Annotated in this window: 51 protein-coding genes (1 of these 51 running past the window's edge); 33 read left to right on the top strand and 18 right to left on the bottom strand. The window is 37.9% G+C overall.

The genetic code is table 11. The annotated features are described in order from the left end of the window. Positions 1 to 173 precede the first annotated feature (173 nt). Entirely contained in the window at positions 174 to 2,453 is a 2,280-nt protein-coding gene (gene katG, locus FFS26_RS16310) for a catalase/peroxidase HPI (RefSeq protein ID WP_137905579.1), read from the bottom strand. A gap of 432 nt (positions 2,454 to 2,885) precedes the next feature. Between katG and FFS26_RS16315 the strand changes: the two genes are divergently transcribed. Continuing rightward, positions 2,886 to 3,353: a heme-binding domain-containing protein gene (locus FFS26_RS16315; protein ID WP_110008018.1), complete on the top strand. Its 468-nt coding sequence runs from the start codon at positions 2,886 to 2,888 to the stop codon at positions 3,351 to 3,353. Between the two features lie 4 nt (positions 3,354 to 3,357). Then, entirely contained in the window at positions 3,358 to 3,768 is a 411-nt protein-coding gene (locus FFS26_RS16320) for a thiol-disulfide oxidoreductase DCC family protein (protein ID WP_110008019.1), read from the top strand. 206 nt (positions 3,769 to 3,974) lie between these two features. Here FFS26_RS16320 and FFS26_RS16325 read toward each other — a convergent pair whose 3' ends face one another. Next, positions 3,975 to 5,414, bottom strand: coding sequence for an alpha-amylase (locus tag FFS26_RS16325; RefSeq protein ID WP_110008020.1), 1,440 nt, complete (start codon positions 5,412 to 5,414; stop codon positions 3,975 to 3,977). Positions 5,415 to 5,602: 188 nt separating this feature from the next. Here FFS26_RS16325 and FFS26_RS16330 point away from each other — a divergent pair, with 188 nt between their 5' ends. After that, positions 5,603 to 6,268 (top strand): DUF4290 domain-containing protein, encoded by a 666-nt coding sequence (locus FFS26_RS16330; protein ID WP_110008021.1) that lies wholly within the window; start codon positions 5,603 to 5,605, stop codon positions 6,266 to 6,268. After that, a complete protein-coding gene (gene murA / locus FFS26_RS16335) occupies positions 6,268 to 7,575 on the top strand; it encodes a UDP-N-acetylglucosamine 1-carboxyvinyltransferase (RefSeq protein ID WP_110008022.1) in 1,308 nt (435 codons plus the stop codon). Before FFS26_RS16330 ends, murA begins: the two co-directional genes overlap by 1 nt. A 446-nt stretch (positions 7,576 to 8,021) precedes the next feature. Here the strand turns inward: murA and FFS26_RS16340 are convergent, their stop codons facing one another. Further along, positions 8,022 to 8,333: an NIL domain-containing protein gene (locus tag FFS26_RS16340; RefSeq protein ID WP_062676181.1), complete on the bottom strand. Its 312-nt coding sequence runs from the start codon at positions 8,331 to 8,333 to the stop codon at positions 8,022 to 8,024. Positions 8,334 to 8,492: 159 nt separating this feature from the next. Continuing rightward, on the bottom strand, positions 8,493 to 9,122 hold the full coding sequence (locus FFS26_RS16345) for a YiiX/YebB-like N1pC/P60 family cysteine hydrolase (RefSeq protein ID WP_228449446.1): 630 nt from the start codon (positions 9,120 to 9,122) through the stop codon (positions 8,493 to 8,495). 130 nt (positions 9,123 to 9,252) lie between these two features. Here FFS26_RS16345 and FFS26_RS16350 point away from each other — a divergent pair, with 130 nt between their 5' ends. Beyond that, the gene (locus FFS26_RS16350; RefSeq protein ID WP_110008023.1) at positions 9,253 to 9,957 is read left to right on the top strand and encodes a response regulator transcription factor; all 705 of its coding nucleotides are present in this window, start codon (positions 9,253 to 9,255) and stop codon (positions 9,955 to 9,957) included. 27 nt (positions 9,958 to 9,984) lie between these two features. Then, positions 9,985 to 11,346 (top strand): ATP-binding protein, encoded by a 1,362-nt coding sequence (locus tag FFS26_RS16355; RefSeq protein ID WP_110008024.1) that lies wholly within the window; start codon positions 9,985 to 9,987, stop codon positions 11,344 to 11,346. A gap of 85 nt (positions 11,347 to 11,431) precedes the next feature. Here the strand turns inward: FFS26_RS16355 and FFS26_RS16360 are convergent, their stop codons facing one another. Then, a complete protein-coding gene (locus FFS26_RS16360) occupies positions 11,432 to 12,283 on the bottom strand; it encodes an EamA family transporter (protein ID WP_110008308.1) in 852 nt (283 codons plus the stop codon). Between the two features lie 404 nt (positions 12,284 to 12,687). On the opposite strand from FFS26_RS16360, the gene FFS26_RS16365 reads away from it, so the two are divergent. Genes FFS26_RS16365 through FFS26_RS16380 form a run of 4 tightly spaced genes read left to right on the top strand, consistent with a single transcriptional unit; the run spans position 12,688 to position 18,641 of the window. After that, positions 12,688 to 13,170: an MgtC/SapB family protein gene (locus tag FFS26_RS16365; protein ID WP_110008025.1), complete on the top strand. Its 483-nt coding sequence runs from the start codon at positions 12,688 to 12,690 to the stop codon at positions 13,168 to 13,170. A gap of 4 nt (positions 13,171 to 13,174) precedes the next feature. After that, the gene (locus FFS26_RS16370) at positions 13,175 to 14,275 is read left to right on the top strand and encodes an efflux RND transporter periplasmic adaptor subunit (protein ID WP_110008026.1); all 1,101 of its coding nucleotides are present in this window, start codon (positions 13,175 to 13,177) and stop codon (positions 14,273 to 14,275) included. Positions 14,276 to 14,290: 15 nt separating this feature from the next. After that, entirely contained in the window at positions 14,291 to 17,386 is a 3,096-nt protein-coding gene (locus FFS26_RS16375) for an efflux RND transporter permease subunit (protein WP_137905580.1), read from the top strand. Next, positions 17,376 to 18,641 (top strand): TolC family protein, encoded by a 1,266-nt coding sequence (locus FFS26_RS16380; RefSeq protein ID WP_137905581.1) that lies wholly within the window; start codon positions 17,376 to 17,378, stop codon positions 18,639 to 18,641. The genes FFS26_RS16375 and FFS26_RS16380 overlap by 11 nt, the downstream gene beginning before the upstream one ends. A 202-nt stretch (positions 18,642 to 18,843) precedes the next feature. Here FFS26_RS16380 and FFS26_RS16385 read toward each other — a convergent pair whose 3' ends face one another. The 4 genes from FFS26_RS16385 to FFS26_RS16400 form a co-directional block, all read right to left on the bottom strand. Next, entirely contained in the window at positions 18,844 to 19,299 is a 456-nt protein-coding gene (locus FFS26_RS16385) for a DUF1801 domain-containing protein (RefSeq protein WP_137905582.1), read from the bottom strand. Between the two features lie 24 nt (positions 19,300 to 19,323). Continuing rightward, complete coding sequence (locus FFS26_RS16390) at positions 19,324 to 20,745, bottom strand: hypothetical protein (RefSeq protein ID WP_137905583.1); 1,422 nt, start codon at positions 20,743 to 20,745, stop codon at positions 19,324 to 19,326. A 10-nt stretch (positions 20,746 to 20,755) separates the two neighbouring features. After that, the gene (locus FFS26_RS16395; protein WP_137905584.1) at positions 20,756 to 21,940 is read right to left on the bottom strand and encodes a hypothetical protein; all 1,185 of its coding nucleotides are present in this window, start codon (positions 21,938 to 21,940) and stop codon (positions 20,756 to 20,758) included. Between the two features lie 144 nt (positions 21,941 to 22,084). Next, positions 22,085 to 24,577: a GEVED domain-containing protein gene (locus tag FFS26_RS16400; protein WP_137905585.1), complete on the bottom strand. Its 2,493-nt coding sequence runs from the start codon at positions 24,575 to 24,577 to the stop codon at positions 22,085 to 22,087. A 225-nt stretch (positions 24,578 to 24,802) separates the two neighbouring features. Between FFS26_RS16400 and FFS26_RS16405 the strand changes: the two genes are divergently transcribed. From FFS26_RS16405 to proC, 4 genes are all read left to right on the top strand, one after another. Next, positions 24,803 to 26,008: a pyridoxal phosphate-dependent aminotransferase gene (locus tag FFS26_RS16405; RefSeq protein ID WP_110008033.1), complete on the top strand. Its 1,206-nt coding sequence runs from the start codon at positions 24,803 to 24,805 to the stop codon at positions 26,006 to 26,008. Between the two features lie 10 nt (positions 26,009 to 26,018). Then, positions 26,019 to 26,504 carry a hypothetical protein gene (locus FFS26_RS16410; protein WP_110008034.1) on the top strand — a complete coding sequence of 162 codons (486 nt, stop codon included), beginning with the start codon at positions 26,019 to 26,021 and terminating at the stop codon, positions 26,502 to 26,504. Between the two features lie 4 nt (positions 26,505 to 26,508). Further along, positions 26,509 to 27,522: a UDP-N-acetylmuramate dehydrogenase gene (murB, locus tag FFS26_RS16415; protein ID WP_110008035.1), complete on the top strand. Its 1,014-nt coding sequence runs from the start codon at positions 26,509 to 26,511 to the stop codon at positions 27,520 to 27,522. A 377-nt stretch (positions 27,523 to 27,899) separates the two neighbouring features. After that, positions 27,900 to 28,703: a pyrroline-5-carboxylate reductase gene (gene proC, locus FFS26_RS16420; RefSeq protein WP_110008036.1), complete on the top strand. Its 804-nt coding sequence runs from the start codon at positions 27,900 to 27,902 to the stop codon at positions 28,701 to 28,703. On the opposite strand, the gene FFS26_RS16425 is transcribed toward proC, so the two are convergent. Continuing rightward, positions 28,693 to 29,106, bottom strand: a complete 414-nt coding sequence (locus tag FFS26_RS16425; RefSeq protein ID WP_110008037.1) for a VanZ family protein — start codon at positions 29,104 to 29,106, stop codon at positions 28,693 to 28,695. The two genes, proC and FFS26_RS16425, sit on opposite strands and share 11 nt — an antisense overlap. A 56-nt stretch (positions 29,107 to 29,162) precedes the next feature. On the opposite strand from FFS26_RS16425, the gene lnt reads away from it, so the two are divergent. Continuing rightward, positions 29,163 to 30,797 carry an apolipoprotein N-acyltransferase gene (lnt, locus tag FFS26_RS16430; RefSeq protein WP_137905586.1) on the top strand — a complete coding sequence of 545 codons (1,635 nt, stop codon included), beginning with the start codon at positions 29,163 to 29,165 and terminating at the stop codon, positions 30,795 to 30,797. A gap of 137 nt (positions 30,798 to 30,934) precedes the next feature. Here lnt and FFS26_RS16435 read toward each other — a convergent pair whose 3' ends face one another. Further along, the gene (locus FFS26_RS16435; protein ID WP_228449447.1) at positions 30,935 to 32,644 is read right to left on the bottom strand and encodes a T9SS type A sorting domain-containing protein; all 1,710 of its coding nucleotides are present in this window, start codon (positions 32,642 to 32,644) and stop codon (positions 30,935 to 30,937) included. 243 nt (positions 32,645 to 32,887) lie between these two features. Here FFS26_RS16435 and rpmB point away from each other — a divergent pair, with 243 nt between their 5' ends. From rpmB to FFS26_RS16470, 7 genes are all read left to right on the top strand, one after another. Next, positions 32,888 to 33,130, top strand: coding sequence for a 50S ribosomal protein L28 (gene rpmB, locus FFS26_RS16440; protein ID WP_002976757.1), 243 nt, complete (start codon positions 32,888 to 32,890; stop codon positions 33,128 to 33,130). 6 nt (positions 33,131 to 33,136) lie between these two features. Then, entirely contained in the window at positions 33,137 to 33,319 is a 183-nt protein-coding gene (gene rpmG, locus FFS26_RS16445; RefSeq protein WP_002976756.1) for a 50S ribosomal protein L33, read from the top strand. 20 nt (positions 33,320 to 33,339) lie between these two features. Continuing rightward, entirely contained in the window at positions 33,340 to 33,492 is a 153-nt protein-coding gene (locus FFS26_RS16450; protein WP_002976755.1) for a DUF4295 domain-containing protein, read from the top strand. A gap of 81 nt (positions 33,493 to 33,573) precedes the next feature. Beyond that, positions 33,574 to 34,530, top strand: a complete 957-nt coding sequence (locus FFS26_RS16455; protein ID WP_110008040.1) for an MBL fold metallo-hydrolase — start codon at positions 33,574 to 33,576, stop codon at positions 34,528 to 34,530. A gap of 157 nt (positions 34,531 to 34,687) precedes the next feature. Beyond that, a complete protein-coding gene (locus FFS26_RS16460; RefSeq protein WP_137905587.1) occupies positions 34,688 to 35,155 on the top strand; it encodes a RidA family protein in 468 nt (155 codons plus the stop codon). Between the two features lie 15 nt (positions 35,156 to 35,170). After that, entirely contained in the window at positions 35,171 to 36,124 is a 954-nt protein-coding gene (gene ftsY, locus FFS26_RS16465) for a signal recognition particle-docking protein FtsY (RefSeq protein WP_076595870.1), read from the top strand. A gap of 72 nt (positions 36,125 to 36,196) precedes the next feature. After that, a complete protein-coding gene (locus FFS26_RS16470) occupies positions 36,197 to 36,457 on the top strand; it encodes a GlsB/YeaQ/YmgE family stress response membrane protein (protein ID WP_034694983.1) in 261 nt (86 codons plus the stop codon). A 77-nt stretch (positions 36,458 to 36,534) separates the two neighbouring features. Here FFS26_RS16470 and sppA read toward each other — a convergent pair whose 3' ends face one another. Continuing rightward, positions 36,535 to 38,292: a signal peptide peptidase SppA gene (sppA, locus tag FFS26_RS16475; protein WP_110008042.1), complete on the bottom strand. Its 1,758-nt coding sequence runs from the start codon at positions 38,290 to 38,292 to the stop codon at positions 36,535 to 36,537. Positions 38,293 to 38,312: 20 nt separating this feature from the next. Between sppA and folK the strand changes: the two genes are divergently transcribed. The 6 genes from folK (at position 38,313) to fmt (ending at position 46,172) form a co-directional block, all read left to right on the top strand. Further along, a complete protein-coding gene (folK, locus tag FFS26_RS16480; RefSeq protein WP_137905588.1) occupies positions 38,313 to 38,729 on the top strand; it encodes a 2-amino-4-hydroxy-6-hydroxymethyldihydropteridine diphosphokinase in 417 nt (138 codons plus the stop codon). Positions 38,730 to 38,746: 17 nt separating this feature from the next. Further along, positions 38,747 to 39,862 carry a flagellar motor protein MotB gene (locus FFS26_RS16485; RefSeq protein ID WP_110008044.1) on the top strand — a complete coding sequence of 372 codons (1,116 nt, stop codon included), beginning with the start codon at positions 38,747 to 38,749 and terminating at the stop codon, positions 39,860 to 39,862. A 53-nt stretch (positions 39,863 to 39,915) separates the two neighbouring features. Beyond that, positions 39,916 to 41,442, top strand: a complete 1,527-nt coding sequence (locus tag FFS26_RS16490) for an OmpA family protein (protein ID WP_110008045.1) — start codon at positions 39,916 to 39,918, stop codon at positions 41,440 to 41,442. Positions 41,443 to 41,651: 209 nt separating this feature from the next. Then, entirely contained in the window at positions 41,652 to 43,091 is a 1,440-nt protein-coding gene (locus FFS26_RS16495; RefSeq protein WP_110008046.1) for an OmpA family protein, read from the top strand. A gap of 78 nt (positions 43,092 to 43,169) precedes the next feature. After that, on the top strand, positions 43,170 to 45,077 hold the full coding sequence (locus FFS26_RS16500; RefSeq protein WP_137905589.1) for an ATP-dependent DNA helicase RecQ: 1,908 nt from the start codon (positions 43,170 to 43,172) through the stop codon (positions 45,075 to 45,077). 147 nt (positions 45,078 to 45,224) lie between these two features. After that, the gene (gene fmt, locus FFS26_RS16505; protein ID WP_137905590.1) at positions 45,225 to 46,172 is read left to right on the top strand and encodes a methionyl-tRNA formyltransferase; all 948 of its coding nucleotides are present in this window, start codon (positions 45,225 to 45,227) and stop codon (positions 46,170 to 46,172) included. Positions 46,173 to 46,248: 76 nt separating this feature from the next. Here the strand turns inward: fmt and FFS26_RS16510 are convergent, their stop codons facing one another. The 3 genes from FFS26_RS16510 to FFS26_RS16520 all read right to left on the bottom strand — a co-directional run bounded on the left by FFS26_RS16510 (position 46,249) and on the right by FFS26_RS16520 (position 49,125). Beyond that, positions 46,249 to 46,830 (bottom strand): Crp/Fnr family transcriptional regulator, encoded by a 582-nt coding sequence (locus FFS26_RS16510; RefSeq protein ID WP_137905591.1) that lies wholly within the window; start codon positions 46,828 to 46,830, stop codon positions 46,249 to 46,251. 101 nt (positions 46,831 to 46,931) lie between these two features. Beyond that, positions 46,932 to 48,053, bottom strand: coding sequence for a 3,4-dihydroxy-2-butanone-4-phosphate synthase (ribB, locus tag FFS26_RS16515; RefSeq protein ID WP_137905592.1), 1,122 nt, complete (start codon positions 48,051 to 48,053; stop codon positions 46,932 to 46,934). Positions 48,054 to 48,120: 67 nt separating this feature from the next. Beyond that, positions 48,121 to 49,125: an LLM class flavin-dependent oxidoreductase gene (locus FFS26_RS16520; RefSeq protein WP_137905593.1), complete on the bottom strand. Its 1,005-nt coding sequence runs from the start codon at positions 49,123 to 49,125 to the stop codon at positions 48,121 to 48,123. Positions 49,126 to 49,447: 322 nt separating this feature from the next. Here FFS26_RS16520 and FFS26_RS16525 point away from each other — a divergent pair, with 322 nt between their 5' ends. Continuing rightward, positions 49,448 to 50,236, top strand: a complete 789-nt coding sequence (locus tag FFS26_RS16525; RefSeq protein ID WP_171006335.1) for a M12 family metallopeptidase — start codon at positions 49,448 to 49,450, stop codon at positions 50,234 to 50,236. Between the two features lie 37 nt (positions 50,237 to 50,273). Here the strand turns inward: FFS26_RS16525 and FFS26_RS16530 are convergent, their stop codons facing one another. Further along, on the bottom strand, positions 50,274 to 52,400 hold the full coding sequence (locus FFS26_RS16530; RefSeq protein ID WP_110008052.1) for a helix-turn-helix domain-containing protein: 2,127 nt from the start codon (positions 52,398 to 52,400) through the stop codon (positions 50,274 to 50,276). Between the two features lie 82 nt (positions 52,401 to 52,482). Between FFS26_RS16530 and FFS26_RS16535 the strand changes: the two genes are divergently transcribed. Then, positions 52,483 to 52,935 carry a hypothetical protein gene (locus tag FFS26_RS16535; protein ID WP_137905595.1) on the top strand — a complete coding sequence of 151 codons (453 nt, stop codon included), beginning with the start codon at positions 52,483 to 52,485 and terminating at the stop codon, positions 52,933 to 52,935. A 176-nt stretch (positions 52,936 to 53,111) separates the two neighbouring features. Here the strand turns inward: FFS26_RS16535 and FFS26_RS16540 are convergent, their stop codons facing one another. Continuing rightward, positions 53,112 to 53,648 carry a gamma carbonic anhydrase family protein gene (locus tag FFS26_RS16540; RefSeq protein ID WP_034694954.1) on the bottom strand — a complete coding sequence of 179 codons (537 nt, stop codon included), beginning with the start codon at positions 53,646 to 53,648 and terminating at the stop codon, positions 53,112 to 53,114. Between the two features lie 162 nt (positions 53,649 to 53,810). On the opposite strand from FFS26_RS16540, the gene FFS26_RS16545 reads away from it, so the two are divergent. The 3 genes from FFS26_RS16545 to hemH are packed head-to-tail and all read left to right on the top strand — an operon-like array spanning position 53,811 to position 56,271. Beyond that, on the top strand, positions 53,811 to 54,689 hold the full coding sequence (locus FFS26_RS16545; RefSeq protein ID WP_062676215.1) for a NifU family protein: 879 nt from the start codon (positions 53,811 to 53,813) through the stop codon (positions 54,687 to 54,689). Between the two features lie 10 nt (positions 54,690 to 54,699). Then, on the top strand, positions 54,700 to 55,227 hold the full coding sequence (locus tag FFS26_RS16550) for an NADPH-dependent FMN reductase (RefSeq protein ID WP_137905596.1): 528 nt from the start codon (positions 54,700 to 54,702) through the stop codon (positions 55,225 to 55,227). A 15-nt stretch (positions 55,228 to 55,242) separates the two neighbouring features. Further along, a complete protein-coding gene (gene hemH / locus FFS26_RS16555; protein WP_047434959.1) occupies positions 55,243 to 56,271 on the top strand; it encodes a ferrochelatase in 1,029 nt (342 codons plus the stop codon). Between the two features lie 80 nt (positions 56,272 to 56,351). On the opposite strand, the gene FFS26_RS16560 is transcribed toward hemH, so the two are convergent. After that, positions 56,352 to 57,671, bottom strand: partial view of a M4 family metallopeptidase gene (locus tag FFS26_RS16560; RefSeq protein ID WP_171006336.1) — the 3' portion only. The gene runs 633 nt beyond the window's last position; 1,320 of the gene's 1,953 nt are visible here — the last part of the coding sequence; its start codon lies beyond the right edge, outside the window; the stop codon is at positions 56,352 to 56,354.

A 57,671-nucleotide genomic window follows, 5' to 3' on the forward strand; every position in this document is an offset into this window, starting at 1 on the left:
AATAATGGGCTTTTAGATATGCAAAAAAGGAAACCGCATTAGTCTCCCTTTTCAATTTTCTGTATCATATAAAAGCTTACTTCATTTTGTAGCGAATGTATTGTTATAGCACATATATAAAAACGGGCTGTCTTTGCAAAGGCAGCCCGTTTTTTATTTTCATTTTTTACTTATTAAACCATATCAAACCTATCCAGATTCATCACCTTCGTCCATGCTGCCACAAAGTCTTTCACAAACTTACCTTGTGCATCAGCACTTCCGTATACTTCAGCCACAGCTCTCAATTCAGAATTAGATCCGAAAACAAGATCGGCACGGGTTGCTGTCCATTTTGGCTGACCGGTTTTTCGATCCGTTCCTATATACAATTCTCTATCGTCCGACATTGCCTTCCACTGAGTTCCCATATCCAGAAGGTTTACAAAGAAATCATTGGTAAGAACGCCCGGACGGCTGGTGAAAACCCCATGTTTTGAACCGTTAAAGTTCGTATCCAAAGCACGCATTCCTCCGACCAATACGGTCAGTTCCGGAGCAGTAAGGGTTAATAGCTGTGCTTTATCAATCAGTAAAGATTCTGTAGAGACCGTATATTTTCTTTTCAGATAATTTCGGAATCCATCCGCTGCAGGCTCAAGGTAGCCCATAGATTCTACATCGGTCTGTTCCTGAGAAGCATCCATTCTTCCCGGAGCAAAAGGAACTTTTACGTCCTGACCAGCATTTCTGGCAGCCACTTCTACTGCCGCATTACCTGCCAAAACAATCAGATCGGCTAATGATATTTTTTTACCTCCGTTTTGAGAATCGTTGAATTCTTTCTGAATTCCTTCCAGAACATTTAATACTTTATTCAGCTGAGAAGGATTGTTGACTTCCCAGTTTCTTTGAGGCTCCAGTCTGATTCTCGCTCCGTTGGCACCACCACGTTTATCACTTCCTCTGAAAGTAGAAGCGGAAGCCCAGGCTGTAGATATCAGTTCTGTATTGCTTAGTCCTGAATTTAAAACTTTTGATTTCAATGCCTCCACATCATTTTCATCAACCAGTTCGTGGTTGACTTCCGGAATAGGATCCTGCCAGATCAGTTCTTCCTGTGGTACATCCGGTCCCAGATAACGGGCACGTGGTCCCATATCTCTGTGTGTTAATTTAAACCATGCTCTGGCAAACGCATCGGCAAACGCATCAGGATTTTCGTAGAAGTGTCTTGAAATTTTTTCGTATACAGGATCCATTCTTAACGAAAGGTCTGTGGTAAGCATGGTTGGTTTATGTTTTTTGTCAGCATCAAATGCATCAGGAATGATTTCAGCACCGTCTTTGGCTACCCATTGGTGAGCTCCAGCAGGGCTTTTTGTTAATTCCCACTCATTTTCAAAAAGATTTTTGAAGAAATAATTACTCCATTGAGTAGGAGTTTCTGTCCAGGTTACTTCCAGTCCGCTGGAAATCGCGTCTCTTCCGCTACCAGACTTATACGTACTTGCCCATCCTAATCCCTGCTGTTCAATTCCGGCTCCTTCAGGTTCTTTTCCTACATGATCTGCCGGACCTGCTCCATGGGTTTTACCGAAAGTATGTCCTCCGGCAATCAAAGCAACGGTTTCTTCATCGTTCATCGCCATACGTCCGAAAGTATCACGGATGTCTTTAGCAGCAGCAATAGGGTCAGGATTTCCGTCCGGACCTTCAGGGTTTACATAAATAAGTCCCATTTGTACAGCAGCCAACGGATTTTCAAGGTTTCTTGAATGAATATCTCCGTCTGCATCATCATCGGTAGGAAGAACCGCCGAATGTCCTTCTGCTACTCCCTCCGAACCGTGAGCATACCGTAAATCACCTCCAAGCCATGTCTTCTCAGATCCCCAATAGACATCGGAATCCGGTTCCCAGACATCTGCACGTCCTCCCGCAAACCCAAATGTTTTAAAGCCCATGGATTCAAGAGCGATATTCCCCGTAAGGATCAGAAGGTCTGCCCATGAGATGTTTCTTCCATATTTCTGTTTGATGGGCCACAATAATCTTCGTGCTTTATCAAGACTTACGTTATCAGGCCAGCTGTTTAACGGTGCGAAACGCTGTTGCCCAGCTCCTGCTCCACCTCTTCCGTCACCTACACGATACGTGCCGGCGCTGTGCCATGCCATACGGATAAACAGAGGGCCATAATGACCAAAGTCGGCCGGCCACCAATCCTGAGAATCTGTCATCAATGCATGAAGGTCTTTTTTTACAGCCTCCAGATCAAGGCTTTCGAATGCTTTGGCATAATCAAAATCCTTATCCATAGGGTCTGAAAGTGAAGAATGCTGGCGCAGAAGATCTACTCTAAGCTGATCAGGCCACCAATCAGAATTCTGAGTTCCTCCTCCTGCTACATTCTTCTTCATTGTTCCGTTGTGAAACGGGCATTTACTGATGTCATTCAAATCTTTTTCCATTGTCGTTTATTTATTTTTTATGTTGATTAATACAGTTTCCAATTGTACTCTAAGAACATCACAAACCTACAACGTTTGTTTAATAAATACAATCTATTAATTTTTATTTCAATGATAGTTAAAAACTATAAACAAATATTTTCAACGGCACAATATCTGGTCAGAATTGTGGTATTAAGTTAGTAATTTTTAAGATTAACTTACAATAAAAACAACAGTATACCTTCCAATTTAGAATTACTCAACGTAAGAATGTAAAGGGAGAAGGAAGTTGAAAGGAGGATGTTTGGCGTCACCATGAAAATAACATATTAATTGCTAAAAAATACACTATTACAACATTTTTGGAAGCTGTTCCTTCTTCCAGCTTCTACTTTCTTTCACTAAAAATAAATTAACTATCTTTATATTTATAAAACATGAACATCCGCTATGAAAAAAATAATTGTTGTCCTTCTCGTTGTATTTATCATCATACAATTTTTTCCTATCGATAAAAGAAATCCGCCGCCAACTCCCGGTATGGATTTTCTGAAAATTAAAAATACTCCTGAAAAGATAGCGCATACAATCAGAACATCATGTTATGACTGTCATTCCAATGAAACAAAGTATCCATGGTACAGCAATATCTCCCCGATGTCATGGTGGGTAAAAAATCATATTGACGAGGGCAGGAATCATCTTAATTTTTCTACCTTTGCAGTGTATGAACCTAAAAGACAGCTTCATAAACTTGAGGAATGTATAGAAATGGTTGAAAAAAAAGAGATGCCGCTTGAATCCTATTATTTAGGACATCAGAATGCTAAATTATCGGATGAACAGCGTGCAGATCTTATCCATTATTTCAAAAAAGTAAAAGAAGACACGGAAAGGAGAATTCTATTTAATAAATAACGTCATGGAAAATTGGGAAAATAAGCATATTGTATTTTTTGACGGAGATTGCGGAGTCTGCAATTTCTGGGTACAATGGATTTTGGAGCGGGACAATAAAGACCAGTTCATGTTCGCTTCTCTTCAATCTGATTTCGGACAGCAGTTTTTATCCGAAAGAGGACTGGAAACCAATGTATTCAATACTATGTATCTGTGGAAACCCGGACGGTTTTATCTGATCAAGTCAAAGGCAGTACTGGAAATTGCTAACTTGTTGGGAGGCATATATAAACTTTCGTTTATCGGAAAAATCATTCCGGCATTTTTAAGGGACAAGGCTTATGATCTTATTTCCAGAAACAGGATGAAACTGGCCAATCAGAAATGTTATTTACCGGACCTTCATCAGAAGAAAAAATTTATTCAGGTGTAATTAATGATTCTTACACCGTTTCATTTAACTTATAAAAAGATCATTCCGTAAGAATTTCCTACAATATTAATGCTTTGTATAGATATTCCTACGGAATGATAAATAAGACGTATAGTTTTGCTTGTTTAATGTTTAATAAAAATTAAACTGAAGAGCAGTCTCTTACCAGCTTAATCAATTATCAATAATTACTCATTGCTCATTACTCATAAATTCAGCGACCACACAGAATAAGAATTCGGCGGACACTGGATTTTCACCCATTTATCTCCCTGAGTTGTTGGGTACCAGCTTGAGTTCCCTGTAAAATCTTTGATCTGCTGGCTGCTCCAGTTGGTTTCTATCCATCTTTCCTGCCAGTTTGAAGACGTATTGATGTAAACTACAAGTCCCGGATTACCATTATAACCGTTACGTCTTGCAATATATTCATCATTATCGGTGTAGAGAATAGAAGTTGTTCCGGTGGCTTTGTTATTGTGAATCCAGATCAGATTGTTCAGTCGTTCCTTATTTAACCATTCTTCATAATCTCTGTAAAAAATGGTAGGATAACCTTCATGGGTTAAGATATAGGCATATGCCGGCATTTTATTGTAGATGATATCGGTATCATGATTGGCAACAAAGGTGACTGCTTTGTATGGATTTCTTTTCCACATCATATCATCATTCAAAGCATTTAAATTACCATTATCAAAGGCTTCATCCATTTTATAATAGGCCGCAAAATCAAATACGGAACTGTTGGCATTATTGGCCCACCATTCCAATGTGTTGACATTTGAATCCCATAATTCCCCGACAGAAAATCCACCTACGTTAGAATTCCAGGTGTTAACAACCCATGGCCCGAACCCTTTAACGTAATCAAACCTCCAGCCATCAAATTTCATCACATTTTTATAATATTTAGCGACAGAATCATCTCTTCCCCAAAGCCAGTCCTGCACATGAGGATTCGCGTGGCATAAATCCGGAAAACCGCCAAAAGCTCCTTCATCATTATTTCCATAAGCATTTTTGTAAAAATCATTATAGTTTCTCTGGAATTTCCCTGATGCCACTCCAGAAAAATTGGTCCAGGTATTGGTTCCTGTAAAAGGATTGGCTTCAGATTGTCCTCCACTGTTATGATTGATTACAATATCTGCGTATACCTGCATATTTTCGGCATGAGCCTTCGTAATCAATGCTTCCAGTTCGGCTCTGGATCCGAAACGGGTTTCTGTGCTTCCATTCTGATTAAAATCTCCAAAATCATAATAATCTGTAGGATCGTACCCCATAGAATATGCACCGTTTTGTGCTTTTGATGCCGGCGGCAGCCATACTGCCCCAATTCCGGCATTGGACCACGCTGTTATTTTGTCTTTAACGGTATTCCACCAGTTACCACCTTCTGGAACATCCCAGTAGAAGCCCTGCATAAGAACTCCGCCACCCGGTCCGGCTACGAATTTACTTTGTGTGGAACCTGAACCGCTTCCTGTACTGAAAGGCCGGCCATCATGATTGGTCACATTCACTGTTTTGTTATGAACCTCTTCCTGCTTGGTAGGTTCTGTCATTAATTCATCACTTGTACGGCATGAGCTTATTAATGCTAAAGCCAGTAGTGAAAGGAAAAAGTTTGTTTTTTTCATCGCTGTAATTAATTATCAATCTATTAAACAAGATACAATTTTATTAAAAACAAAATCAAATAAACGGGAAATATTTTCATTTTACCTAATAAATCAAGATGAAAGGCATTCAACTTTTTTCATTAAAAAATCATAAATTTTTGAGATTCCCGAGACAATTTTTCTTTTAATGCATATATTTGCATACTATGGAATACAACACCCAAAAAACTCAGCTTCATATGCCGGAATATGGCAGAATTATACAACAGTTGGTTGAGCGCTGCAAAGAACTTCCTTCCAAAGAAGAAAGGAATGAAATGGCTATGGCAATCATCGATTTTATGGGTCAGAGAAACCCACAACTTCGCGACGAGGAAAATTATAAACATAAACTTTGGGACCATCTTTTTATTCTTGCCAACTATGATCTGGATGTAGATTCTCCTTATCCGTTCCCAACGATGGAACAGCTGGCGGAAAAGCCTAAAAGAATGGAATACCCAAAACTTCAAGGTGACTTTAAGTTCTACGGAAAAAGTATTCTTCAATTGATAGAAAAAGCAATCGAACTGGAAACGGGTGATGAAAAAGAAGCCCTTATCGAGGTAATTGCCAACAATATGAAGAAGTCTTATAATGTCTATAATAAAGAACATGTGACGGATGATGTTATTTTCCGCCACCTGAAAGAACTGTCTGAAAACAGGCTGGATCTTACCGGAATAGATTCTCTTGAAAAGAGTAAAATTTATTACACCAGCAATAACAACAACAGGAACAACAATAACAACAACAGGAACAACAGCAATAATAAAAATAATAACCAGCCCAACAAAAGAAGGCATAATAACAATCATAAAAACAGAAAATAATGAGTGGAACATTTCAAATAAGAGGAGGAAAAAGACTGCAGGGTGAAATAACTCCACAAGGAGCCAAAAATGAGGCTCTACAAATTTTATGTGCGGTTCTTCTGACGGACGAAGAGGTAAGAATTAAAAATATTCCTGATATCCATGATGTGAACAGACTGATTGAAATTCTTGGAGATTTTGGAGTAAAAATTACCAAAAACGGACAGGGAGATTATACTTTCAAAGCGGATCAGGTCAATTTTGATTATATAAAATCTAACGAGTTTAAAAAAGACGGAGCCAAACTACGCGGATCCATTATGCTGATGGGACCAATGCTTGCCCGTTATGGAGAGGCTTATATGCCTACTCCCGGAGGTGACAAAATCGGGAGAAGAAGATTGGATACTCACTTTCAGGGACTTGTTGAATTAGGTGCTGAATTCAATTATGATGAGGAGGAATATTTCTATTCTTTAAAAGCTAAGGAACTGAGAGGAAAATTCATCTTATTGGAAGAAGCTTCTGTAACCGGAACTGCCAATATTGTAATGGCAGCCGCTTTGGCTAAAGGAAAAACAAGAATCTACAATGCTGCCTGTGAACCTTATCTTCAGCAATTATGTAAAATGCTGAACAGAATGGGAGCCAATATCTCAGGAATCGGATCCAACCTTCTTACTATTGAAGGGGTTGAATATCTGAGAGGTACTGAGCATACCATGCTTCCGGATATGGTAGAGATCGGTTCATGGATTGGTCTTGCAGCCATGACAAAATCTGAAATCACCATCAAAAATGTAAACTGGAACCAGCTTGGGGTAATTCCGAATACCTTCAGAAAACTGGGAATTCAGCTTGAACAAAGCGGTGATGATATCTATATTCCTGCCCAGGAGCATTATAAAATCCAGAAATTTATTGACGGTTCTATCCTTACGATTTCGGATGCGCCATGGCCTGGATTTACACCTGATTTATTATCTATTATTTTAGTAGTGGCTACACAGGCCAAAGGAAGTATTCTGGTTCATCAGAAAATGTTTGAATCCAGATTGTTCTTTGTGGATAAATTAATTGATATGGGTGCTCAGATCATTTTATGTGATCCGCACAGAGCTACGGTAATCGGATTGAACCAGGAAGCTCCGTTAAGAGGGACAACAATGGTTTCCCCGGATATCAGAGCCGGAAACGCCCTTCTTATTGCTGCACTTTCTGCGGAAGGAAAATCTATTATCCACAATATCGAGCAGATCGACAGAGGATATGAAAATATTGATGGAAGGCTAAGAGCTATTGGTGCTGACATTGAAAGAATCTAAAATTATTTTATCGAGCTAATCCTTTAAATAATGGCTTCGTCAGGCGCAGCCTGACAATGTTTAAAAATTTCGGTTGGTTTTAGGGCTGTCACCTGAGCTTGTCGAAGGGTTATCAATAAGAAAACCTTGTTAATTATTAATCTCAGGTATTAACTAAAGGGATAAACCAAAAATTTTATTCAAAAGCGTTCAGGATATCTGAGCGCTTTTTTGTTTTACTTCTGTCACTGACTACGTCGAATCTTTGATTTCTGACGAAGGAAGAATCTTATTGCCAATCAAATATATAAGATTCTTCACTACATTTCATTTCGCTCAGAATGACACCCTTGAGGCACCTCTGTTCTGCAGCAATTTGATTCGTCATTTAAATCTGTTATAGTGGCAAATAAAAAGCGCCCGGTAAAACCGGACGCTTTGAGTAATTAAAACTATATGAATCTCACTTAAAAATATGTTCTGCAGGTATATTCTACCGTCGTATTGATAAGTTTATTTTTATTCAGATAGACTTCAAGCTGCTGAAAATCTTCTGAATTGACATTAATATATAACTGTACTGAACCGAAACTGTACCCGTTCACATACTCTACGTTAGCAGATAACACTCTATGACAAATGCCAAATTGATTGTAGATCGTATTCATCAAATGTTCAAATTTCATTTTACCATTCAACTCTATTTCCAATAACAATTCTTTTTTAGGCAGGTTAATTTTATTTTGTAAAACCTGCAAGCCGGGATTAGGTGTAATCATTGCTAAACATTTTTGGGTTAAACTCTGTCAGATCATATGACACTTTTGTTTTTAAATCTGTGACAAAAATATAAAAAAATATTAGTCCACAAAATTAGTAGACTAATATTTTTAAAAATTTAACATAAAAAAAGAAGCCTGTTGAGCTTCTCTTATGTTTTAATAGTTTCCTATTCTTTCTAATTTATAAGAACCGGCCAGTCCGTTTGGGTTGCAACCAGGCTCACCTTCAGGGACTTTGAGATTTTTCTTAGTATAAAATTCTTCCCAGAATGTGTTTGTTTTTCCTGTTTTCGGATCAATAAATGTCATGGGCTCCAGTTTGAAAATATGTTCGTTCCGAAAAGCTCTTTCCACAAAATCTGAACAGTAATAGGAATTTTCATCAAGGATATAATTGAAATTGTAAGGTTTTCCCAGCATGGAATTCGCTTTTTTAACCGCTTCAAGAATTGCTTTCTGATATTCCGGTTTTAACCGGTAAATAATCACTTCCTGACCTTCTTCTTTCTGATCTTTCATAAAGTCTTTTAAATCCTGTCTCTGAGAACCACCTGTTGGTGCAGCATGCAAAACAAACATTTTGCGGCCCTCTTTTTCCAGAATTCCTATATGATCAAATGAAGCTGTTTTTTGTTTTTGAGTTACATTATTAATCGCTCCGGAAAGCCCTGTTTCTTTTGCAGTTACAAAAAGCAGGTCTCCGTTTTTGAGATCTATAGTACTTACCGAAACATTATTATTACACTGTACCAATAATAACATCAGAGCGTATAAAAATCCAGCCACAGACCTCTTTTTTAATCTAAGTTCAAACATTCGATTCTATTTTCGGAACCAAAATTACAAAATAGAAATCATTACATTTGTGGGAATATTGATCTATTCTTCACACCAACCCAAACACTCCAGGAATCTTATGCCCCATATTTTATTAATTGAAGACGACGACAGACTTTCAAAATTGATTGCAAAGGGATTTCAGGAAGCAGAGTTTGAGGTCACTGCAGCTTACGATGGAAATACCGGTCTGAAGCTGGCTTTACAGACCCATTTTGATCTGGTGGTGACAGATATTGTATTACCAAAAAAAGACGGTCTTGAATTCTGTAATGAAATCAAAAGTTTAAAACCCAATCTTCCTGTCATTATGCTTACTGCATTGGGAACTACGGATGATAAGCTGGAAGGATTTGATGCCGGAGCTGATGATTATCTCACCAAACCTTTTGAAATGCGTGAACTGGTGGCAAGGATCAAAGTACTTCTGAAAAGATTTTCACAACAGCCCCACCAAAAGATTTCTGTTCTTACATATGAAGGTATTGAAATGAATCTGGAACAAAAAACCGTGAGCCGTGATCATACGCCTATAAAATTGACCCCGAAAGAATTTAATCTCTTAAAATTCATGATGGAAAATTCAGAAAGAGTGCTTTCCAGAAGTGAAATTGCAGAAAAAGTGTGGGAAACTCATTTTGATACGGGGACCAACTTTATTGATGTCTATATCAATTATCTACGAAAAAAAATAGATAAAGATTTTGAAACCAAACTGATCCATACCAAAGCCGGTATGGGATTTATTCTTAAAAAAGACTACGAAACAGGTATTGTACAGTAAGCATTGAGATAAATTAAAAACATCCGGATGAAAATAAGAACCAGACTTACCCTGCTTTTTACCTTAATCACTGCAATGCTTTTAAGTATTTACAGTATTTCGATCTATTATTCATCCAAAGAAGCCAGAGAACAATCTTTTTACAGCGAACTTCAAAATGAAGCGATTGCCAAGGCCGATTTATTTTTCCGAAGCTCACTCCCCGAGCAGGAAATGCACAAGCTTTATAAAAACAATACCAGAACGCTTAACGAAGTTCAGGTAGCGATTTATGACAGTAATAAGGAGCTGGTTTATCATGATGACGCCAAAGTAGATTATGTAAAGGAAACTTCGGAAATGCTTTCTAAGATATTTCAAAAAAAGAAAATTAATTTCTTTCTCAATGATCTGCAGGTCATTGGAATCGTGTATCATTATGAAGGAAAAACGTATGCGGTAACTGCGGCAGCTTATGATCAGTACGGATATGATTATCTTACTCATCTTCTTACCATCAGTCTCATCTCGTTTTTCATTATTCTGATTTTGATTTATCTGGCCGGAATATTTCTTTCCAAAAAAGCATTGAGTCCACTGACGGACATGGTTACTCAGATAAAAAAAATAACCGCCGGGAAATTACAGTTACGTCTGAAAACAACCAAAGAAAAAGACGAACTTAATGAGCTTGCTGAAAACTTCAATGGAATGCTGGAACGGCTTGAAAATTCCTTTGATTCGCAAAAACATTTTGTATCCAATATTTCACACGAACTGAGAACGCCTTTATCAGCTATCATCACCGAACTGGAACTGGCTTCTGTAAAAGATAAAACCAGGGAAGAATATCAGGAAACCATTCAATTCGCGCTGGATGATGCCCGGAATATGGTAAAACTGTCCAATAGCTTAATGGATCTCGCCAAAGCAAGCTATGATCCCAATGAGATCAGTTTTTCGGAAGTACGTCTTGACGAGGTTCTTCTGGAATCTTATACCAAAATCACCAAAGAAAATTCAGGATATAAAGTTTCTCTGAACATCGAAGATTCCGTGGAAGAACAACAGCTTATCATTCAGGGAAATGAATATCTTCTTCAGGTGGCCTTTAACAATCTTATCGACAATGCCTGTAAATATTCTCCGCAACATACCTGCCTGATTGATGTTAATACGGATTCAAAAATTCTTACAATCAGTTTTACCAATATCGGAAATAGCATAACCAACGAAGATTTACAGCATATTTTCGAGCCTTTTTACAGAAGTGAAAACTCCAAACGTGAAAAAGGTCATGGAATAGGATTATTTCTCACGGAGAAAATTATTCACCTTCACAATGCAAAAATCAAAGTTGTATCAGAACAGAATAAAACTACTTTTAAGGTAGAGTTTATCACCCAGTAATTGATCAGAAACTTCATTCAAATGTATTTGAATCTTAACTTTCCTTACAACCTTCATTTACTTAATGGTTTTAAAAATTTCTTATTTACTCATGAGAAAGAGATTTCTTATTGAAAACGGTCGTTCCGATACTCGCTGTAATTACACAGGCAATAGAAATCCATTGTAAAAAAGATAATTCTTCAGCAAGAAAAACCAATCCGGAAAGCGCTGCAAATGCAGGTTCCAGACTCATCAGAATACTGAAAGTCTTTGCAGGAAGTTTTTTCAAGGCCATCATTTCCAGTGAAAAGGGCAAAGCACTCGAAAGAACAGCCACGCCAAGTCCTTTTATAAAAATAGCAGGAGTAAGATTGAAAACGGCTCCATCCCAGATGGTAAAGGGAATAATGACAAGACTGGCAAATATCATCCCGGTGGTAACCGCATCTTTTCCATCCATTATTTTGGAAACCTTTCCACCCATTACAATATACAGGGCCCAGAACATCCCTGCCAGAAAGGCCAATCCAAGTCCTAACAAATCGACATGATCATTTTTCCATGGAACAATTAACAAAATTCCCACACAGGCCAGTAATGCCCACACGACATCCAACAGTTTACGTGACAATGCCAATGCGAGAAATAATGGCCCGGCAAATTCCACAGTAACAGCCAATCCCAGCGGAATCCTTTGAATCGCCATATAGAAAATAAGATTCATTGCAGCCAATCCAACTCCATAGATTGCACAGTATTTCCATTTCTGACTGTTAAATTGTAAAAACTTAGGTCGGTTAATCAAAGTAAGCAAAACAGCAGAAAGTACAATTCTTAAAGTAACCGTACCAATCGCTCCGATTACAGGAAAAAGCTGTTTTGCAATGGAGGCTCCTCCCTGCACACAGATAATCGCTAAAAGCGTAGCCGGTATTGCTAAGTTTGATTTTTTCATTTCTACAATATATAATTCAAAAGATATTGGAAGGAAGTCTCCGGGATTAAACAAGCTTTTATTTCATATGACAGATTGTAAAATTCATCATACAAAAATCAGCCTCCAAATGTATTGAAATTTTATCGCTTATCATGGGTACAGTTTACACATATTAAAAGGATATAATAAACAACCATTTCCTGCAGAATCATCAAAAAAACAGGAAGGAACTTTCTCTAATGATTTTCTAATCACATTCTAAAGCTTTTCTAACGGCAAAAAAGGGCAGTCAGTTTTACTTTTGCACAGTAAAAAATAAAGCAATATGGACTCAGATCCTTACAGTAATTATCAATTTTAAAAGCTTTAGTTGTACTCACTTTTCCCGTACAGCAGAAAAGCTTACAAAAACAGGAAAAGTTATGAATACATTCGAATTTACCCTTCGTCTCCTTACCGCATTTTGTCTGGGAGCCGGTATTGGCTTCGAAAGACAGTGGCGCAAAAAAAATGCAGGTCTCCGCACCAACACTCTGGTATGTATCGGTTCTGCAGCATTTGTACTGATTGCCATCAGAATTGGTGGCGATGCAGCCGGCCGAATCACTTCTTACATCGTCAGTGGAATAGGTTTCCTTGGCGGCGGTGTTATCATGAAAGACGGCCTTACCGTAAGAGGATTAAATACAGCAGCCACATTATGGTGTTCAGCAGCCATAGGCGCATTATGCGCTTTGGGATATCCTCTGGAAGCCTTTATCACAGTTCTCTTCATTGTATCTACCAATATATTCCTGAGGCCTACCCTATCCTCTCAGAAAGAAGCAAGAAGCAAGAAATGGTTCAGTGCCAGGAAAAATAACAAAGAAAAAGTAAAAATCAGCAACAGCACTCAATTGTATTAAGATCATGAAAAAAATAATCTTAAGTAGTATTATTCTCTTTGCAGCCTCTTGTAAAGACAATGCACCTCAGCAAAACAAAGAACCGGAAATTATAACAAAAGGTAACCAGATCACCATTCCGGAAAGCCATCCGGTTTTCAAAAAAATTAAAACACAGATGGTAACCGAACAGGAACACAGCGACGGTGTAATTTCAGCGGGAACAATCCAGGCAATCCCCAATCATTATGCGGAAATTGCCAGCCCTTTTTCCGGAAGAATTACAAAATCTTTTATTCAGCTTGGACAGAATGTTTCTGCCGGAAACCCGCTTTTTGAAATCCTTTCATCAGATTATTTTTCAGTTCAGAAAGATTACACGGATGCTCTGAATGATGTACAGCTTGCAGAAAAAAATTACAGACGCCAGCAGGACCTCGTAAAACACGGAGTCGGTATCCAGAAAGAGCTGGACGAAGCGGAAACCGATTTTAAAAATAAAAAAACATCCCTTTCCAATGCATCTTCTGCCCTGAAGGTCTATAACAGCAAAGGCGGAAGCATAGGAAGTCCGCTTATTGTAAGAGCACCCATTAACGGAGAAATTATTTCCAACAAAATTGTCAACGGCCAATATCTGAAGGGAGATGCAGATCCGGTCGTGATCATCGCAGAATTATCAAAAGTCTGGATTTCCGGTGATGTAAAGGAAAAAGACATCCGCTTTGTCAATATTGGCGACCAGGTTTCTGTAAAAGTAAGCGCCTATCCCGACAGAAATATTACCGGAAAAGTATACCACATCAATGAAATGGTGGATGAAGATACCCGAAGCATTAAAGTTCTTATTGAATGCGATAATCCGGACAGAAAATTAAAGCCGGGAATGTACGCCACCGTAAACTTCTCAACAACCCCTGAAAAGACGATGATGATTCCTGTAACGGCCTTAATGCAGGAGGACAGTTCACAATATGTATGGATAAAAACAGGAAAAAGCCAATTTACCAGACGTTCTGTGACAACGGGAGAAACCGATGAAAAAACTGTAAGAATCATATCAGGATTAAAACCCGGAGAAACCATCATGACCGAAGGCGGAATTTATATGCCTGATACAAAATAATGTAAATGAAAAACTATGAAGAAATTACTGACAATCTCTATACAGAAGAGATGGCTGATGCTTGCCCTCTTCCTTTTACTGGGATTCTTCGGATACTATTCCTGGACCAGATTATCCATAGAAGCCTATCCTGATATTGCCGATGTCACTTCCCAGGTGGTAACGCAGGTTCCGGGCCTGGCCGCCGAAGAAGTAGAACAGCAAATTACCATTCCTTTGGAAAGATCTCTGAACGGACTTCCCGGAATGCATGTGATGCGAAGCAAAAGTACCTTCGGACTGTCAATTATTACGATAGTTTTTGATGACGGGATAGATGATTACTGGGCAAGGCAGCGTATCCAGGAAAGACTGACTGATGTGGAACTTCCTTATGGGGCACAGCCAGGATTAGATCCCCTTACCTCTCCCATCGGCGAAGTGTATCGTTACATTATTGAAAGTAAAAGCCACAGTCTGCGGGAATTGACAGATTTACAGAAATTTGTCATTATCCCCCGAATCAAACAGGTTTCAGGAATTGCTGATGTCACCAATTTCGGAGGAATTACCACCCAGTTCCAGATTGAGCTGGATCCGCATAAGCTTGAACAGTACGGTTTATCCCTGTCAGAAGTTACCGAAACAATCTCCAAAAACAATGTCAGTGCCGGAGGAAGTATGCTTCCCCGTGGAAACCTGGCTTATGTCATCCGTGGAATAGGTTTGGTAAAAGACCTGGATGATCTGGGAAAAATTGTAGTGAAAACCCAGAATGGGGTTCCTGTTTTCCTGAATGATGTTGGAACACTGAAATACGGAAACCTTGAAAGAAAAGGAGTTCTTGGCTACACAGACCGAAACCGTAATTATTCTGAAAGTGTGGAAGGAATTGTACTATTGCTAAGAGGACAAAATCCTTCCGAGGTACTGGAAGGTGTGCATGAAGCGATTGAAGAACTGAATAACGAAACACTTCCACCCGGAGTAAAGATCCACCCTTTTCTGGACAGAACAGATCTTGTAAAAACAACGCTTACCACAGTTTCTCATACCCTTACCGAAGGAATTGTTTTGGTTATTATTGTGCTGATTGTATTTCTGGGAAGCTGGCGGGGAGCGTTACTGGTAGCGATTACCATTCCGCTTTCTTTATTATTCGCTTTTATATTAATGCATTTTACCAATATACCGGCCAATCTTCTTTCACTGGGAGCGATTGATTTTGGAATCATTGTAGACGGAGCCATCGTCATGCTTGAAACCATCCTGAGGAAACGGGAAGAGAATTCTGAAGAAACGCTGGAAGAAAAAACAATTACCCAAAGAGTGATTGAAGTGGCAAAACCTATTTTCTTTTCCACCATCATTATCATTACGGCTTACCTTCCATTATTTGCTTTTGAAAGAGTAGAAAAAAAATTATTTACCCCCATGGCTTTTACTGTTGGATATGCTCTGTTGGGAGCCCTTGCTGTAGCATTACTTCTTATCCCGGGATTAGCCTATGTGATTTATCGGAAACCACAGAAGATCTATCACAATAAATGGCTGGAGAAACTCAGCAAAGCCTATGGAAAAAGCATTGAAAAAATAATGCAGACTCCTAAAAGAGTTCTCATTCCCATTATGATTGTTTTAGTATCTGCCGGAATTCTCTCCTGGCATGTAGGAAAAGATTTTTTACCTGAACTGGATGAAGGCTCTATATGGCTGCAGGTACAGCTTCCACCCGGAATTTCTTTAGCCAAGTCAAAAGAAATGAGTGATACTTTACGTGCCCGCACACTGAAACATCCTGAAATTACCTATATGATGGTTCAGGCAGGACGTAATGATGATGGTACCGACCCATGGACCGCTTCCCACTTTGAGGTATCGGTCGGAATAAAACCTTACAGCGAATGGCCTTCGGGAAAAACAAAAGCAGACCTCATCAAAGAACTTGCTGCAGATTATAAGGACATGCCGGGATTCACCGTCGGATTTTCACAACCTATGATTGATGGAGTCATGGACAAAATCTCCGGAGCGCACAGTGAGCTGGTGGTAAAAGTATATGGAGAAGATTTTAAAGAAACCAGAAGAATTGCAGAAAATGTATTGTCTACATTACATACAATTCCGGGTTCGGCAGACCTTGCCATTGATCAGGAGCCACCGCTACCTCAACTGCAGATTATTGCCAACAGAGATAAAATTGCTCAGTACGGACTGAATGTAGCAGATGTGGCCGACCTTATTGAAGTGGCATTGGGAGGAAAAGCCATCTCCCAGATCTTTATCGGCAATAAAGTATATGATATTTCATGCCGTTACACAGAAGACAGCCGCGATACTCCGGATAAAATCGGAAATCTGATGCTGACTTCAGCTTCCGGAGCCAAAATACCTTTATCACAGGTAGCAGAAGTGAAATTAAGTACAGGTGAAAGTACCATTACCAGAGAAATGAATAAACGACATCTTACGGTAAAGCTGAATTTAAGAGGAACCGATCTTTCTTCTTTCCTGAAAAATGCACAGGATAAAATTGAAAAAGATATCCAATACGATCATGAAAAATACCAGATCAAATGGGGCGGACAGTTTGAAAATCAAAACAGAGCCTATTCAAGGCTGGCATTTATTGTTCCGCTGGCATTAGCTATTATGTTTCTTCTGCTGTACGGTGCCTTTGGAGATTTCAGGCAGGCTTTGGTACTGATGTCTATCGTTCCGCTGGCTCTATTTGGGGGAATGCTGGCACTCAATATCCGCGGAATGTCTCTGAATGTATCTTCTGCAGTAGGATTTATCGCTCTCTTTGGAGTGGCCATCCAGAATGGAGTGATCATGATCTCTCATATCAATGATCTGCGGAAGAAAGGATATGAACTGAAAGATGCTGCCATCAAAGGTGCAAAAGACCGTTTCAGACCTGTACTGATGACCGCGACGGTTGCTGTCATCGGATTATTTCCGGCATCATTGGCCACAGGAATCGGTTCTGATGTACAGCGTCCACTGGCAACAGTAATTGTTTATGGGCTGATGTTCTCTACTATTTTAACCTTATTCGTGCTTCCGGCTATTTATTTTATGGCTGAACGCCGAAACAAAAAACAAAATTTAGAATCAGATGAAAATTAGAGTTCGTTTTATCATATTATCTGTCGTATTGCTCAGCATCACCGGGATGAAAGCACAGGAAAAAGAGCTTTTGCCCTTTGAAGAATACCTGAGTCTTGTAGGAAATAAAAATTTAGGCTACGCTTCTCAAAAATACAATGTAAGCATGTCCGAAGCAGCTATTCAGACCGCTAATATGTTTCCTGATCCTGAGCTGGAAATGGAAACCACCAATAACGGGGTAAGACAAAGTATGGGTTATGTGTATGGTGCCTCACTTGGCTGGACACTTGAATTGGGCGGTAAAAGAAAGGCCAGGGTAAATCTGGCAAGAAATCAATCGGAGCTGAGCAAAATACAATTGCAGGATTTTTTCAGGAATCTTCGTGCAGATGCCAGTTTAGGATATATTGAGGCTTTAAAATCCAAGGCTTTGCTTGAAGTACAGCAGGATTCTTATCAAAACATGCAGCAATTGGCAAAATCCGACAGTATCCGGTATAAATTGGGAACGATAACATGGGTCACTTCCAAACAGAGTAAGCTGGAAGCAGCTTCTTTGCTCAATGAAGTATATCAGGCTGAAAGTGCAGAGCAGCAGGCTCTCACCGGTTTATCTGTATTTCTTGGAGACAGCAAAATAACTGGCAGAGATGTTACCGGAGATTTTAATACCTTCAACAGAGATTTCAGCATTGACGATCTGATTCTTCAGGCATTGAATGAAAGAGCAGATTTATTGGCAGCCAAGCAAAATACAGAAGTTGCCAAAAGCCAGATCAGCCTTGAAAAAGCTAATCGTGTCATAGATTTGGGCATCAGTGCCGGAGCAGAACGACATACTGAAGCAACGAATGAAATGGCACCTTCTCCCACTGTAAATGCTGTAAAAATGGGCATCAGTATTCCTTTAAAATTTTCCAACCGAAGAAATGCCGGATTGAAAATTGCAGAAATGGCCCATTCGCAGGCGGAAGTTGAGTATAAACAGATCGAACAGGAGATAAAAGCTGAGGTAATGCAGGCTTTTCAGCAATACACAGCCACTCAGAAACAGCTCAGACAATTTCATAACGGAATGCTTTCTGAGGCCAAAAGTATTCTGGAAGGAATCATTTATAGTTACAAAAGAGGAGAAAGCTCTATCCTTGAAGTACTGAATGCCCAGAGAACTTATAACAGCGTTCGAAAAGATTATTATGAGGTTCTTGCAGATAATGCAGCCGCTCTGATTGAGCTTGAAAGAAAAGCAGGAATCTGGGATATCCATTTTTAGCTGGAAGAGGGAAGCTGGAGGATGGAAGTTTCTGGATGTCGATGAATAAATACACACCATTTAATTAACTTTTTAATATTCAGATTGCTCATCAAGGAATAACAACTGATAGTTTTTAAACACAAATATAACTTCCTACTCCCATCCTCCAGCTTCCAGCATAAAAAAAAGCCCTGAAATCAAATAGATTTCAGGGTTCTTTTTATTTCTTATACTGTGATTCATAAATTCCTATCCAGTCATCAGGCGTCATTTTCTGACTCAGCTCGGCAATCAGTTCAAAAGGAATATCTTCTGTTTTTTTGAAGCGGACACAGGATTTACCCATATCCAGCTTTTTCTTCGAATGTTTGGGATACTCTCCTACGAACCAATCCAGAAGTTCCGGTTTGGAATACAGCCCCATATGATAGAGTGCTATAAAATTCTTCTGGGAAGCAATATTGATAAAAGGCAGCGGTGTCCCGGGTGCACAGTGATATCCCGCAGGATATGTTGTCAAAGGAACTACCCAGCCTATCATCCCGTAATTTGAAGCGTCTTCAAAACCTTTCGGAAGGTTGTCGTTCACCGTATCAAAAAGTTTTTTAAAAGCTTCCTGTCTCTCTTCAGGAATTTTTGAGATATAATCTTCTATAGAAACCGACTGAATCTGCATGTGATAATTTTTTCTAAAATACGATTATTTTACAAAATTATACACACTGAACATCTGAACCTCTTTGCTGCTCTTTTGAAGGAACATCATTTTGTTGACATTCGGAACGTACTGAATCATATTTCCATCTGCAAAACCGTAGTTCTGGAAGAAATTTCTACCTTTATAATCGAGGCTTACTTCCTGAGGCTTCAGATTGGCGAAATCAAAAACTTTCATAGAAAATCCTGTATTCCCGAATGCTCCTTTAGGATAGAAAGCGGAAATATAAAGTTTGTCTCCAGCTTCCACCACATGAATTCTTTTTCCTGTAGAAGTGCCTGCCGCTACAAATTGTTTTACCTCACCTTCTTTATTAAACTTGATCAGCATTCCTGCATCCAGAGAATATACAGGGTCCGGGAAACGGTTCATTGCTGTAGGCATCGGTCTTGTTACCGTCTCCTGCTGAACAGCCATTAAAGTTTCATCCCCTTTTACAATCGTTTTAATGACTTTCACATCGCTCATGTCTTTGCTTCCAGCCAGATTGGTATTGCTGATGACTGCTTTCCCAGACTTCATATCATAGTACATTACCGTTCCGAAAGTACTTGCTCCAATGGTAACTGCTGCATTTTTCCTTCCAAAAGTCACCAGATAATCACTATCATTTTTACTGAAAGCATATAACTTTTCAGGAATATATTTATCATCGAACGGAAGGTCTTTATCTTCAGTATTGGAAACCAGTTCAAGCTTATACGATTCTTTCCAGCCTGCGGCTTTACGTAATAGAACGATTTTCGCTGAGTTGGTTAATGTCAAAGACTTTTCAACATAATCATTGCTCAATGTGATTTCTTTGTTCCAGACCGGAGAAAGTGTTCTTAAATCCATTACCAGCACGTCATTGACATTATCTGTCTTTTTATTCGCATATCTGTCATTGAAGATGGCTGCATATTTCCCGTTTTCTGAGAAAAGAACATAGGTAGTTCCTGATTTGTTGGTAGACTCGATGCTGTATTTTGCAATACTCTTTGTTGTAAAAGTCCCTTCCTTTCTGCTGAAAACATGCTGGAATACTTCTTTTCTGTTTTCTTTTCCGAAATACTCTTCCGTAAATGCTATAAATTTATCATCATCAATCTGTTGTGACCCCAGATAATTGTGAAGAACACCATTCGTTTTGTTGGCATAATCTTTCACATAAGTATCCACAAGACTTCCGTTCTGATCCAGTTTTCTCATCAGTAATTTCTTGTGAGGGAAAACATTTCTCATCAGTCCGTCAATATTGATAGCGCTGAACATATAAGAATTGTAATCATCTGCCAGTACCAGTTTATCATCCGTTTCAAGATTGGCATCCACTGTGAATTTTGTTCCTTCTGTTACTTTCGTCTGTGCATAAGAGTACACAGAAGCGGTAATTAATGCCGAAGCAATAATCTGTTTAATCATATCGTTTTCTTTAGTTATTATAAATTTTTTCTTCCAGTCTTTTCAGTTCAAGATTAGCATCGTAGGACAGTTTAATATCTACTAAATGTTCCTGTAACTCATTTAAATATTTCTCTGCTTCCTGGTAATTTCCTAAAGCAATATTCAATCTGATCAGGTTAAAATAAAGATACTCCCCAATCTTTTGGTTGTAAAGCGATTTTTTATCGTTGTAATTTACTTTTGTTAAAGCTGTTTTCCAGAGATCAATTCCTTTCTGCATATTCTCCATGGCAATTTTGTTCGGTGCATAATCCGATTTTGCCTGAAGTTTTTTCAGATTGGTCGTCACATAGATATATGCTTTCTCCAGATCATCATACTCTCCTTTGTTTTTTACCGTCGCCAATGTCACTGTAGAGTTGATCGTCTGATACCCGAAGTTTTCATTGATAATATTTCTTGTGCGGTCTATCGTTCTTTGCAGGAATCTTTTTTCCTGAGCATTCAGATTAATTTCATTAGTTGGAACACTTGCTATTTCAGCAAAATCTGAGAAGTAGGTTTTATCCAGTTTTATGGCACCGTCCTGCTTCGCCGTGATTTTTGTAGGCTGATTGGCAAAAGTTTTTCCCTGATTGTCCTGAAAGTTTGTTCTTTCCATCTCAATCACAATGTCAAGATAATTTCCACCTTTTGAAAAACCAATCACATCGATTTGAGAAGCCAGAATTTTGTTATCCACAATTAAAGCATCCCTCAGATCGGGCTGCTGGTACACCGGCATCGGAGGAATATTAAGGATAGGTCTTGAAGGAAGCCTTAGTACGGGAGCACCATTGGTTGCTGCAATCTTTTCAACAGCTGACAATTTACTGTATTCTGCAGATTCAAGTTTGTATTTTTCCTGAAGTTTTTTTACTTCAGCATCATAGTCTTTTAATCTTTCCTGATGCTCATACTTGGCATTTTCAACATTATTCTGGTAATTATCTATCTTTTTCTGGTGGTCTTCTTTTGAAATTCTGATGACATCATCTTTTGTAATATTGTAGGGAGACTTTACCGTAATCGTGTAATTTCTGTTGGAAAGTTCCGTAGGAAAAACCGGCTCTTTTAAAAGCTGGAAACTGATTATTTCTTTATCAATTCGCTGAGCCTGGGAAAATTCGGAATAAAATAATGGTATTAAAAAAAATAGTTTAAATTTATTCATGGATATTATAGTTTTCGGTGCAAATGTATAATAATTTTATGGACATTTTCTGATAATATTTTGTCCAGTTATTATTAAACTGATCACAAAAAAAAGCAGCCGCACGAATGCAGCTGCCTACAGAAATTATTAACTCAAAAAATTTTATTTTTTAATGGCTTTTACTGTTGATTTTGAACCATCCTTAAAGTTCATCGTCACTAAGTATAAACCGGCACTCAATTCCCCCAACTGAAGTTCGGCAGTGGGATTGTCAACAGTTTTCACTACTCTTCCCGCTACATCTGTAACTGTTACAGATTTTACATTTTTAATATCTGCAACATGAAGCACATCTTTAAATGGATTAGGATATACATTCACTTCTTTTTTCTTCAGATTCGTTTCCGAAGTGGATAAAGAGGTAGCCACTTCAAAGGTAAAATCAATAAATTCTCCTCTTGAAATAGCAGAACAAGGGTTTGAAGGGGCTGTACTGTTATAATCAGTCACCACTCTCATTCTATAAGATCCAAGAGGTGTTCCTGCAGGTACAGTGATAGATCCCGACGTACTTGTAACATAAGTATTGGTCACAAACATTCTTTCTGAAGCTTCAAAAGTTAAATTATTATTCCAGTCTACCCAAACCCCGATTCCACATGTAGGACCACCGGCCGTAAAAGATACGGAAGTACTGGATCCCGGAGCATTGATTATTTTGTTACTGGTTGTTGTTAAATTCTGATATCCGCCTGCAACACCTGAACCGGATGAATAAGCCATATCTACAAGTCCTCCTGTAGAACTGAAGTCAGAAAGCCATGAATTCTGAGAAGTAGATGAAGGTAAGCAATACCCTGTTCTGAATGTAAGCATTTCACTCCAGATACTTTTATCAGCAGCACTGCATACAGATCTTACCCATACATAATAATTGGTATCAGAAGATAATGAACTTAATGGTGCAGAAGTCGTAGCAGAAGTTACAGAATTGGAAGCGTTCAAGACAGTAGATGCATCAGGTGCAGTATTCGTTGTACTGTAGTATACTTCGTATCCATTTGAAGGAACCGAAAGAGGAGCAGTCCAGCCAATTGTTGCAGAGTTCATTGTAAGATTGGATACCGCAACCGCAGTCGGCTCAAGGCAGGAAGGAATATTCTGAACGGTAATATTATCAATATAAATAGAACGTGAAGAACCTCCTAAACCGTGTTTAAATGCCAGTTGCAAATCAGAACCTGCAGGAATATTCACGGTATATTGTGCATGCGTAGTTGTAAGGGAAATAGGAGCTCCTATCTGTGTAAAGGATGCAGGATCCGCAGGGTTCGATAGTGTTCCCACCAATAAAGTATAATTACTTCCTCCGGCTTTTGCATAGAATCTCACACGTTTGGTCCCGTCTGAAAGGTTCACCGTTGGAGGTGCAACCAATAACTGACTGCCTGTAGTCGCACTCGAGTTATTCATGTAGTAAGAATTAGGTGCTGAATAACTATTGGAGGTTGATACATAGCCATAACCCGAAAATGAAGGAGTTTCCAGGTATGCCCAGCAGCTTGGAGCATTGGTATTGGTGCTTGAACCTGTACTTGTCGTATCAAAGTTTTCTGTATAAGGAACCGTGAAAGTAGAACAAGCCGTTTTAAATGTTCCTGCAAAAGACCATACACTCTGTCCGGTTACAGTATTACAGTTGGATCTCACCCAATAATAATAGGTTGTATTGGAATTAAGACCTCCTATTGTTGTACTTGTTCCTGTTACTCCCGGATAAGTAGGTGTTACTGAGCTTGCCGGTATTGTGCTGGAAGTACTGTGGTACACATCATAACTGGCAGCACTGCCTGTCCATGAGACTAAAGCAGAATTGGCTGTGATTCCGGAAACGGCCTGCAATACAGGAGGCATACAATCCGAATAAGCATCTGCCGAAAAAGCAAAAATATTCGGTATGCCTGAACCACTTGCTTTGGTTACCGTTACACTTTGTATTAGTTTTGCCTGATTTGCGGCATCTATAGCCAGTTCAGCCTGATATAATCTTGGATTGGTTCCGCCCTCAGGAGACGGAATATCATCACCGGCACCGGGAGTAGCCCCGGGCTTTTTAATCCTTCCTATTCCCTGGATGGCAAAACTAGGCCCATTATACCAGTCAGCAAGACTGATCCCTGAAAACGTCTGCGAACTTCCATCGCTAAAATTCACTACTACATTTACCGTAGAAGTACCGCTTCCACTTACAGCAAGCATGTACAACTTGGTTGCAGCTTTTGGTGCTGTAAATGCCAGGGTTCCGTTATCATTAATTGCCGCCAGTCTTAAAGAGTTGTTCGCACTCAGACCCGCCAGTTGAAAACTCAGTCCCGGAGTGGTTGCCACTACAGAATTAATAATCCCGTCAACAGGAATACCATACGTAATAGCTGCACTTGTGGAGGTTAGCTGAAAATCTTTAGCTACAAAAGCGTAAGAAACTCCGTCTACGTCATTGTTTGTAGTAATTGTGGAAGAACCGATGCCATTAGCGATTACATCAGCTGTAAAGCCTGAGGAAATGGGCATGGTTTGATAATTCTGAGCCATCATAGCCGTGGCTGAAAACAGAGCAATAGCAGGTATTACTCTAGAAAATAAATTTATTACCATTTTAATCACATTTGAGGCGAAATTTAGCAAAAATAATAATACGAAAATATTATTTTTAACAAAATCATAAACTTTATTTAAAATGTATGAAAAATTAATATTAAAAGCCTTTTAATATGTAAATTTTAAAGGTAACATAAAACGTAATGAAACATCTTCTTATTGATTCTTAATTTTATTATTGAGAAATTAAATCCTATTTTTGTCATACAAATTTTTTGAACAATGCCGAATATTTCAAACAGAGCACTGCATATGCCGCCATCGCCGGTAAGAAAACTGGTTCCTTTTGCGTTACAAGCAAAACAAAAAGGAATAAAAGTATACCACCTTAATATCGGACAGCCTGATATTGAAACTCCGGAAACAGCTTTAAATGCTTTAAAGAACATCGATTTAAAAGTATTGGAATATGCTCTTTCTGAAGGTAATATAGAATACAGAAAGGCCCTTACTGAATATTATCATTCATTAGGGTTCTCAGATCTTACTCCTGATAACTTCATTGTTACCAACGGAGGTTCTGAAGCGCTTAACTTTGCGATCTCTACTCTATGTGACGAAGGTGATGAAGTCATTATCCCAGAACCTTACTATGCCAACTACAATGGTTTCACCAGCACATTTGACGTGAATGTAGTAGCTGTACCTTCTACAATTGATACTGGTTTTGCTTTGCCGCCTGTTGAAGAGTTTGAGAAAAAAATTACAGAAAAAACAAGAGCGATCATCATCTGTAACCCTGGTAACCCTACCGGATATCTTTATACCCGTGAGGAACTTCAGAAACTGGCAGAAATCGCTTTGAAATATGATATCGTCATCATTTCTGATGAAGTATACAGAGAATACGTATACGATGGAAAGCAGCAGATCTCAATGCTTGATTTCCCTGAATTAGCTGAAAACTGTATCATTATTGACTCTGAATCCAAGCGTTACTCTATGTGTGGAGTAAGAATCGGGTGTATGGTGACACGTTCCAACAAGATCCGTAATGCGGCGATGCTTTTTGCACAGGCCAGATTAAGCCCGGTTCTTTTAGGACAGATTGCAGCAACAGCAGCACACCAAAATGACGGCCCTTACATCAGAGCTGTAAGAGAAGAATATACCCACAGAAGAAATGTATTGGTAGATCTTTTAAATGCTATTCCAGGAGTGATCTGCCCTAAACCAAGAGGAGCTTTCTACTGTGTTGCAGAACTTCCGGTAGACGATACTGAAAAATTTGCCCAGTGGCTGCTTGAAAAGTATTCTCTTAATAACGAAACCATCATGGTGGCGCCTGCAGGAGGATTCTACAGCGATCCTGAATTAGGTAAAAAGCAGGTAAGAATTGCCTATGTACTGAAAGAAGAAGATTTAAAAAGAAGTGCTGAAATTCTTAAAGAAGCTTTAAAGAAGTACAGAGAAGAATTCAGTCTGTAAAAATATACTGATGCCGACAACAAAAAAACTCCATCTGAAAATCCTGTTTTCGATCCTTTTGCTGTCGGCATTTTTTTCCTGTGATTCCAAAAAGACAGAGCCATCTGTTTCTCAAAAAAATCTACACGAGATTACCTTCATCAGCGTATCCGACATCGGAGGACATCTGGGAAACTACAGAATTGTGAAGGCCACAAAAGATTCTGTTTTTGCAGAACAAGGGATGACAGCCAATCAAACCCATAAATCATGGGCATCTGCTATGAATGCCGAAACCTGGAAAAAGCTGGTATCAACGATCAATATTGTAGATCTTGACCATATCAAAAGTTCTCCAAGCCAACAGTCTGTAGACGGAACAGATGAAACCTTCCAGATCCGGACTCCCAAAAAATCACATATCTATGTGAATGCTTATGCAGATACTTTACATTACAAGCAATTACAGCAACTTAAAGAACAACTAGACAAAATTCTCCCCAAAGAATACCAATAAAAACATGCAGGAAAATTTTTCATTACAACCTTACACCACATTTGGTGTTGAAGCCCAGGCCCGTTATTTCACTGAAGTTAATACTATTGATGAATTAAAAGAGGCACTCATTTTCGCGAAGACCCAAAATCTTAAGCTTCTGTTCCTGGGAGGCGGAAGTAATATTCTTCTTACCAGAGATTTTGATGGTCTTGCTATCAGACTTAGTTTAAGAGGTATTTCCGAAGAAATCATCAATGAAAATGAGGTATGGGTAACCGCAAAAGCAGGTGAAAACTGGCATGAATTTGTAATGTACTGCCTGCAAAAAAATTATGGAGGCCTTGAAAATCTTTCTTTAATTCCGGGAAATGTAGGAACTTCTCCGATGCAGAATATCGGGGCTTACGGAACAGAAATTAAAGATATTTTTGTAAGCTGTGAAGTATTGGACCTGGAGAATCTTGAATTGAGAACTTTTAATCTTGAACAATGCAGGTTCGGATACAGGGATTCTATTTTCAAACAGGAAGGAAAAGGCAGATATGTTATTCTGGAAGTTACTTTTAAACTGACTCAAAAAGATCACCATATCAAAACCGAATATGGAGCAATCCAATCTGAACTCGAAAATCTTGGCATTGAAAATCCAACCATTCAGGATGTTTCAAAAGCAGTGATCAATATCCGTCAAAGCAAATTACCGGATCCTAAAGAAATTGGAAATGCCGGAAGTTTTTTCAAGAACCCAACCATTCCTTTAGCTCAGTTTGAAGCATTAAAACAAAAATTTGAAAATATTCAGGGTTACCCGAATGGAGATGGGGTAAAAGTTCCTGCCGGCTGGCTGATTGAACAATGCGGATGGAAAGGAAAACAAATCGGAAATGTAGCTTCACACAAACTACAATCTCTTGTGATCATTAATGCAACCGGGAGTGCTACAGGAAAAGAAATTTTTGATTTTTCTACAGAGATCATTAATTCTGTAAAGGAAAAGTTCGGGATAGAACTTGAACGGGAAGTGAATATTATTTAATCTAAAAATATATAAAGGCTGATTCGTATGAATTCAGTCTTTTTTTATTTCTTATTATCTGTAAGTATTGGATGAGTGCACAGTCGCAAGGATCTTTTATTTTCTTTGTTAGTATTTTACGGCGCAAGGATTTTATCTTCGAGAAAATTTAATGCTGTTCGATCTTTGTACTACAAAAGGATTAACCTTATCTTATTTCATTATCATCCTTACTGAAAATCTCATATTGAGCGAAGTCGAAATGTTCCCGCGCCTTTAAACGGCATATTATTTAAAACTTTTACTCCTTTGCACTCACCCAACAAAAATTAATTCAGAATCAATTCATATATAGTCTCCGGAAAATCATTACTTTAGCTTAAAAATTACAATTTGTGATGAAAATAGCTATTCTTGGAGCCGGAAATATGGGACTTTCTTTTTCGAAATCATTCTTAAAATACGAACTGATCAAACCTGAACATCTGCATCTTATTATCAGAAGTCAGGAAAAAATCTCCAAAATAGCTGAGGAATTTCCCAAATCCAAAATCTCCACTTTCGAAGAGGTAAGAGATATTGATGCTGATTTAATCATCATTGCAGTAAAGCCTCAGGATTTTCAGGCGGTTGCCCAAAACATTCAATTTACTTTCAAGGAAAACCAGATGGTCTTATCCATCATGGCAGGGATTAATATTGAAAAAATCCAAAAATTGCTGAATCATCCGCTTGTAGTAAGAGCAATGCCAAACTCTCCTACTCTTCTGGGAATGGGAATCACAGGTTATACTGCTGCCAACGGAATTTCTTTCAGCCAGTTAATCAATATTGAAAGATTATTAAACAGCACAGGAAGATCGGTTTATCTGGAGGATGAGGAACTTCTGGATGGAGTTACAGCTCTGTCAGGAAGCGGCCCTGCCTATTTTTATTATATTATTGATGCTATGATTAAAGCCGGCATTGAAATGGGAATTGAAGAAAACCTTTCCAAACTTTTTGTAAAACAGACGATGCTGGGAGCTTATCATCTGATCAATAATTCGGAAAAAAATCTTGAGGAACTGATTAAAGATGTTGCATCCAAAGGAGGAACTACTGAAGCTGCTTTAAAAACATTTGAAGAGAACAGTTTCAAAGAAATTCTGAAACAAGGGATTCTGAACGCTGAAAAGCGTGCAAAAGAACTTAATAATTAAGTTTCCTATCCAAAAATCTGCGTAGCAACCAACCAATATATACCCCGAAAGTATTCAGGAGGATATCATCTACCTCAAATATTCCCATTCTGGTAAAATATTGAAGCGCTTCTACAATAACAATACATGAAATAAAACCAAATATCAGAGGTTTCAGCTTTTTCAGTCCGGGAATTACCCAGCCCAGAAATCCAAAAGGAATAAACATCATAATATTACCCAAGACAATTGTTACTATATCTATAGTTTTATTGGGTCCCTGGATAAATTTGATGGTAGAAAAAACTGGTTCTACCGTGATGAGATTTTCCTCATACTGAAATCTTCCCATTCCCAAGAACATCAGATAGAGCAAAAACAGAGTATACGGAACAATAATGATTGTATAAATTTTCTTTAACATCGAACTGCTAATATATTCATTTCAAAAACATTAAATTTGTGTATTAAAATAATTTAATGAAATACGTTCTGCTTACACTTATTTCAGCAATGCTGCTGTCGGTTTCATGGCCAACTTATGGGGTTCCGTTTTTTATATTTTTTGCCCTTGTTCCTCTTCTGATGATGGAACATGGCATTTCAAAATTTTCTGATTATAAAAGGAAAAGCTGGGTGGTCTTCGGATTATCTTACCTATGCTTTGTCATCTGGAACGTAGTCACTACAGGATGGCTGTATGGTTCAAAGAATCCGGATGGAAGCCACTCACTGATGGCTGTTTTATTCCCTGTATTAGTCAATTCTCTTCTATATTCTCTGGTATTCCAATGTTATCACTGGTACAAAAATGCCCAGGGAACGTATTGGGGATTAGGCTTTTTAATTGCCATCTGGATGAGTTTTGAAAAATTTCATTTAGGATGGGAACTGACATGGCCGTGGCTGAACCTGGGGAATGTATTTTCAGACTATCCCAAACTAATCCAGTGGTATGATACTTTGGGAGCAACCGGAGGAAGCTTCTGGATTCTGGTCATCAATGTTCTGATTTTTTATACTGTAAGAACATGGGAAGCCGGAAGAAAGAGAAAAGATCTGATCAAAAACTCCGCTATTGTTGCTGCTTTAATTGTTCTGCCGATGATTATTTCAATAATCAGATACAACAATTTTGACGAAAAGCCAATCGGACAGGTTAATGTTCTGATGCTTCAGCCGGATCTTGATCCTTATGCTGAAAAATACTCCAAAGATAGCCTGACTATAGAACAGGATTTATTAGCGCTTGCTGAAAAAAACTCAACCGGTAAGATTGATTATTATATCGCCCCGGAAACGGCTCTTCCGGGAAGAGGATCTATTTCCGAAACAGGTTTTGAAAAGAGTTTACTTCTTAATAATATCAAAGGATTTTTATCCAGTCACCCGGAATCTGTTTTTGCTACAGGAATTTCTTCACACCGATTCTTTTATAATCCTACCGACTTACCTAAAGAAGCTTACCAGATTAACAGCGGTGTTTGGGTGAGCAGTTATAATACTGCCATTCAACTGGTGCCTAACCAAAAAGTACAGGCTTATCATAAAGGAAAGCTGGTGCCAGGTGTTGAAATATTTCCTTATATGAATGTTTTAAAACCATTATTAGGAGATGCCATGCTGAATCTGGGAGGAACAGTAGCCTCTCTGGGAACAGATAAAGAAAGGGTTGCCTTTGCAAATCCTTACAACAAAGGAAAACTAGCGCCTATCATTTGCTATGAAAGTATTTATGGTGAATTTGTAACAGACTATGTAAAAAAAGGAGCTAACTTTTTAGGTATTATGACCAATGACTCATGGTGGGGCGTTACCGAAGGGCACAAACAGCTTTTATCTTATGCTAAACTGAGGGCTATTGAAACAAGAAGAGAAATCGCCCGTGCAGCGAACAGCGGAATTTCAGCGCATATCAATGCTAAAGGAGAGATAACAGCCGATACTTTCTATGGTGACAAGACAGCCTTATTCGCAAAGGTAAACCTGTATGATACAATGACATTTTATACAAGAGCAGGAGATCTTCTTTCAAGGTTTTCCATATTTGCATTAGGATTCTTATTGTTCTACTATCTGATTGAATGGTTCAAAAAGAAAATAAAGAAAGCTTAGTTCTCAAACACTAATTGCCTAAATTTACGCACGAATAACACAAGATCTGCAGATCATACAGATTTTGTTCCATAAAAAAGAGAAAAGCCAGCTGGACGTCTGGCTTTTCTCATTGATAGAAGATAGAATTGATTCAATTACTTAATCGTAAGTTTCCTGGTGGTTATTTGGTTTTTTATCTTCAGTTTTAATACATAGATTCCTTTTGGTAAATGAGCAACATCAATAGACTGATCTCCATTGATACTGATATTCAGTTTTCTTCCGTCCATCGAATACATTTCAACTTCTGAAACTTTTTCTCCTTTTATATAGACTTTATCTGACACAGGGTTCGGATAGATAACAAGCTGCTTTTCAGATTTGATTTCCGCTGTTCCCAAAACACTTTGGGCAGAAGCGTCAGAATATACTTTTGCAGCATCAATTGATCTCACACTCCAGTATACATTCTGAACAGCCTGATCAAGCTCAAGGAACCATGCTGGTGTCGTTACCACATATTTGGCAATATCATGAGCTCCCTGCGTAGTTCCTACCGAGATCTCATAACGTAATGCATTCACCGGAGTTTTATCATCAGAAGCACCACTCCATGTAAAATTGAAACGGTTTCCGTTTTTAGTCAGATTCAGTTGCGTTGGTGCTGTAGGTTTAGCGTTTGCTTCTGCAGCATTATTTTTAAATACTTTAGTCAGTGAAGGCAGATCTGAAGCAGACCAGTCGAATCCACCCAATAAGATGTCCGGATGATGATCATTATTAAAATCAAAAAGCTGCACCAGCCCTGGACCTCCAAGGGCAGTAATACCATTTAGAGTTCCTTCATTGAATTTATGATTGGAAACATCATAGATATAGGTTTTCACTACAGCATTATAATTTTCATTTCCTGAAATAATAAAGTCGTAATAGCCGTCATTATTTAAATCTCCGACACTTAATGCAACATCAGAAATATCGCCTGCTTGAATTATATTCGGAGTTAATGCTCCGGTACCATCATTCATTAAAACAGCAGAATAGGCATCATCATTTATATCTCTTCCAATTACTACGATATCCTGAAAGCCATCAGCATTAAAATCTGCAAAATCTATTTTTCCCACTGCAACAGGCGCAAGATCCTGTGTAGGAGTCAGAACTCCAGCCTGGTTCATATATACTTTGGATACCGCATCTCCGTTGATGTCTGATCCGATAATCACAAGATCCAGCAGGTTGTCGTTATTAAGGTCTACTACTTTAAAACTTCCACTCTGAGTTCCATCTATCCAATTTTCCGTAAGATCAAAACCAGTCCCTGTATTTTTATAATAATCCAGACTGTTTCCAAAACCTCCTCCATGAGCATATTGAGTTCCATTAAGGGCATAATCAGGCTTTCCATCATGATTAAAATCAAAAACTTCCAGGGATCCATAAATTTTTCCTGGCAGTTCTGCTTCTTTTACAAATCCTGAACCTGTATTTTTGAATCGGTATTGTTTATAATTAACAACATCCATATAGCTGAGCCCTGTAGAAACAATATCCATCAGGCCGTCATTATTATAATCAATGAATTTAATATCTCCAAGATGGGTTACATCAGCTCCCAACCCTGCAAACGGTAACAATGTTGTTCCATTGTTCTGATATACTTCATTATACGTACTGTCCACATTTCCATCACCATCAGCATCTATCGCTCCGTTGAGTACGATATCCAGCGTACCGTTGTTATCTATATCTGCAATATCAGCTGCAGAATAATAAAAATTATTCATGCCGGTCTGAATCTCAGTAAAGTTCTGAGCCATGATACTTACAGGCAGCATAGAGCATAAAATATAAATCCTCTTCATAATTGTTTTTATTTAGATTAATTAAAAACAAAGATAGAATATTAAATTTTTCGGGTGAAAAAAAGGCTGTATGAAATATATCAGCACTGATTATCTGCTGTATCCCAAGGATTCTGCTATTTTAAAAATTCAATATTATTAATCAGCCACTTATTTGCAAATATTTTCCAAAAGATTTGTCTATCTAAAAAATTCTTCGTTATTTTGCACTCTCAAATATTATACAAATAAGAACATCGAGATATGTCAAGAATTTGCCAAATAACAGGAAAGCGTGCAATGGTTGGTAACAACGTTTCTCACGCTAATAACAAAACGAAGCGTCGTTTTGAAATTAACTTATTAGAGAAGAAGTTTTACCTTCCGGAGCAAGATAAGCACGTTACACTGAAAGTATCAGCTCATGGATTGAGAGTGATTAACAAGATTGGAATCGAGGAAGCTATTGAAAGAGCTACTAGAAACGGATTGATTAAAAAGAATTAATAAATCATGGCAAAAAAAGGAAACAGAGTTCAAGTAATCCTTGAATGTACAGAGCACAAAGAAAGTGGTATGCCAGGAATGTCAAGATACATTTCTACAAAAAATAAAAAGAACACTACAGAAAGATTGGAATTGAAAAAATACAATCCTGTTCTTAAGAGATCTACCATTCACAAAGAAATTAAGTAATTTATAAATAATAACTTACCATGGCAAAGAAAGTAGTAGCAACCCTACAAAGCGGTCAGTCTAAGAAGATGACTAAAGTGGTGAAAATGGTTAAGTCTTCTAAATCAGGAGCTTACGTTTTCGAAGAAAAAGTAATGAATGCTGATGAAGTAGATGGTTATTTAAAAAAATAATCAGTACTTTGTTTACAATATAAAAAACTACTCATTTTTTGAGTAGTTTTTTTGTTATATTCGTTTCATAAAAAACACATTATGAAGCAATTCTTTATTTTATTTTCAGTCCTACTATTCGCAGCGCCTTCCTATCATTCTCAAACCCTTCAAAATAAAAGAAGCTCTACAGATAATGTAAAAATTATTATTCTGGGAAATGTACAGGATGCCGGCTCTCCTCAGATCGGATGCCGTAAAGAATGCTGTGTGGATCTCTGGAAACATCCCCAGCAGGACAGGAAAGTATCTTCTCTGGGAGTCATCGACAAAGAGCTGCAGAAAAATTATATCTTCGATGCCACCCCGGATTTCACTCAGCAGCTGCAATTCCTGATGGAGCATTCAGCCGATCCAAAGAAAGCCGTGCCTGATGGTATTTTTATTACCCATGCCCACATCGGACATTATACAGGTCTTATGTTTTTAGGAAAAGAAGGTATGAATTCCAAGGATGTTCCCGTCTATAGCATGCCAAGGCTTAAAAAGTTCTTTGAAACCAGTGGGCCATGGTCCCAGCTGGTCCGTTTGAGTAATATTATTCCCTATGAGATGCAAAATGAAACACCAATAAAGGTGAACTCTCATTTAGAAGTTACTCCTATACAGGTTCCTCACCGTGATGAATATTCGGAAACAGTGGGTTTCCTTATTAAAGGTCCTCATAAAAAGGCATTATTCATTCCGGATATAGATAAATGGAATAAGTGGAAATACCATATTACAGATCTCATAAAAACAGTAGATTATGCATTTCTTGACGGTACATTTTATGATTCGGAAGAAATAGGCTACAGAAATATTGAAGATATCCCGCACCCCTTTGTAGTGGAGAGTATGGAACTGTTTAAAAGCCTGCCACCTGAATATAAAAAAAGAATTTTCTTTATCCATTTTAACCATACCAATAAAATTTTAAATCCTGATAGCAGACAGAGTAAACAGGTTATTGAAAAAGGTTTTAATATAGCACGCCTGGGAGACGAATTTGACTTATAAAGGCAATCAGTGTCCTGATCAGACTGTAATAAAAACCCCTGCTGCTGAATATCAGGAAATAAAAATAATAAAGACTTTGTTTACATATAAAAAAACAACTCCTGTTTTGGGTAGTTTTTTTGCTATCTTTGCTCACCAGATTATTAATCAGTAAAGTATGAAAAAGATACTTGTTCTGGCCTGCACAGCAACTTTTCTATTTTCATTCAGTCAGAAAACAATGAATACTGTAGAATATAAAAGTTCGCCGAAAGTTTTCAGCATAAAAGGATTATCTCAATCGGTAAGCATTGATTGCGGAAATTCCAGAATGATTTTGCTATCCGGACAGGTTCCTCTGGACACGGAAGGCAATCTTGTGGGAAATACGATTGAAGAGCAGACCCGGCAGGTTTTCAAAAATATTGAAAACATCCTGAAAGAATATGAAGGTACAGGAAAAGATATTATCAAACTGGTCATCTACACCACAGACATCAAAAAAACACCTGATTTCAGAAAAGTAAGGGATTTGTATGTCAATCTTCAGAATCCTCCCGTAAGCAGCCTTGTAGAAGTGAGCAGGCTTTTCAGAGATGATGTGTTGATAGAAGTAGAAGCCACAGCAGTGATTAAAAATAAATAAGAATAAACTAAAACTATGAGTTGGTTTAAAAATATTTTCAAAAAGGAAGAAAAGGAAACCTTAGATAAAGGATTGGAAAAATCCAGCCAGGGATTCTTTGAAAAAATGACGAAAGCCGTAGTCGGTAAAAGCAAAGTAGATGATGAAGTTCTGGATGATCTGGAGGAAGTACTGATTGCTTCCGATGTAGGTGCCTCTACCACTATCAAAATTATTGAAAGAATTGAAGAACGTGTTGCCAGAGATAAATATGTAGGCGTTAACGAACTTGACAAAATTCTCCGTGAAGAAATTTCGGGATTATTGCTTGAAAATCCACATGCCGGTACGGGAAATATAGATACTTCCAAAAAACCATATGTCATTATGGTAGTAGGAGTAAATGGAGTGGGAAAAACAACAACCATCGGAAAACTGGCTCATCAGTTCAAGTCGGAAGGTAAAAAAGTAGTTCTTGGTGCCGCTGATACCTTTAGAGCGGCTGCCGTTGACCAGCTTGTTATCTGGAGCGAAAGAGTGGGTGTTCCCATTATAAAACAGGAAATGGGATCGGATCCTGCGTCTGTAGCTTTTGACACGGTACAAAGTGCTGTAGCTCAAAATGCAGATGTTGTCATCATCGATACTGCAGGAAGACTTCACAACAAGATCAACCTGATGAACGAGCTTTCCAAGATCAAAAGAGTGATGCAGAAAGTGATTCCTGATGCGCCTCATGAAATTTTATTGGTACTTGACGGCTCTACAGGGCAGAATGCTTTCGAACAGGCAAAACAATTTACAGCAGCAACAGAAGTAAATGCTTTGGCAGTAACAAAACTGGACGGAACAGCCAAAGGAGGTGTTGTTATCGGTATCTCCGATCAGTTCCAGATTCCGGTGAAGTATATTGGTGTAGGCGAAAAAATGCAGGATTTACAACTTTTTAATGGTACGGAATTTGTAGACTCATTCTTCAAGAAAAGATGATTTATATCATGTTTTCCCTTATATTAGTAACAAATCATTTTTAAAATATTAACAATAAAAAAATTTGCAACTATGGGAATTATTACATGGATCTTATTCGGTCTTATTGCAGGTGCTATCGCTAAAATGATCATGCCTGGGACTCAGGGAGGAGGATGGCTTATCACTATCATCCTTGGAATTCTGGGAGCATTTGTAGGAGGAGCTATAGGAGTTTACGTTTTACACTGGGGTGATGTCACTTCATTCTGGAATCCGAGAAGCTGGATTCTCTCCATCGGAGGCGCTTTAATCATTCTCTGGATTTATGGAATGGCCACAAAGAAAAGCTGATAGTAACGCTGATAAAAAATAAAATCCCGGATCTGAAATTTCAGGTCCGGGATTTTTGTATACAATATAAAATTTAGTTAGTTGTTGATTCTGATCTGATAAGGCATTTCCATTTTCACCTCAGACTGTAGTTTTTTGTTTGTGATCTGCTGTAAAATCTCATAGTTGGACTTCCCTATCTTATTTTTAATAATTCTTGCCGAAACATCTTCCTCATTCAGGTCTTTAAAGATTTGTTCGAACGGGGTCATTCTCTTAGGGAAAGCCTCTACGTGGTAAGATTTCATTCCTGCTTTCTGAGCGGCAAATTTCACAGCATCAGCTAAAGTACCCAATTCATCCACCAATCCAATTTGCTTGGCACGAACACCACTCCATACTCTACCGCCTCCTACATTATCAATCTGCTCAAAAGTTTTCTTTCTGTTCTGAGTTACAAAATGTACAAATCTCTTATAGGTACCTTCCACACTTCTTGTCATCATATTGACTCCGTAAGGGGTCACTCCGTTTAATCCGGAATAATACATAGAGTTGGCATTGGTAGAAACAATATCCGCACGAATTCCGTTTTTAGCAGCAATATCTTTATAGTAAGGCATCACCCCGAACACTCCGATAGAACCGGTAAGTGTATTAGGCTCTGAATAAATTTTATCTGCAGCCATTGCTACATAATATCCTCCTGATGCTGCATAGTCTCCAAAAGAAACGATCAGTGGCTTTTTCTTTTTCAGCTGCTGTAATTCAAATAAAATTTCATCTGAAGCATTGGCACTTCCTCCCGGAGAGTTGATTCTGAACACAACCGCTTTCACTTTATCATCCTCCTGAAGTTTTTTGATGTACTTCACATATTTCTCGGAATGAATATCATTGTATTCATCTCCGTTATTAATAGATCCCGAAGCATAAAGTACAGCGATCTTTTCACCGGATTTATCTTCATCTGCATAAGAATTGATATAGCTTGTCAAAGAAATCTTGTTCAGCTTTTCTTTATCTTTTACATTAAGCTTCGCTTTCAGAAGATCTTCATATTCGGATTTCTGGATCAGCTTATCCGCAAGTTTATATTGTAAACTCTGCTCAGGAATCATTCCGTATAAGCTGTCTGTAATTGTTCTGAACTGAGCAGTATCAATTTTTCTTGAAGCAGCCATTTTATTGGATGTATTTTTCCAAAGATCATTCAAAAGAGTACTTAACTGTTCTTTATTTTCAGGAGAAATATCATTTCTTAAAAAGGGTTCTACCGCAGACTTGAATTTACCGTGACGGATTACTTCGATTCCGATTCCGTATTTATCTGCAAAATCTTTGAAGAAAGTAACCTCAGTAGAAAGACCTTTTAATTCGATCATTCCTGCCGGATGCAGATAATATTGATCAGCAACAGATCCTAAATAATAAGCAGACTGTGATACTCCGTTTCCATAAGCGTATACAAACTTTCCGCTTTTTTTGAAATCCTCAATTGCATTTCTTAGATCATCAATCTGCGTAAGGCCTGCAGACAAGTCATCAGCTTCTATACTGATTCCTTTAATATTATCATCAGTTTTTGCTTTGTTGATAGCCTCTAATGCATCATATATAAGAATACTTTTATTTTGGGCGCCTATCCCGAATAATCCCATCTCTTCTTCGGTAGGACTATCGATGATATTGGTCTTTAAATTAATCGTAAGAACTGAGTTCTTTTTCACCGCCACCGACTTATCATTCCCCATTGCACTGAACACAAGCATCATGATGAAAAAGATGAAAAATAGAGCGCAAAGTATGATAATTGCGACTATATTTGCCAAAACATTTTTGAAGAAACTTCTCATAAATCAATCAATTTTCTAATATGTCGCAGCATAAGGTCGTTTTGTTACTGGGAAGTAACTTAGGAGAGCAAAAAAAAAATGTAGAGCTTGCATTAAAAAAAATCAGTGAAGCCGGAAATTACATTTCACAAACCAGCGAATTTTTAATGTCTGACCCTGTAGAGTTTGCCAGTTCCAATATTTTTTGTAATATTGCAGCAATAATATTCACACATCTTTCACCCATTCAACTGCTTGATTGTATTAAGAATATAGAAGTTGAGATGGGAAGAATTAATGATTCAAAAGTATCCGGTGGTTACACAGACAGGATAATTGATATTGATATCATTAAGTATAATGAGTTGAATTTTAAATCAGAAAGATTAGAAATCCCTCATAAAAAACATCTTTTTGAAAGGGATTTTTCCAGGATATTATTAAAAGATTTTATTTAAAACATAAAACATATTGTATGAAATTAGGTTTATTATTATTGGCTACGTCATTGCCAATTGCAGCTTTCGCACAGAACAGCGGCACAACAGTAAACTCTTCCACAGAGTACCCTAATACATTCTCCTCAGGTTCCGCTAATGTAAAACCCTTTGACAATAAATCCAGACGTTTCAGAGACTGGTCTATTTCTGTTGGAGGAGGTCCTGCATTTATGGTACACTCCGATTTAAAATCTATCCGCAAGGATAAGACTAATTGGGGATACAATGCTTACGTAAGCGTGGACAAACAAATCACACATGCATTCGGGCTAAGCCTTATGTATATGAGAGGAGAAACAAAACAGACAGCCCAGCTTCCTGGTGCTGAAGGTGTAAAATCAGGAATAGCTACTGCAACAACACAGTTTGACAACATCTCTTTATTGGGGGATATCAACTTCTCGAACTTATTCAGAAGAGTAGATAACCACTCTCCATACAGATGGGCTTTCCACGGATATATGGGTATCGGACTTCAAGGGTTCAGAACATCACTGCATGATAACGACGAATTCAGATGGAGCAATACGCCAAGAAGAACTCCTTTATTCATTAAACAGGACATTGATATCAACTCTATCTTCTATCAGGGAGGTGTGGGAATCAAGTACAATGTTTCAAAACTTATTGACGTTGAGGCAAGAACCATGTACATTATCAGTGGTGATGATGAATTCGATGGCGGCGGATGGGCAGATCCTAATGATTATGATCCTTCCACTCCAGGTTCAAAATATAACATGTTAAATTCCAGAAGATCTGATAATGCCTGGACAGTAAGTTTAGGAGTATCTTTCAAACTAGGAAAGCATGAATCTCATCTGGCATGGCATGACCCGCTTCAGGAAGCTTACTACAGAACCAGCGTTCTTGAAAATGCAAGTACAGACCTTGTTGTCTGCGAAAAAGGAGATGCAGACAATGACGGAGTATGTGATGACTGGGACAGACAGCTTGATACTCCTGCAGGAGCAAGAGTAGATGGAGCCGGAGTTGCTTTGGATATGGATCTTGATGGAGTTATTGACCTTTACGATAAGTGCGTAACTGTACCAGGACCTGTTGAAAATAACGGATGCCCGATTAAATAATTAAAACAGCCTTACAATTCTTTTTCAAAAAAGAAATCAAATAATAATACACGATGAAATTAAGTTTAGCAATTGTTGCATTAGCTTTGGCAATTCCTTCTGCCGCTTATGCACAAGACTCAACAGCAGTTTCCAATGGAAAATATCCCAATACATTTTCCTCAGGATCTGCCAATGTTACACCATTTACCAACCAATCCAAGAGATTTAATGATTGGTCTGTTTCAGTAGGAGCAGGTGTTCCGCTTCTGCAGTCAGCAGATTTAACCTCTATCAAAAATGGTAATGGTAAAAACCTTTTTGGCTATTCAGCGTATGTAAGTATTGATAAAGCGATTACCCATGCTTTTGGGATCAATTTACAGTATGACAGAGGTGAAACCAGACAAGGATGGTTCAATACTAAAAATGCAGCACCGGATGCAACAGCAGTAGGAGCAAGAACTCAGTATGACGCGATCTCTATCTTAGGAGATATTAACTTCTCAAACCTGTTAAGAAGAGTTGACAACCATTCTCCTTACAGATGGGCACTTCACGGATATGCAGGTATCGGTACTATTGCGTACAGAGCATATCAGAAAGACGGAAGCAACAGACAGAGATTGATGACTGAAATCAAACCTTTCGAATTAGGTTCTATGTTCTTCCAAGCTGGTACAGGTCTGAAGTTCAAAGTGAACAGAAGAATCGATATTGAAGGTAGATTAATGTATGTAGTAACCGGTGATGATGAATTTGACGGTGGAGGTGATGCTTACAGCGCTATCAACAAGCGTTCTGAGCAGGTTTCAGACAACTTCTTTAATGCTACTTTAGGTCTTTCTTTCAAACTAGGTAAGCACGAGTCTCACGTAATGTGGCATGACCCGCTTCAGGAAATCTATTATAAACTTGATGTACTGGCTAACAAAAACCAGGATATTGAAGTATGTAAAAAAGGTGATGCTGATAACGACGGAGTATGCGACGATTGGGACAGACAGCTTGATACTCCTGCAGGGGCAAGAGTGGACGGTGCCGGAGTTGCACTTGATACTGACTTAGACGGTGTAATTGACCTTTACGATAAGTGTGTAACTGTTCCGGGACCTGTTGAAAACAACGGATGTCCAGTTGTTAAAGATAATAAGCAAACTGCTGTAGAAGTAGAGAAAACCCTTAAAGATATTTATTTCAACTTTAATAAAGCAACCATCAGACCTGAATCTAATGAGAAACTGGATCTGGCTGCTTCAATTATCAAAGAAAACGGAGGTAATTACCTGTTAACAGGACATACCGATATCAAAGGAAATGCAGCATACAACCTTAGATTGTCTAAAGAAAGAGCAGCAGCTGTAGTTGGAGCTCTGGAAAACAGAGGCATCAATGAAAATGTGCTGAAATCAAGAGGAGTAGGTTCTGCTGAAGCTACTATCCCTGCATCAGCTTCAGATGCTGAAAGAATGGCGGACAGAAAAGTTACTGTAAGATTTATAGAAAGTTCAGAATGGGATTCTATCAAAAAGAAAGACTATGAAGATGCTCCTGTAAAAAAAACAGTCAAAAAAGCTCCCGCTAAGAAAAAGAAGAAATAATTTCAAATACTTCATAAACCGAAAAGAATTGTTCTTTTCGGTTTATTTTTTTTCTACTACGAATTTTTTTACATACCTTTATCATTATTTTCAGGACAATTGTACAAACACATTAGTAATCAGTACGTTTGTTTTGAAAAAAATTAACACAATATCACTTTTTAGCGTAAAAAATCATTTAAAATAACTTAACTTAAAAAAATAACACTATGAAATTAAGTTTAGCAATTGTTGCATTAGCTTTGGCAATTCCTTCTGCCACGTATGCACAAGACTCAACGGCAGTTTCAAAAGGAGAATATCCTAATACATTTTCTTCGGGATCTGCTAATGTTTCCCCATTCACCAATCAATCTAAAAGATTTAACGATTGGTCTATTTCTGCCGGGGTGGGTGTTCCACTTCTCCAGTCTGCGGATTTAACCTCTATCAAAAATGGTAACGGTAAAAACCTTTTTGGCTATTCAGCGTATGTAAGTATTGATAAAGCGATTACCCATGCTTTTGGGATCAATTTACAGTATGACAGAGGTGAAACCAGACAAGGATGGTTCAATACTAAAAATTCAGCACCGGATGCAACAGCAGTAGGAGCAAGAACTCAGTATGACGCGATCTCTATCTTAGGAGATATTAACTTCTCAAACCTGTTAAGAAGAGTTGACAACCATTCTCCTTACAGATGGGCACTTCACGGATATGCTGGTATCGGTACTATTGCGTACAGAGCATATCAGAAAGATGGTAATAACAGACAGAGATTAATGACAGAAATCAAACCTTTCGAATTAGGCTCTATGTTCATGCAGGCTGGTACAGGTCTTAAATTCAAAGTGAACAGAAGAATCGATATTGAAGGTAGATTAATGTATGTAGTAACCGGAGATGATGAATTTGACGGTGGAGGTGATAAATACAGCGCTATCAACAAGCGTTCTGAGCAGGTTTCAGACAACTTCTTCAACGCTACTTTAGGTCTTTCTGTTAAACTTGGAAAACACGAATCTCACTTAATGTGGCATGATCCGCTTCAGGAAATCTATTATAAACTTGATGTACTGGCTAACAAAAACCAGGATATTGAAGTATGTAAAAAAGGTGATGCTGATAACGACGGAGTATGCGACGATTGGGACAGACAGCTTGATACTCCTGCAGGGGCAAGAGTGGACGGTGCCGGAGTTGCGCTTGATACTGACTTAGACGGTGTAATTGACCTTTACGATAAGTGTGTAACTGTTCCGGGACCTGTTGAAAATAACGGATGTCCTGTAGCTACAACAGGACCTGTAGTAGAAACAGAAACTAAATTGGAAGGAATTGAGTTTGACCTGAATTCTGACAGAATTTTACCTTCAAATACTCCAATTTTAAATAATGCAGTAAACTATATTAATTCTTCAAATGGTTCTTACAATGTAATCGGAGCTACAGATACAAGAGGTACTGATGCTTACAACCAGAAACTATCTGAAAGAAGAGCAAACAACGTTAAGAACTATCTGATCAAAAACGGTGTTCAGACAGGTAAACTACAGGCTATAGGAAAAGGTGAAAAAGACCTTAAATATCCTGAATGTGAACCGGCAACGAAGTGCCCTGAATGGAAAAACAGAGCCAACAGAAGAGTATACTTCGAAGCTAAATAATAAACATATTGATATATTATATGAAAGTCACGCCCTGCGTGACTTTTTTTGTCCTAATTCTTTCCTTATTTTTACAACATGATTTCTCCGCAGGATTTTCAAAAGCTAAAATATGATACTCTTAAGTATTTCTGGGGTTATACCGACTTCAGAGATTCTCAGGAAGAAATTATCAATGCTGTTATTAATGAAAAAGATACCCTGGTTCTCTTACCTACAGGAGCAGGAAAGTCTTTATGCTATCAACTACCAGCCTTACTGAAAGAAGGAACCTGCCTTGTTGTTTCTCCTTTGCTGGCATTGATGAAAGACCAGGTGAATCAGCTTAAAGCCCGCGGTATAGAAGCAGAATATCTTTCCTCCGAATTGGATGAATATGATGCTGAAACCATTTATGACCGCTGTAAAGAAGGGCTTACCAAGCTGCTCTATGTTTCTCCTGAAAGGCTTACCAATACTCAGTTTATTCAAAATATGGAAGAAATACAGCTCTCCTTCATTGCCGTTGATGAAGCGCACTGTATTTCAGAATGGGGACAGGATTTCAGGCCCAGCTATCAGAATATAAAAGGATTCAGAAGTAATAACCCTGAGATCCCATGTCTTGCACTGACTGCAACTGCAACTCCGAAAGTGCTGGAAGAAATTAAAAATAAACTGGAACTGAAAAATCCTTTTGTTTTTCAAAAGAGTTTTAAAAGAGAGAACATTAAAATTTTCACAGATGAAGTATCTGATAAATTTCAGCGTGTTTTTGATATTCTAAAATACAGCAATGATTCCGGAATTGTTTATGTAAGAACAAGAAGAGAAGCTGAACTGCTGGCAGAATTTCTAAAGAAAAATCAACTGAAAAATGTAGATTATTTTCATGCCGGCCTCACAACCAAAGAAAAGAATGCAAGACAGAATCTTTGGAATAACAGTGACAATCATGTCCTTATTTCTACCAATGCCTTTGGAATGGGTATTGACAAAGATAATGTCCGTTTTGTCATTCATTATTCTCCCGCTGCATCCCTTGAAAACTATTATCAGGAAATCGGAAGGGCCGGAAGAGATGGCAAAGACAGTTTTGCTTTCATGCTCTGGAACAAACAGGAAATATTGAATTTTGATCAGGTTTTAAAAAACCAGACTCCCAACAAAGCTGAGTTTTTGAAAATAGTTAGTTATCTCTACTCTATTTTTCAGGTAGCTGAATTTGAACTTCCGGAAAAGACATTTCAACTGAATCATCTCAGTATACAGAATTTTACAAAACTATCGAAGGCCAAGATCAACAATGTCCTCAATTTTCTGCACAACCAGGAAATTGTCTACTACAATGATAACAAGAGTCTGTCTTCGCTCGAACTTTTTATTAAAGCAGATGAGATTGACCAGTTGCCACAAAAAGATGGCCATTTCATAGAACTCCTTTTCCGTACCCTATCAGGAATTACTACGCATAAAGTCATGTTCAGCGAACAGCAGGTCAGCAACAAAATCAATATCAGTGTTCCTTTAATTAAGGAACGTCTGAAAGAGCTTCAGCAAAAGAATTACCTTGAATATATCGACGGAGCATTAGCCAGCATTAAATTCCTGAAACCCCGTGATGAAAGAGCTGTGAACAGCGCTTACTGGAAATTATTTGAACATATTCAGAGGAATAAAATCCAGAAATGGGAAGAGATGAAGTTTTACGTAGAAAATAACGACTACTGTAAAATGAAACTAATTCTTGCTTACTTTGGTGAAAAAAATTCAAAAAACTGTGGACAGTGCTCTGTCTGCGAAAAAAATAAGCAGTCTATCTTTGGGAAAAATATTTCCCAGCAGATCATTAATTTATTAGCTAAAAAATCGGCTACTATTGAAGAACTGTCTATCCAGCTCAGCTATCATTCCAAAGAAAATATACTGGAGAATCTGATTTTTCTTTTGGATTCAGGAAAGGTAAGAATGCTGAATTTCAGAACGTATGCGCTGAATCATGAGTAATGAGTAATATGCAATGAGCAATGAGCAATGATTGATAAATATTATGACCCTCAACCTGCCTAAATCTCAAAGCTCATACTCTAAAACTCTCCTACCTTCAAACCCTGATATTTTCCGACTCTCAGATCAAAAACTTATCTTTGCAGTATGAAATCATTGAAAGTCGTTTTTTTAGGAACTCCTGAGTTTGCAAAAACCTCTTTGGAGGCCATCCACCAATCCCACCATCAGGTAGTAGGTGTTGTAACTGTAGCTGATAAGGCAAGCGGACGCGGACAGAAAATTCACCAGTCACCGGTAAAAATCTATGCAGAAGAAAATAATATTCCTGTTTTTCAGCCAGAAAAGTTGAGAAACCCTGAATTCCTGGAAGAACTTAGGAAACTGGATGCTGATGTTTTTGTAGTGGTTGCCTTCAGAATGATGCCTAAAGTGCTTTTTGAGATGCCTAAAATGGGAACGTTCAATCTTCATGCTTCACTGCTTCCTGATTACAGAGGTGCTGCACCCATCAATTATGCTGTAATCAATGGAGAAGAAAAAACCGGAGCAACTACATTCTTTATTAATGAAAAAATTGACGAAGGAAATATTCTTCTTCAACAGGAAATGGAAATTTTACCGGATGAAAATGCCGGAAGCCTTCATGACCGACTCATGGAAATGGGCTCAGGCCTTGTGGTTAAGACATTGGACGGTCTTGCTGAAAATGCTATTGAAGAAAAACCTCAGCCCCATGTAGAACATCCTAAAAATGCTTATAAAATTTTCAAGGAAGATACGAGGATCAATTGGGAACAGCCTTCAAAAACCATTCATCAGTTTATTCTGGGAATGTCTCCTTATCCGGCAGCTTTCACTACTTTAAAGATTGACAACGAAGAAAAAGGACTAAAAATATTCGGGGGTAAGTTTGAACTTGTTGACCACGGAAAACCAGCCGGAACTCTTGATATTTCAAAAAATGAATTTAAAATTTACACTCAGGACGGGATCTACTACCCTCTTGAACTTCAACTGGAAGGTAAAAAAAGAATGATGGTAAAAGATTTTCTGAATGGCTTCCGAAACTTTGACGGAATTATATTAAGCTAAAATAGACTATTATCAAACATAGAAAAGTCCTGAAAGCATGTACCAATAAACTTTCGGGACTTTTTATTTTTCAGCCTCAGCTTTTACTGACAATTTTCTTTCGGATTCTGCTTATAAATTCCGGGGTTACTCCCAGATAGGCAGCAATCTGAATATTGGTAAGCCGGTTGGCTGTCTGTGGATAATCTTTTAAAAATTCAACATAACGTTCATCTGAAGGCTTGCTTAGATTATCAATAATTCTGCGCTGCAATGCGATAATTGATTTTTGAAATTTAAGTCTCATTAATCTTTCAATCTCCGGCATTTCGGCATACAGTTTTTCTTTCTCGTTTTTGGGAATAAGAAGAATTTCACTATCCTCAAGCGCCTGAATATTAAGTTTTGAGGGAATACGGTTTACAAAACTATCAATATCGGAGATCCACCAGTTTTCAATTCCAAAATACAATATCTGTTCGGCTGCATTATGATGGGTATGAAAAACTTTAAAACATCCGCTTACTACAAACCCTTCAAATTCGCAAATTTCACCTTCTTTTAAGAGGAATTCTTTTTTCTTGATTTTCCTTAAACTGAAAGCACTGCAGTATTTCTCCAGCTTTTCATCTGAAATTTCAATATAGCCCCGGATATGTTTTTTTAAAGATTCAGTCATGGTTAAAAAAATAAAAAAGGTTTAGAAAAATCCTAAACCTTATATTTTATATTACAAACAGTCATTTATTATGAAAAAATTCATTATTGACTGTTCATTTACTAGAGTTGTACCATCTCAGTAACCTCTACATCATATCCTCCAACCTGAGGTTTGATATTAGGGTTTTGAGTGATTACTTTAAACTTGTTGATTCCTAAATTCTTAAGGATCTGCGTTCCGATTCCATAATCTCTGTAGTTGTAGGCCAGTGTAGGATGCTGCTCCTGACCGTCCTGATAGTTCAGGAACTGCTGAAGTTTTCTCAATGTATTTTCAGAATTAGAAACATTGTTGATGAAAATAATAGCTCCTTTTCCAGCCTCATTAACCATATTGGTTACTTTTTCCAACAGGGGTTTCTCCCCATTATTTAATCTTGTCAATACATCGAAATAAGAATCTGAAGATTGTACTCTTACCAAAACAGGTTCATCTACTGTCCATGATCCTTTTGTCAATGCAAAGTGGATCTGGTCATTGGAAGTTTCTCTGAAAGCATAAAAATCAAAATCACCATAATGCGTTTTTACTTTTTTCTCTTCAAGTCTTTCTACAAGATTTCCTTTTTTAAGCTGATAATGGATCAGGTCTTCAATAGAAACGATCTTCATATCGTGTTTTTGGGCAAAAGCATGAAGTTCAGGCAGACGGGACATTGTACCATCTTCATTCATGATCTCGCAGATCACACCTCCTTCTTTCAATCCTGCTAAATTCGTAAGATCGATGGCCGCTTCAGTATGTCCGGCTCTTTTCAATACACCTCCTTTTCTTGCACGAAGCGGGAAAATGTGGCCAGGTCTCATAAAATCTGTAGGCTTGGATTTTTCATCCATCAATGCTAAAATTGTTTTTGCTCTGTCACTTGCAGAAATTCCGGTAGATGTTCCGTTACCCAGAAGGTCAACCGATACGGTGAAAGCAGTCTCCTTAGGATCGCTGCTTCTGCTTACCATCACTTCAAGTCCAAGCTCATCACATCTTTTTTCAGGAAGCGGCATACAGATCAGCCCTCTTCCGTGAAGAGCCATAAAATTGATAATTTCCGGCGTTGTCAGTTCTGCCGCGCAAAGAAAATCACCTTCATTTTCTCTGTCTTCATCATCTACTACTATGATTATTTTACCATTTCTAAGGTCTTCGATAGCCTCCGGAATAGTATTTAATTTAATATCTGACATTTTACTTTTTATTTGTGCAAAGATACTCATAAAAATAAGCATCTGCCAATTAATTATGAATGGTTTATTACGCTTTGGATAAAGAGTCTGCAGCCGCTCTGAAAATCTCGTAAGATCTCAATCTTTTCTGATGGTCGTAGATATGTGAATTGATCATCAGCTCATCTACCTGGAACCTTTCCTGGAAATCTTTAAGTTTTTCCTGAATTTCGGCCTGATCTCCGATAAAAGTATATCTCAGTTTCTGTAAAACCATAGATTTTTCCATTGGCGACCAGATTTCATCCATATCATCCACGGGTGGAGCAAAAGGTTTTCTGTCGTTTCTTACAATATTGATGAATGCCTGGAATAAAGTAGTGGAAATTTTATGAGCTTCCTCAGAAGTTTCAGCCGCTACCCCATTAACACAGGCAATGATATAAGGTTTATCCAGATATTTTGACGGTTCAAAATGTTCTCTGTATATTTTAAAAGCCATTTCCATCTGCTCAGGTGCAAAATGTCCCGCAAATGCATAAGGCAGCCCTAGTTCTGCAGCCAGCCATGCACTGTCTGTACTTGACCCCAGAATATATAGTGGAATATCCAATCCTTCTCCGGGAATTGCACGCACCATCGCTTCTGAATTTTCTTTGGAGAAATACCTTTGAAGTTCGAGAATCTGTCTTGGAAACTGTTCATTGATGATGGCTGGATTTCTTCCTAAAGCCTGCGCCGTTAAGCCATCTGTTCCCGGAGCTCTTCCTAACCCAAGATCAATTCTTCCGGGAAACAGAGATTCCAGTGTTCCGAACTGTTCTGCAATGATCAGAGAACTGTGGTTAGGAAGCATAATTCCACCTGAACCTACTCTGATTGTTTTCGTTCCATTGGCAATGAAACCAATTAAAACAGAGGTTGCTGAACTGGCAATACTTTCCATGTTGTGGTGTTCCGCCAGCCAGAATCTTTTATAATTTAAATTTTCAGCGTGATTAGCTAGTGATAAGCTGTCCTGAAAAGTATCATGAATGCTTTTACCTTGCTTTACCGGTGCAAGATCTAAAACAGAAATTTCAAAATTTTTCATGTTATGATGTTAATTTTTCTTTAATCTGAAAAACAAGGCAAATTTAAAACATAAAAACTGCATTAGTTACTTTTTGTAATTAATAAAAACAATTGATCAGTTCAGGGAAAAACTATTGGAATAAAATTTTTGTTTACATCGTTTTGTCTATATGATTTTAAAATTAAATAATCATATTAAAAAGATTATTTTAACGAAAATAATTCAACAAAATGAGATATATTTATTATATTCGTATACCAAATTTTAAAAACTTTAATATGAACAAAAAAAAACAAACAGCCTGTTTTTTAAGCAGATGCTGACAGGAAAAACTGTCTTTATGAGTTTTCTTATTACTGCCACATTTTCATCATGTAGTAAAAACAATGAGGAAATTACTTCTGAAGCCCAAACCAATGCCCTCAATACTGATCTCGTCAAAAAAGGACAATTGAATGGCCAGGAAATTACCTATGAAAGAAAAAACGGAATGAATTTTTTCCAGGGAGATATTGTTCTTACCGATAAACAATTATCAGAAGGTAATGAAGTTAATAAAGGCGGTGCCAGTTATTCAAGATGGCCTAATGGTAAAATTTATTATACTATTGCCAGCAATATGGGTTCCATCAATGTTAATAAAATCAATTCTGCCATCAGCGAGTACAATAATAAAACGAATACACAGTGGATCTACCGTACCAACCAGACTAATTATGTTGAATTTATTTTCGGAAGCTCATCAGGATCTGATGGCTGGGCTCACATCGGGTATCAGGGTGGGAAACAAACCATTTCTTTGGATCAGTATATTTCTGTAGGATCAGTTATTCATGAAATGGGGCACACGGTAGGACTTTATCATGAACATACGCGTAAAGACAGAGATCAATACGTAAAAATCCTGTGGAACAATATTCAAAGCGGACAGTCTTATAATTTCAATATCTATAATTCCGGAACAGATATAGGTCCGTTTAATATTAATTCGGTGATGATGTACTGGCCGACCTCATATTCCAGAAACGGGCTGCCTACGATTACCAGAGCTGACAACAGCAATTTTACTTATACCAGAACCGGATTTACGACCGGAGATATCAATACCATCAATGCGATGTATCCTTAAATTTTTAAGAATCGTCTCTCCATAAAAAAAAGAACTCCTACGAGTTCTTTTCTTTTTTATAATTATAGTGGTTAATTAAAATCCTGATTTCGTTAAATTCAAAATGGCTTGGCAGTGCATTCTTCCACTCGGTTAAAGTTTCATGTGGATTTTTATAGAATTCATCTTCAAAAGCTTTGATTTTATCCGAAGTAATAACTCGGGAAATATCCAGCAATCCCTGTTCGGCAAATTTGGCAAGATGCCCAATAACAGTTTCTTTCACCAGCCCTCTTTCCAAGGCAATTTCTCCGATCGTTTTTCCTTGCTCAAACAACTGGAAGGTTAAAACCTGAGAAGGAACTTTAGCAATTTTCAGATTGATTTCCTTATCATTCTTTTCATCTAAAAGTTTCGTTTCAAGCAGGTGAATATCTCTCAGGCTGTTCAGATATTCTTCAATGTCTTCCAGCCAGCTTTTAAATTCTTCGTTGTATTGCTTCAATCCTTTTGCACCTTTTATCTCAGCATAGAATTCTTTCAAAGGATCGAATATTTTATTTCTGGTTTCTGTAAAAAAGAAATTAACCGCACCTTTTGATTTGCTTTCAATTTCGGACCATTCTTCTTTCTGTTCAATAAAATTATTGACTTTCTGGAAAATGATTCGTTCTAATTTTTCAAAAATTTTCCCCAGGTTGACCGCTTCATGTTTCAACTGAAGATAAAGCTGTTTGGTTTTAACGTGGTCTATATTTTTGGTGACAATGGAAAGGTTATTCCACTCCTCCACTTCTTTCAAAAACCATGTACAGTCTAACGTTCGCAATACTTTTCTGATGCTGTAATCATATTTTTCCTGATTCAGGATCGCCTCCACATGATCATTGGCAATAGTATCGGTGTGGAAATGAAGAATCCTGTTATCCTTGAAAATAACTTCGGGAGTAATTTTTGATTTTAAAACAATGCCCTCCAGAGTTCTGCAGCGGGATAAAGCCACATACACCTGACCGGCAGTAAAACTTTTCCCGGCATCAATAATGACTTTATCAAACGTTAATCCCTGGCTTTTGTGAATCGTAACCGCCCATGCTAATTTGATAGGAAACTGTTCAAAACTTCCCAACACTTCCTCTTTGATATTTTTATCCGTATCAAGGAAATATTTTTTCTGTTCCCAGGTTTCCCTTTTTACCACAATTTCTCTTTCACTTTCATCCAGAACAACACGGATTTCATTCTCATCCAACCCGATAATCTCACCCAGTTTTCCGTTAAAATATTTCTTTTCTCCGGAAATATCATTTCGGATAAACATGATCTGCGCTCCAATTTTCAGTTCTAAAAACTGGTCATTTGGAAATTGATTTTCTTTAAAGTCTCCTACCAGTTTAGCTTCATAAATCTGAGGATCTACTTTAATTTCTGCCAGTTTTTCCTGATTGATCTCGTCTGCCATTTTGTTGTGAGAACACAGATATACATAAGATTCTTTTCCCATATCAAAGTCAGGATCATACCTTTCATTGAGATGATCAAAATCTATATTATCCACATCGCCGTCACGGATGGCATTCAGAATTTCCAGAAAATCTTCATCAGATTGTCTGTATACTTTTGTAAGCTCAATGGTGACGATTGGAATTTCCTTAATGGCATGGCTGTCAAAAAAGAAAGGTGAGTTGTAATACATTTTAAGGATATGCTCATCCCTTACCACCGGAGGAAGTTGATACAAATCTCCGATAAAGAGCATCTGTACCCCTCCGAATCTCTGATTATTCCTTCTGATGAATCTCAAAGAAAAATCCATCATATCCAGAACATCAGCCCTCAGCATCGAAACCTCATCGATAATGATGATCTCAACCTCTCTCAGAAGTTTGAGTTTATCTTTACGGTATTTGAAATGAGGCATCAGATCGGCAATATTATTGGCCAAACTGGTATCTATCCTTTCTGTAGTAGGAAGAAAGGTTCTCAACGGCAGCCCAAACATGGAATGGATGGTTACTCCTCCTGCATTAATGGCAGCAATTCCCGTGGGAGCCACTACAATATGCTTTTTCTTGGTACGCCTTACAAAATCATTAAGAAATGTTGTCTTTCCTGTTCCGGCTTTCCCCGTTAAAAAAACACTTCTGTTCGTATATTCTATTAAGTCAAAAAAATGATTATTCATCTTCGTCAAAAATACGGAAATGAATTTGAATTTCTTACCTTGGCATAAGTTTTGAAAATTCTTAAAAAGAAAAAAGTTTATTGTGAAAAAATTATTCTTTCATATCCCGGCAATAGTATTGTGTACTACATTAACTTTAGTTTCGTGTAATACATCAAAGAATGCCAATACCAATCTTCCTGTTGATATTGCAGACAGACCTGCTGACGAAGACAGTCAGAAATATGAACAGGCACAGCTGGACAGATTAAAAGCTTCTATTGAATCTGAAGTATCAGGAGAAAAATGTACGGATGCCAACGACTGGGCGTTTGCTCCTATGGGATCAAAAGCCTGCGGCGGACCTCAGCAATACATTGCCTATCCTAAGAAAAAAGAAGAAGCTTTCTTACAAAGAGTGAATGAGTATACGGATAAAGTGAAAGCTTTTAATGAAAAGTATAATATTACGTCTGACTGTATGATGATCGAGCCACCTACATCACTCAAATGTATCAATGGTAAGATCAGACTTATCACACCGGACAATAATTAACAATAAAGCAAAGGTTCTATATCAAATCGAAAAAGCTCTGTTTCAGAACAGAGCTTTTATATTTATTTTTAAATAGATCAATCGTGAATTTTGCTTCGCAAGTGAATGGTGAATTTTTGATGCCAAAAATAATTGACAAGCGCAGCGAATTGAGTATTCACTATTCACCTGACATCCTAAAATTGATGATCCTTCACATTCTCCTTATACCATGATGAATATTTCACATAGTTATCTGCAATTCTGTTCACTTCTCCTTCCAGCAACTGGGCATTGATATCTTTGATTTTTCTTGCAGGAACTCCTCCCCAGACTTCTCCGGATTTAATATGTGTTCCCTGAGTCACTACAGAACCTGCTCCTACAATGGAGTTTTCTTCTACAAGGCAATCATCCATCACAATAGCTCCCATTCCGATCAATACATTATCTTTAATGGTACATCCATGAACAATCGCGTTATGTCCGATGGAAACATTGTTCCCGATATTCAAAGGATATTTCTGATAGGTACAGTGCAGCATTGCATTATCCTGAACATTCACCTTGTCTCCCATTTTGATGTAATGAACATCTCCTCTGATTACTGCATTATACCAGACACTACAGTCTTTTCCCATTGTGACATCGCCAATAATAGTTGCCGTTTCTGCTAAAAAAGTATTCTCTCCGATCTGTGGTGCTTTTCCTAAAAGCTGTTTTATTAGTGCCATAATATTAATTTGAAAATGTGAAAATGTGCCCAATTGGGAATTAAAATATACTATCATTTCTGATATCTAACTTCTAAATTACAGTGATAGCAAAAATCTAACTCTCAATTTTCAGCTTCTAACTTCTAATGCGTATTTTTGTATCTCAAATTTAACGAAAAAATGCGTACCGTACTTATAGAACCAACTGAAAACCCAAAAGTGATGAAATTTGTAGCAGATTACAATCTTATCCCCGGGTCTTTGGAACTGGACAGAAATTCAGATATTTCAGAAATTCCTCTGGCACAGGAACTTTTCAATTATCCGTTTGTGGAAAGAGTTTTCATTACCGCTAATTTTGTAGCTGTGGCAAAACAGGATACCATAGAATGGGAACATGTTGCTGAAAGTCTGAAAAATGTGATTGAAGATGAATTACTGGCCAACCCTAGAATTTATCTTCAGAAGAAAAAAGAAATGTATCAGATCTATGCTGAAATGACTCCGAATCCCAACGTAATGAAGTTTGTTTCAAGCAAACTGCTGATGGATGGTTTCGTGGAAGTAAAATCGAAAGAAGCGGCTGAAGAAGTTCCTTTGGCACAGGCTATCTTTAAAGAGTTTGATTTTGCAACGGAAGTTTTCATTTCGGACAACTTTGTAGCTGTTACGAGAGATAATTCTGTAGAATGGCACCAGGTGATGATGACTGTTCGTGCACTTATTGCCGAATATCTTCAGAACGGAGGTGAAATTTCAAAAATCGAACCTCAGAAACACGAAAATCCTGTAGAGAAAATTATCAACAGAGATTATACAGAGGATGAGCAGAAAATTTCTGACATTTTAAATGAATACGTAGCTCCTGCCGTAGAAAATGATGGTGGAAAAATTTCTCTGATGGAATACGATCAGGAAAATAAAACAGCAAAAATGCTTTTACAGGGTGCATGCTCCGGCTGCCCAAGCTCTACTGCTACTTTGAAAAACGGAATTGAAAATATCTTAAAACAATTCGTTCCGGACTTAGTAGAAAGAGTGGAAGCTGTAAACGGATAAAACTGCCGAAATGCCTCCCGGAAATAAAATTGTCGTGATTATTGGAAGTGCTTCGGCAAATTCCAGCAATCAGAAACTGATGGAACAGGTGTTGAAAAAGACAGACAACACAGATTTTCAGCTATATGCTGACCTTTCTGTTCTTCCGCATTTTGATACTGCATTAACTGATGATGATACTCCGGAAGAAGTTCTGAAAATCAGAGAAGCCATAAACAATTCAGCAGGGGTGATATTTTCTACACCGGAATATATTTTCAGTATCCCTGGGAGATTAAAAAATCTGTTGGAATGGTGTGTTTCCACAACGGTATTTTCGGAAAAACCTGTTGCTGTGATCACGGCTTCTGCCAGCGGAGAAAAAGGACACGAAGAATTGTTAATGATCTTAAAAACTCTTGGAGCTATAACAGATGATAAACATCAGGTATTAATAAAAGGGATAAAAGGCAAATTTGAAAGCAATGGCTTACTGGAAAGTAATACCTTTGCCAAAGTATCAAAATTAGTAACAGATTTTACAAGTTCTGTTTCATAATTAAAATTTAGAATATTGAATAAGAAAGGAATTTTACTAGTCAACCTCGGATCACCGAGATCAACTTCTGTAAACGACGTAAAGGAATATCTTGATGAATTTCTGATGGATGAAAGGGTGATTGATTACCGTTGGATCTTTCGTGCACTGCTTGTACAGGGAATCATTCTGAAAACAAGACCTGCAAAATCTGCTGAAGCGTATAAAACAGTCTGGACAGATAAAGGTTCTCCACTGATTGTCATTACTGAACAGATTCAGAAAAAGCTTCAGAAAGTAGTAGACGTTCCTGTGGAAATCGGAATGAGATATGCACAACCAAGCATTGAAACTGGAATTCAGAAACTGGTTGATCAGGGAATCACTGAAATTGTTCTTTTTCCTTTATATCCGCAATATGCGATGAGTACAACGGAAACGGTCATTGAGAAGGCCGAGGAGGTAAGAAAAAAGAAGTTTCCCGGTATAAAAATTAATTATATTCAGCCTTTCTATAACAGAGATATTTATATCAATTGTCTTGCAGAAAGTATTAAAGAGAAGCTTCCTGAAAATTTCGATGCATTGCAGTTTTCTTACCATGGTGTTCCGGAAAGACATATTTATAAAACAGATCCTACAAAGACCTGTAACCTTAATGACTGTTGTTCCAGAGATGATAATCCAAGTCATCAGTTCTGCTACCGTCACCAATGTTATAAAACAACGCAACTTGTTATTGATAAACTGAATTTACCTAAAGAAAAAACGATTGTTTCTTTCCAGTCAAGATTAGGAAAAGATAAATGGATTGAGCCATATACCGACGAGACATTGGAAACAATTGGTAAAAAAGGGATCAAAAACCTAGCAATTGTATGTCCGGCTTTCGTTTCTGACTGCCTTGAGACCCTGGAAGAAATTTCTGTGGAAGGGAAAGAACAGTTCATGCACGGCGGTGGTGAAAATTTCCATTATATCCCGTGTCTGAATGATGAAGACCGATGGATTGAAGTGGTAAAAACACTTTGTGAAGAAAAACTGAATGATTTCTATTTGGTATAATTTTTTTACTCAAAATATACAAAAGGCCGCAAGAATTAACTTGCGGCCTTTTCATTGAATATATTAAAGATTTGATTTGGTTATTTTTTAATCAGGTTTCCTGCTTTCTCTCCGTTTACCAGTACAATATATACTCCCGGAAGAATATTAGAAGGAAGCTGAATGTTCAGTTTATTTACCCCATCAGTAATTTCAACTTTCTCAGAAATTTCTTTTTTACCTGTAAGGCTTACCAGTTCTACAATTCCTTTTCCTGATTTTCCTTCAAAGTTGATGGTGAATCTGTCTGTTGCAGGATTCGGGCTTATCGTGTACAGCGCTGTATCTGCGGTTGCCATTTTTCCTGCCGGAGAAGTTCCTCCTCCTACACCTACAGCATTCCATGCATTTTTAACCTGAGTCACTTCATTGCTGGTTGCTCCGTATAAATCAGTAGCTGCCTGAATAGAATAGGTTCTTGCACTCGCATAGGTTGAAGAAGACGTCAGATAAGTTGTCAATGTTCTGTACGCAATAGCTCCAGCCTTATCAAGTCCTATTGCGGAAACATTGTAAGCAAAACCTTTATCGTTCGTACCTGATCCTCCTGTTACTAACAGATAATACCAGAAGTTAAGGACACCTGAATTGGTATGAACCCCGCAATAATCATTAGATTGGCTTGGAGTAACGCAACCTGAAGTTGTGGTAGTTTTCCAGTAAGTTCCCATATAGGTATCCGGCTGGCTGTATGCGTTAGGGTTAGCCATATTCCTGATTACATAATTGAAATCTTCTCCCAGTGTCCAGCTTGCCTGTGTAGGTCTTGCCCAACGCTCAATGGTATTTCCGAAGATATCGGAGAAGCCTTCGTTCAGTGCTCCCGGTTCTCTCTGATACACAAGATTAGCTGTTTTAGAAGTCAAACCATGTGTGATTTCATGACCGCAAACATCAAGTGCTGTCAATGGTTTTCCTCCGTTTGTTGTGGAACTTCCATCTCCATAGGTCATTCTGGAACCATCCCAAAATGCATTGAAATAGTTGGTAGAATAGTGAACATAGGATTTAATAGCAAAGTTATTATTATCAATACTCTTACGTCCGTATTTTGTATAGAAGTAATCCACTGTCATTTCTGCTCCCCAATGGGCATCTGTAGCGTATTGATCTTTATTGGTATTGACATTATTCCAGTTGTTGTCCGTATCTGTAAAGTCTACTGCAGAAGCATAGCTTGTTCCTTTTTTCAAGTTATAAGTTTCTACTGAAGTTCCGCCATTTCTTCCTGTTTCTCTTAACCGGTAGCTTCCGTTATAAGAATCTGTAGTGATGCTGCGGGTTCCGCTATATCCTGTAACGGCTGTTCCCGGCGTGTTCACTTCGTGAATAATAGCATCTACTCCCAGTACTTTTCCATT

The organism is Chryseobacterium sp. 2VB, from assembly GCF_005503635.1.
GTDB classification, from domain to species: domain Bacteria; phylum Bacteroidota; class Bacteroidia; order Flavobacteriales; family Weeksellaceae; genus Chryseobacterium; species Chryseobacterium cupriresistens.

What these genes read in the sequence shown, in the direction of transcription:
- FFS26_RS16540 (WP_034694954.1), bottom strand. Translation starts at nt 53,648, where the DNA reads ATGGCACTAATAAAACAGCTTTTAGGAAAAGCACCACAGATCGGAGAG.
- sppA (WP_110008042.1), bottom strand. Translation starts at nt 38,292, where the DNA reads ATGAGAAGTTTCTTCAAAAATGTTTTGGCAAATATAGTCGCAATTATC.
- FFS26_RS16350 (WP_110008023.1), top strand. Translation starts at nt 9,253, where the DNA reads ATGCCCCATATTTTATTAATTGAAGACGACGACAGACTTTCAAAATTG.
- FFS26_RS16330 (WP_110008021.1), top strand. Translation starts at nt 5,603, where the DNA reads ATGGAATACAACACCCAAAAAACTCAGCTTCATATGCCGGAATATGGC.
- proC (WP_110008036.1), top strand. Translation starts at nt 27,900, where the DNA reads ATGAAAATAGCTATTCTTGGAGCCGGAAATATGGGACTTTCTTTTTCG.
- FFS26_RS16425 (WP_110008037.1), bottom strand. Translation starts at nt 29,106, where the DNA reads ATGTTAAAGAAAATTTATACAATCATTATTGTTCCGTATACTCTGTTT.
- FFS26_RS16455 (WP_110008040.1), top strand. Translation starts at nt 33,574, where the DNA reads ATGAAGCAATTCTTTATTTTATTTTCAGTCCTACTATTCGCAGCGCCT.
- rpmG (WP_002976756.1), top strand. Translation starts at nt 33,137, where the DNA reads ATGGCAAAAAAAGGAAACAGAGTTCAAGTAATCCTTGAATGTACAGAG.
- fmt (WP_137905590.1), top strand. Translation starts at nt 45,225, where the DNA reads ATGAAATCATTGAAAGTCGTTTTTTTAGGAACTCCTGAGTTTGCAAAA.
- FFS26_RS16315 (WP_110008018.1), top strand. Translation starts at nt 2,886, where the DNA reads ATGAAAAAAATAATTGTTGTCCTTCTCGTTGTATTTATCATCATACAA.
- FFS26_RS16460 (WP_137905587.1), top strand. Translation starts at nt 34,688, where the DNA reads ATGAAAAAGATACTTGTTCTGGCCTGCACAGCAACTTTTCTATTTTCA.
- FFS26_RS16510 (WP_137905591.1), bottom strand. Translation starts at nt 46,830, where the DNA reads ATGACTGAATCTTTAAAAAAACATATCCGGGGCTATATTGAAATTTCA.
- FFS26_RS16370 (WP_110008026.1), top strand. Translation starts at nt 13,175, where the DNA reads ATGAAAAAAATAATCTTAAGTAGTATTATTCTCTTTGCAGCCTCTTGT.
- FFS26_RS16470 (WP_034694983.1), top strand. Translation starts at nt 36,197, where the DNA reads ATGGGAATTATTACATGGATCTTATTCGGTCTTATTGCAGGTGCTATC.
- FFS26_RS16525 (WP_171006335.1), top strand. Translation starts at nt 49,448, where the DNA reads ATGAGTTTTCTTATTACTGCCACATTTTCATCATGTAGTAAAAACAAT.
- ftsY (WP_076595870.1), top strand. Translation starts at nt 35,171, where the DNA reads ATGAGTTGGTTTAAAAATATTTTCAAAAAGGAAGAAAAGGAAACCTTA.
- rpmB (WP_002976757.1), top strand. Translation starts at nt 32,888, where the DNA reads ATGTCAAGAATTTGCCAAATAACAGGAAAGCGTGCAATGGTTGGTAAC.
- FFS26_RS16365 (WP_110008025.1), top strand. Translation starts at nt 12,688, where the DNA reads ATGAATACATTCGAATTTACCCTTCGTCTCCTTACCGCATTTTGTCTG.
- FFS26_RS16400 (WP_137905585.1), bottom strand. Translation starts at nt 24,577, where the DNA reads ATGGTAATAAATTTATTTTCTAGAGTAATACCTGCTATTGCTCTGTTT.
- FFS26_RS16435 (WP_228449447.1), bottom strand. Translation starts at nt 32,644, where the DNA reads ATGAAGAGGATTTATATTTTATGCTCTATGCTGCCTGTAAGTATCATG.
- FFS26_RS16395 (WP_137905584.1), bottom strand. Translation starts at nt 21,940, where the DNA reads ATGAATAAATTTAAACTATTTTTTTTAATACCATTATTTTATTCCGAA.
- murB (WP_110008035.1), top strand. Translation starts at nt 26,509, where the DNA reads ATGCAGGAAAATTTTTCATTACAACCTTACACCACATTTGGTGTTGAA.
- lnt (WP_137905586.1), top strand. Translation starts at nt 29,163, where the DNA reads ATGAAATACGTTCTGCTTACACTTATTTCAGCAATGCTGCTGTCGGTT.
- FFS26_RS16380 (WP_137905581.1), top strand. Translation starts at nt 17,376, where the DNA reads ATGAAAATTAGAGTTCGTTTTATCATATTATCTGTCGTATTGCTCAGC.
- murA (WP_110008022.1), top strand. Translation starts at nt 6,268, where the DNA reads ATGAGTGGAACATTTCAAATAAGAGGAGGAAAAAGACTGCAGGGTGAA.
- FFS26_RS16325 (WP_110008020.1), bottom strand. Translation starts at nt 5,414, where the DNA reads ATGAAAAAAACAAACTTTTTCCTTTCACTACTGGCTTTAGCATTAATA.
- FFS26_RS16385 (WP_137905582.1), bottom strand. Translation starts at nt 19,299, where the DNA reads ATGCAGATTCAGTCGGTTTCTATAGAAGATTATATCTCAAAAATTCCT.
- FFS26_RS16485 (WP_110008044.1), top strand. Translation starts at nt 38,747, where the DNA reads ATGAAATTAGGTTTATTATTATTGGCTACGTCATTGCCAATTGCAGCT.
- FFS26_RS16390 (WP_137905583.1), bottom strand. Translation starts at nt 20,745, where the DNA reads ATGATTAAACAGATTATTGCTTCGGCATTAATTACCGCTTCTGTGTAC.
- FFS26_RS16450 (WP_002976755.1), top strand. Translation starts at nt 33,340, where the DNA reads ATGGCAAAGAAAGTAGTAGCAACCCTACAAAGCGGTCAGTCTAAGAAG.
- FFS26_RS16360 (WP_110008308.1), bottom strand. Translation starts at nt 12,283, where the DNA reads ATGAAAAAATCAAACTTAGCAATACCGGCTACGCTTTTAGCGATTATC.
- FFS26_RS16545 (WP_062676215.1), top strand. Translation starts at nt 53,811, where the DNA reads ATGCGTACCGTACTTATAGAACCAACTGAAAACCCAAAAGTGATGAAA.
- FFS26_RS16495 (WP_110008046.1), top strand. Translation starts at nt 41,652, where the DNA reads ATGAAATTAAGTTTAGCAATTGTTGCATTAGCTTTGGCAATTCCTTCT.
- FFS26_RS16520 (WP_137905593.1), bottom strand. Translation starts at nt 49,125, where the DNA reads ATGAAAAATTTTGAAATTTCTGTTTTAGATCTTGCACCGGTAAAGCAA.
- FFS26_RS16320 (WP_110008019.1), top strand. Translation starts at nt 3,358, where the DNA reads ATGGAAAATTGGGAAAATAAGCATATTGTATTTTTTGACGGAGATTGC.
- ribB (WP_137905592.1), bottom strand. Translation starts at nt 48,053, where the DNA reads ATGTCAGATATTAAATTAAATACTATTCCGGAGGCTATCGAAGACCTT.
- FFS26_RS16405 (WP_110008033.1), top strand. Translation starts at nt 24,803, where the DNA reads ATGCCGAATATTTCAAACAGAGCACTGCATATGCCGCCATCGCCGGTA.
- FFS26_RS16375 (WP_137905580.1), top strand. Translation starts at nt 14,291, where the DNA reads ATGAAGAAATTACTGACAATCTCTATACAGAAGAGATGGCTGATGCTT.
- FFS26_RS16530 (WP_110008052.1), bottom strand. Translation starts at nt 52,400, where the DNA reads ATGAATAATCATTTTTTTGACTTAATAGAATATACGAACAGAAGTGTT.
- FFS26_RS16340 (WP_062676181.1), bottom strand. Translation starts at nt 8,333, where the DNA reads ATGATTACACCTAATCCCGGCTTGCAGGTTTTACAAAATAAAATTAAC.
- FFS26_RS16550 (WP_137905596.1), top strand. Translation starts at nt 54,700, where the DNA reads ATGCCTCCCGGAAATAAAATTGTCGTGATTATTGGAAGTGCTTCGGCA.
- FFS26_RS16490 (WP_110008045.1), top strand. Translation starts at nt 39,916, where the DNA reads ATGAAATTAAGTTTAGCAATTGTTGCATTAGCTTTGGCAATTCCTTCT.
- FFS26_RS16355 (WP_110008024.1), top strand. Translation starts at nt 9,985, where the DNA reads ATGAAAATAAGAACCAGACTTACCCTGCTTTTTACCTTAATCACTGCA.
- FFS26_RS16410 (WP_110008034.1), top strand. Translation starts at nt 26,019, where the DNA reads ATGCCGACAACAAAAAAACTCCATCTGAAAATCCTGTTTTCGATCCTT.
- katG (WP_137905579.1), bottom strand. Translation starts at nt 2,453, where the DNA reads ATGGAAAAAGATTTGAATGACATCAGTAAATGCCCGTTTCACAACGGA.
- FFS26_RS16500 (WP_137905589.1), top strand. Translation starts at nt 43,170, where the DNA reads ATGATTTCTCCGCAGGATTTTCAAAAGCTAAAATATGATACTCTTAAG.
- folK (WP_137905588.1), top strand. Translation starts at nt 38,313, where the DNA reads ATGTCGCAGCATAAGGTCGTTTTGTTACTGGGAAGTAACTTAGGAGAG.